The following is a 50,045-nucleotide window of genomic DNA, read 5'->3' as shown; positions in this document are numbered from 1 at the left end:
GTGCGGGCGCCCCGCGCCCCGCGCGCTGCGCCCGCACCGCGCTGCGCCCGCACCGCGCCGCGCCCCGGGGCCGCATCCCATGATCGTGCTCGAACAAGGAAGTAGTGGTGTCGCCGCCACGGCGATGCCACTACTTCCTGGATGCAGCACGATCATGGCGAATTGACTGTGGTTCGGAGTGCTCCTGACGGGTATGCCGCACCGCGCGGTGCGGCAAGGGACCCCCGCGCGCCGATGACGGAGTGCCAAGGAGCGGAGCGTCCCATGGCTCAGCGGAACAGCTCAGGTCGCGGCGCGACTGCGACCAGGACGAAGCGACAGGCCGGCAACCAGACGCCGGGTACGCCCGGTGTCTCCGAGTCGGAGATTTCCCGGATGCGGGTGGACGACATCCGCGGGCAGTTGCGTAAACGCGGGGTCTCCGGGATCTCCGCATTGCGCAAGCCCGACCTGGTGAAACAGTTGGTGCGCTCGATGCGGGCCGGCGCGGGTCGGAGCAGCACCGGCCCGTCGGGCCGGGCCGCCGGCACCAGGGCGTCGGCGGGTCGTGCCGCCGCCACCAAGAAGTCGGCAGCCAGGCCGGCGTCGAGCCGCGCGAAGGCCGCGCCGGCGAACAAGAGCGCGCCCGCGAAGCGGGCCGCCGCAACGAAGGCGACCGCCGGGCGGAAGTCGACGGTGGCGGCGAAGAGGGCGCCGGCGAAGAAGGCGACCGCCGCGAAGAAGACCACTGCGGCGACGTCGACGGCCGCCCGCAAGAGCACGGCCGCGAGCAGGACCACCGCCGCCCGGAAGTCCGCCGCAGCGCGGAAGACCACGGCGGCCCGTAAGACAGCGACGGCGCGTACGGCGCCCGCGCGAAAGGCGCCGGCGAAGAAGGCATCGGCGCGACCGGCGGCGAAGCGCGCGACGCCAGCCAAGAGCGCGGCGGCCAAGCGCACGACGGCGAAGCGCACGACGGCGAAGCGCACGACGGCGGAGCGCACGGCACCGGCCAAGAGCGCGGCGGCCAAGCGCACGACGGCGAAGCGCACGACGGCGAAGCGCACGGCACCGGCCAAGAGCGCGGCGGCCAAGCGCACGACGGCGAAGCGCACGTTGACGCGGTCGACCGGTGGCGGGACGTCGGCCGGCGGGATCCGGACCGGACGGGGTACGGGGCGGTCGGTCCGCAGTTCGCAGGTGATCTCGTCGATCATGGACCGGCCGGAGCGGCCGGGACGGAGTTTGATCACGGCGAACCACGAGGTGATCCAGCGGTGGGCCCGGGAACGCGGGGCCAAGCCGGCGACCATCGCTGGCACCGAGCGGGATGGCCGGGCGGGTGTGTTGACCTTCAACATTCCCGGATACCGGGAAAGCAGCCGGATTCGGGAGATCACCTGGGATGACTGGTTCTACACGTTTGACCTGCGGCGGCTGAACCTGATTTATCAGGAACAGTTGCGGGACGGCCGGCAGAGCAACTTCTTCCGGACCGAGTCACCCGATCGGGAAGACGGTTGAGGTGTTTGCGGGAATGGCCGACGGGTACCCGGCTGTTGCCAACGGACGAGGCCGGAGCAGCGGATACTCGCCAGTTGTGACCGGCGAGACAGCCGTTCTGGGTTGAATCCAGAATCCGGGCGAACTAGCTTTATTGCACCGCGCCACGTTTGGAAACGTTCGGGGGAGCGGCGGATCGATCAGATCCGCGCACCAGACGAGGCGCGAGGGGACGGGTGGAATAACCGTTGGGGGACGGTTCCCACCTGTTTGGACCGGCGGCGTGAGCGGGCGATGCTTACGGGGGTGAGTGTTGCCCGCCGCCGCCGGCCCCACCGGCGGGCGCCCACCACGACCTCAGGGACGTGGTGGGCGCTTTGCGTCGGTTATCCGGTCGGTACACGGTCTGCGGTGGTTGCCGGCTCCGGGTCGACAACCCGGCGCAGCGCGGCGACGTGCCGCTCCCGGGGTGGTCCGGCGAGCAGGTGCCCGAGCGCGGCCAGCAGACCCAGCCCGCCCACGATCAGCCAGTGCCGGTCGCCGAGGTGCTGGAGGCTCACCCCGCCGAGGGTGGGCGCGACGAACGCCGCGGCTGGGAACGTCAGGTAGAAGACCGACTGGTAGCGCGCTCGTAGCTGCGGTGGCGCCAGGTCCGCGTTGATCTGCGCGTTGGGCGGGGCGGCGAGCATCGAGCCGACCGTCCAGACCACTGCGGCACCCAGGTAGATGGCCAGTTCGTCGGCGATGGCGAGCGCCCCGAAACCGAGCGCGAGCAGCGCCGTGGAGGCGGCCAGCACGACGTCCTTGCGGTGCCGGTCGATCAGCCGGGGCACGAACAACTGCCCGACCACGATCAGCGCGCCGCCGAGCGCCACCACCAGCCCGTACGCCGATGGGCCCAGGCCGTCCGCGCGCATGGCCAGCGGCATGATGGTCGACGTCTGCATGGTGAGTACGGCCAGCACGAAGGTGAGCCCGACGAACACCAGGAAGGTGCGGTCGGTAAGCGCGGTGTGCAGGCCCGGCCGGCGGGTCCGGATGGATTTCGGTGCCGTGCCTGTGGCGGGCGGTGGGCCGGCCGCTGGCCGGGTCAGCCGCAGAGTTTCGGGCACCTTCCAGGCGATCACGGCTGCGGCGGTCAGGGTGGCGCCCGCGTCGACCAGGAACAGCGCGGTGAAGCTCGCCTCGGCCAGGACCCCGGCGAGTAGCGAGGCGACCGCCATGCCCAGGTTGAACGCCCAGAACTGAAGGTTGAACGCTCGCGAGCGGCGCTCGGCGGGCACCACGTCGACGATCGCCGCCACGAACGCCGGGCTGGGCATCGAGTGGACCACGCCGATCAGCGCGGAGAGCACCGCGATCAGCAGCAGGGGTCGGGTGAAGGCGAGCGCCACCATCAGGCCGACGGTGGCCAGGTGCGCGGCGAGCAGGGTCGCCCGGCGTCCCCACCGGTCGGCGAGCACCCCGCCGAGCAGTACGCCGGCCGCTCCGCCGGCCCCGTACGCGCCGACCACGGTGCCGGCCAGCCCTTCGCTCGCGCCGCGTACGTCGGTGAGGTAGAGCGAGAGGAACAGCATGGCGAACGCGCCGGCCCGGTTGATCAGCAGGCCGGCCCAGAGGTACCAGAAGGTGGCGGGTAGTCCGCCTGCGGTGTCGTGCCACCAGCGCCGCAGGGCGTGCACCCGACCTCCCGACAGTTCAGATTGTTAACTGTTTCCACTGCACAGTAGGAAACTCCGGGACCGCCGCGCCACTCATTACGCCTCGGCGGGCTGTGGCGCGCGTGACGTGGTGGCCGGTGCCAGTGCCTCACCGGAGCGGCGCAGCGCGGCCGCACGCCGTTCCCGGGCCGGCCCCGACACCAGGTGGGCCACCGCGGTCAGGAGGCCGAGCGCGGCGCAGCCGTACCAGAGGGTGTCGTTGCCGGCGTGCTCGCGCACCAGGCCACCGAGGATCGGCGCGCTGGCCCCGGCGATCTGCCAAGAGAGGGAGAACACGCCCTGGTAGCGACCGCGCAGCTCGGCCGGGGAGAGTTCGGCGATCAGAGTGGAGTTGGAGGGCGAGTTCAGCATCTCGCCGACCGTCCAGATCAGCACGGTCAGCCCGTAGAACCAGGGGGTGCCGGCGAACGCGGTCAGTCCGAACCCCACGCCCATCACCACGGACGCCAGCGCGAGCACGTGCGAGCGGCTCCGACCCCGGATCAGCCGGGGCACGAAGAGCTGGCCGACCACGATGAGGATGCCGTTGAGTGCGATCACCGAGCCGTAGGTGGCCGGGCTCAGACCGTCGTCGCCCATGGCGATCGGCAGCATCGAGATGTGCTGGAGGAACACCAGCGCGGCGAACAGGTTGAGTGCCACGAAGCCGAGGTAGACCCGGTCGCTGAGGATCGTGCGCAGCGCGCCGCGCGGAGCCGCTGCTGCCGTGACGGCGGTGGCGGGGCCGGCCTGTCGGGTCTCCGGCACCTTGCTGAAGATGATCAGTGCGGTGATCAGCATGGTGGCCGCGTCGACCACGAACAGCAGCAGGTAGTCGGCCTGTGCGGCGAGGCCGGCGAGGACGGCCGCGCAGGCGAAGCCCAGGTTGATCGCCCAGTAGTTGAGTGAGAAGGCGCGCAGCCGGTCCTTCGCCGGCACCACGTCGATCATCATCGCCCCGAACGCGGGCCGGGCCGCCTCGGCGAACATGCCGAGCAGCAGTGCGCCCAGCGCAACCGCCCAGAGATCCCGGGCAAGCCCGAGCCCGAGCATCATGGCCGCCGCGCCCACGTGGGCGGTGAGCAGTGTCGGCCGGCGGCCCCACCGGTCGGCCAGAGTGCCGCCGGCGGTCGTGCCGAACGCCCCGCCGACACCCCAGAGGCCGATCACCAGGCCGGCCTGCGAGGCCGAGAAGCCACGTTCCTGAGTCAGGTAGATGGCGAGGAAGACGAGGACGAACGAGCCGAGCCGGTTGATCAGGGTGCCGGACCACAGGTACCAGAAGGTGGTCGGTAGGCCGCCGGTGGTGTCCCGGAACCAGCTCCGCATCGTCCGCACGTGGTTCCCCCGCTTGCAAGTAATGACCGATGTGACTGTTGTGCCTTACAACCCTAGTGGCGGGCGGATCCGCTGGTCATCCGCTTTTTCACGTGGTGGTCGTCACGACGGCTGCCCGCGTGTCCCCTCCGCGGTTGAGGCAGGATGATCGGCATGACTGCGAGCGAAGGGCCCACCGTCGGGACGCTGGTCCTGCTGCGACACGGTGAGAGCGACTGGAATGCCAAGAACCTCTTCACCGGCTGGGTGGACGTCGACCTGACCGAGAAGGGCGAGGGCGAGGCGAGGCGCGGTGGCGAGTTGATGCGCGAGCACAGCCTGCTGCCGGACGTCGTGCACACCAGCCTGATGCGCCGGGCGATCCGCACCGCCGAACTGGCGCTCAACGCCGCCGACCGGCACTGGATCGCCGTGCGCCGGTCGTGGCGGCTCAACGAGCGCCACTACGGCGCCCTGCAGGGCAAGGACAAGAAGCAGACCCTCGACGAGTACGGCGAGGAGCAGTTCATGCTCTGGCGCCGGTCGTACGACACGCCCCCGCCGCCCATCGACGACAACGACGAGTGGTCGCAGGTGGGTGACCCGCGCTACGCGCTGCTGCCGACCGAGCTGATGCCGCGCACCGAGTGCCTCAAGGACGTCGTCGACCGGATGCTGCCCTACTGGTACGACTCGATCGTGCCGGACATCCTGGCCGGCCGGACGGTGCTGGTGGCCGCGCACGGCAACTCGCTGCGCGCCCTCGTCAAGCACCTCGACCAGATCTCCGACGAGGCGATCGCCAAGCTCAACATCCCGACGGGCATCCCGCTGCGCTACGACCTCGACCCGCAGCTGCGCCCGCTCACTCTGGGCGGCACCTACCTCGACCCGACAGCTGCGAAGGCAGCCGCTGCGGCAGTGGCCAACCAGGGGCGCTGAGCCACCAGAGAAGGGGCCCCTCGTCATCGCGGAGAGCGATGACGAGGGGCCCCTTCCGTGCAGTCAGTTACTGCTGGGCGCGCTCTCCCCGGTGATCAGGTAGATCACGTGCTCGCCGGCGTTGACCGCGTGGTCGGCGAAGCGCTCGTAGAAGCGGCCCAGCAGGGTGGCGTCGATCGCCGTCTCCACCCCGTACGGCCAGTCGTCGCCGAGCAGTACGGCGAACAGGTTCTTGTGCAGCTCGTCCATGGCGTCGTCGTCGCGGTCCAGTTCGCCGGCGAGGTCGGCGTCGGGCTTCGCCAGCACCGAACCGATCTTCACAGCCATCCGGTCGGCGATCTCGGACATCTCGGTGAAGACCGTCCGCAGCTCTGCCGGGACGGCGGGGGAGGGGTGCCGGCGCAGCGCGGTCTTCGCCACGTGCTCGGCGAGGTCGCCCATCCGTTCCAGATCAGCGGCCACGTGCAGCGCGGTGATCATCGCCCGGAGGTCGGAGGCGACCGGCGCCTGTCGGGCGAGCAGGTCACAGACCCGCTCCTCGACGTGCCGGTAGAGGTCGTCGATCTCGGCGTCCCGCTCGATGACCGTCTCGGCGGCCTGCCGGTCGGCGGTGAGCAGGGCCCGGGTGGCCTGGCGCATGGCGGCGCGGACGCCCTCCGCCATGTCCACCAGCAGTTGGCTGACGATCTGGAGGTCGGCCCGGAACTCGTCGCGCATCATCACGTCCTGTGGTCGGTCGCCGCCGACGGGTGCCGGCGCAGGGGGGTTGAGCAGGTGCGACGCCAACGGTAGGGCGCGTGGACGGATCCCGGATGAACCACGGTGAACGACGCCAGACGTGCGGGTGAACACTTCCGTAAGTGAGGGTAGTTCGTCCCGTTCTGTGTGGTAGCCAGGTTAACAATGACCCTACGATCGCCGGGTGGAGTGGGCGGTGGCGGTCGTGGTGGCCCTGGCGTTGGTGGCCGGGATGGCCGCCGGTCTTCTGCTGCCCCGGTTCCTGCCGAAGCGGGACGGTCACTCCACGTCGACGGGGAGCGTCCGCTTCCGCTGGAGCAGGGGGAGGCCCGCGATAGCCGACGAGCAGCAGGCCGGGCTCGGCCGCCGGACGATCGACTCACTCCGGGCCGGTGTCGTGGTTCTGGACAACGACGACGTCCCCGTGCTGATCAACCCGGCCGCCCGCGCGATGGGGCTGCTGCGTACCGGCAGCACCCCCGGCTCAATCGCCGCGCACCCGCTGATCCGTACCCTCGCCGGCCAGGTGCGACGCACCGGCGTGCGACGCGAGATCGAGCTGGACCTGCCCCGGGGTCGCGACAGCGCGGGGGAGAACCCGCTCGGCGTGCACCTGCGGGCGATGGGTCTCGGCAACGGCTTCGTCGCGGTCGAGGCGGTCGACGTGACCGAGTCGCACCGGCTGACCCGGGTACGACGCGACTTCGTGGCCAACGTGAGCCACGAGCTGAAGACCCCGATCGGGGCCCTGCAACTGCTCGCCGAGGCGTTGCTGGACGCGACCGAGCCGGCCGACGCCGCGGTACCCGACCTCTCCGAGGACCTGGTGGCCGCCCGCCGGTTCGCCGAACGGATCCAGCACGAGTCGACCCGGCTGGGTCGACTGGTGCAGGAGTTGCTGGAGCTGACCCGGTTGCAGGGGGCTGAGCCGCAGCCGCCACCGGAGCCGGTCGCGCTGGACTGGGTGATCGCCGAGGTGGTCGACCGGACCCGCACCACGGCCTCCGCCCGGGGTGTCGCGGTGACCGTGGACGGGGCGCGTGGTCTCACCGCGTACGGCAGCGACTCTCAACTCGCCACGGCGGTGGCGAACCTGGTGGAGAACGCCATCAACTACTCGGGGGAGGACACCACGGTGCGGGTGACCCTCCGCGGCGACGACGAGCACGTCGAGATCGCCGTCGCCGACCAGGGCATCGGTATCGCCCCCACCGACGTCGATCGGGTCTTCGAGCGGTTCTACCGGGCCGACCAGGCCCGCTCGCGTGCCACCGGCGGCACCGGGCTCGGTCTGGCGATCGTGAAACACATTGCGAGCAACCATGGCGGACGGGTCGAGGTGTCGAGCACTCTTGGTGGTGGATCGACGTTCACCCTCCGGCTGCCCGCCAGTCCACCGGATGACCTCCTGGCGACACTGCCGCCGGTTGGGATCGAGTCCGGTCCGACTGGGCTACGGCAGGTCTGACAGCAGATGGAAAGGAAATCCCCGTTGAGCCGCGTTCTCGTGGTCGAGGACGAGGAGTCGTTCTCCGACGCCTTGTCGTACATGCTCCGTAAGGAGGGCTTTGAGGTTTCGGTCGCCGCGACCGGCACCGACGCCCTCACCGAGTTCGACCGGACCGGCGCCGACATCGTGCTGCTCGACCTGATGTTGCCCGAGATGTCGGGGACCGAGGTCTGCCGGCAGTTGCGGCAGCGTTCCGCCGTGCCGATCATCATGGTCACCGCCCGGGACAGCGAGATCGACAAGGTGGTCGGGCTGGAGATCGGCGCCGACGACTACGTCACGAAGCCGTACTCGCCGCGGGAACTGGTCGCCCGGATCCGGGCGGTGCTGCGCCGGCAGAGCCCGGAGGTGGCCGAGGCGGGCGCGCCGACGCTGGCCGCCGGGCCGGTGCGGATGGACATCGAGCGGCACGTGGTGACCGTCGACGGCGGAGCCGTACAGCTGCCGCTGAAGGAATTCGAACTGCTGGAGCTGCTCCTGCGCAACGCGGGCCGGGTGCTCACCCGCGGTCAACTCATCGACCGGGTCTGGGGCGCCGACTACGTCGGTGACACCAAGACGCTGGACGTGCACGTCAAGCGGCTGCGCTCCAAGATCGAGCCGGAGCCGTCCGCGCCGCGCTTCATCGTGACCGTGCGGGGTCTGGGCTACAAGTTCGAGCCGTGATCGGCGTACCCGAAGGGGGTTTGCGCTCGGCGCAGGCCCCCTTCGGGCTGTTCCCGCTCGGTCAGCGGACGACCTTGATATTGAAGTTGGCGGTGTCGAGTCGACCGTAGAGCCGCAACCAGAGCGGCAGCAGCATCTCGGTGCCCCGCGCGGTGGAAAGGTCGCCGAGGTCGATCACGTCGGTGTGGCCGAAGCTGACGAGCAGCCCGCTGACGATCCGCTTGGCCTCCGCGTCGTCGCCGGAGACGAAGACACTGTGCGCACCTTCGGCGAGCTGATGTGGGCGCACCATCAGCTCGGCGCCGCTTGCGGCTTCGGCGAGGGTCGCCAGGCCGACCTCGGGGTGCTGCGCCGCCCAGTGGGCGTGGTCGCCGGCCCGGATGGCGCGACATCGCGGGTGCCGATGGTCACCTGATGACCCAACTCCGCCGTGCGGGCGGCGATGGCTCGACCGACCGAGCCGGTGCCGAGAACTGCGATACGCATGTCGATCGATCCTCCGTCGGGACATCGAGTCGGCTCGTGCCGATCGCAAGCAGGCTAACAGACAGGTCTGTCTACCACTGCCCCTTGTCGAGTCCCGGAGGTTTCGGCGTGCAGCCCGCTCTGGACGCCCGGAGGGGCGGCAGTGCGGTTGGCAGTCCTTTGGAGCTGATGTCACAAACGAGTCATCCGCCGTCACCGACCGGTGTCTTCCGCTGATGTCACAAGCGATTCAGCTCCAAAGCGCCCCGGACCCATGTCCCGCCCCTCGTCCGCGAGGCCGTCGCGAGGCCGTCGCAAGGTCGTCGTGCCACAGTCGCGCGGCCCTCGCGGGTGTCGCCGAAGCCGAGGGCGATGCCTCCGTAGACGAAGCCGTCTATAGGATCAGGGCTGTCATCAGCAGAACGAGGGAGCACCGATGCCCGCGCCCCGCACTCCGGCCGGCTCGGCCAGGGACCGGATCCTGGACACCGCGTTCCGGCTCTTCTACGCGCACGGGCCGCGCGGCGTGGGGGTGGACACGGTGATCGCCGAGTCGGGCGTGGCCAAGGCGACGCTCTACAAGCACTTCCCGCGCAAGGACGACCTCGTGCTGGCGTACCTCGATCGGGTCGACCAGGCGTGGTTCGGCGCGTTGCGGTCCGCGGCCCGGGATGCCGGCGACGAGCCACGCGACCAACTGGTTGGGATGTTCGACGCGCTGACCGGCGCCTGTCGCCGGGAGGGCTACCACGGCTGCGCGTTCATCAACACCGCAGCCGAGTCGTCCGCCGCCGGGCCGGTGCACGCCCGGACGGTCGAGCACAAGACCGTGGTCCGCGCCTGGGTGACCGAGCTGGCCCGCCAGGCCGGCGCGGCCGACCCGGAACTGCTCGCCCGGCAGCTCACCCTGCTGCTGGACGGCGGGCTCGCCGCCGGTGTGCTGGACGGCGACCCCCTGATCGCCGACGCGGCCCAGCGCAGCGCTCGCACGCTTGTCGACGAGGCCCTGCGATGAGCGACGGCCGCTGGAGTGCTACCAAGATCCGCTAGAGTTGGTCGGCGGGGTGCGGGGCGATCATGCCCTGCTTCGTCCGGGCCGCGCACAGCTCGGCCAGCCGCTCGTACGCGGCAGCACCGATCAGGGCGGTCAGCTCCGGGGAGTACGACAGGTACATCGGCTCGGCGCCGACATGCGCGTCCGTCGACGAGGTGCACCACCAGTCCAGGTCGTGCCCGCCGGCTCCCCAGCCCCGCCGGTCGAACTCGGACAGGGTGGAGACCAGCACCTTGGAGTTGTCCGGTCGCTTGACCCAGTCCTGATCGCGGCGGATCGGCAACTGCCAACAGACGTCCGGCTTGTATTCCAACGGGTGCACCCCGTCGCGCAGCGCCTGGGCGTGCAGGGCGCAGCCACCCCCACCGACGAAGTCGGCGTCGTTGAGGAACACGCACGGGCCCTCGGCGCCCTGAGTGGCGGTGCGGCGGGCCGGGTTCTTGCCGTCGATGGTGTCCTCGTCGGTCCAGTTCTTGAACCCGCGCCGGAAGTGCTGCCAGGTCTCCGGGGTGAGCCGCTTGACGGCGTTGCGGACCCGCTTCTCGTCGTCCGAGTCGGTGAAGAACGCCCCGTGCGAGCAGCAACCGTCGGAGGCCCGGCCAGCGATGATGCCGTGGCAGCCCTTGCCGAAGATGCAGGTCCAGCGGGAGAGCAGCCAGGTCAGGTCGGCCCGGATCAGGTGCGTCTCGTCGGCCGGGTCGGCGAACTCGATCCACTCCCGAGGGAAGTCCAGGGGCACCTCGCGACTGCGCGGGTCACCCGGGTCGTCCACCAGCACACGGAGCTCCATTGTCACTCGGCCCAGCGTACGCGCGGTCACGTCCGCAGGCCGGTGAGCCGCGCAAACGTGTTGCGCCTAGGGTCTTCACCATGCGACTGGGTGTCCTCGACGTCGGATCCAACACGGTGCACCTCCTCGTGGTGGACGCGCACCACGGCGCGCACCCGTGGCCGGCGCACTCCGAGAAGGTGGTGCTCCGGCTGGCCGAGCAGATCGGCCCCGACGGCGCGCTGACCGAGGCGGGCGCGGATGGCCTGGTCAAGGCGGTCGGCATGGCCAAGGCGGCGGCCACCGGGTTGGCGGCCGACGACCTGATCGCTTTCGCCACGTCCGCGGTGCGCGACGCCACCAACGCGGCCGAGGTGCTGGCCCGGGTCCGGGACGAGACCGGCGTACGCCTGGCGGTGCTGTCCGGGGCGGACGAGGCGCGGATGACGTTCCTGGCCGTACGGCGGTGGTTCGGCTGGTCGGCGGGCCGGCTGCTGGTGCTCGACATCGGTGGCGGCTCGTTGGAGATCGCCGCCGGCATCGACGAGGACCCGGACGTCGCGGTCTCCCTGCCACTCGGGGCCGGTCGACTGACCCGCGAGCGGCTGCGGGTCGATCCGGCCAGTGCGGCCCCGCCGTCGGCGGAGACGGTCGACAAGCTCCGGGAGTACGTGGACGGCCGGCTGGACAAGGTCGTCGACCAGATGACGGAGGTGGGCTGGGGGCGGGCGGTGGCCACCTCGAAGACGTTCCGCACCCTGGCCCGACTGGCCGGGGCGGCCCCGTCCGGTTCCGGGCTGTGGGTGCGACGCAGCCTGACCCGGGCCGGCCTGCGGCAGGTCATCGGCTTCATCCGACACATCCCACCGGCGCAGTTGATGGAGCTGGAGGGGGTCAGCGCGGGCCGGGCCCACCAGTTGCTGGCCGGTGCCGTGGTCGCCGAGGCGGTGATGCGCCGCCTGGATCTGGACTCGCTGGACATCTGCCCGTGGGCGCTGCGGGAGGGTGTCATCCTCCGCCGACTGGATCAACTGGAGCCGATCTGATCCGGCGGCCGTTTTCGGTCGGTTTGCCGGCGCTCGTCACGATGCCCCCGGCGCTGCCGGGCTACGCTGGCTGATGTGACTTCCCGCGTTCCCGTGCTCCTGTCCAGCTCGTCGGTCTTTCCCGAGCCGACCGCGGCGGCGTTCCAACTGGCCGCGGCGCTCGGCTACGACGGCGTCGAGGTGATGGTCTGGACCGACGTGGTCAGCCAGGACACGGGCGCGCTGCGCGGCCTCTCCACGCACTACGACGTGCCGGTGCTCTCGGTGCACGCGCCCTGCCTGCTGGTCACCCAGCGGGTGTGGAGCCCGGACCCGTGGGAGCGCCTGCGCAAGGCCGCCGAGCTGGCCGAGACGCTGGGCGCGCCGACCGTCGTGGTGCACCCACCGTTCACCTGGCAGCGCGACTACGCGCGCAACTTCGCCGAGGGTCTGGCCACCGTCGCGGACCGGTTCCCCGGGCTGCGTTTCGCGGTGGAGAACATGTACCCGGTGCGGATGGCGGGCCGGCAGTTCGTCCCGTACGTGCCCGGGTGGGATCCGACCGACGCCGGCTACGCGTCGTACACCCTGGATCTGTCGCACTGCGCGGCCTCGCACAGCGACCCGCTGGAGATGGCCGACCGGATGGGCGCCGGGCTGGCGCACGTGCACCTCGGTGACGGCACCGGTGAGGGCCGCGACGAGCACCTGGTGCCCGGGCGGGGCACCCAGCCCTGCGGGGAGCTGCTCTCCTCGCTGGCCGGCCGGGGTTTCACCGGGTCGGTGGCGGTGGAGGTCGCCACCCGGGGCGCGAAGAGCCGCGCGGTGCGCGAAGCGGACCTGCGCGCCGCGCTGGAGTTCGCCCGCCAGCACCTGACCGCGCCGTCACCGGTCGACGCCTGAGCCGTCCGCCCAGGACGGGCGGTGGCGGTTCAGCTGACCGCTGAGAGGGAATCGGCGGCGGAGGTCGGCTGCTGGGCGACCGTCACCTGCTCGCCGACCGCCGCCCGCTTGCGCGCGCGGTGCGCGGCGACGTGCGAGCGGGTGGCGCAGCGCTCCGAGCAGAACCGCCGGCAGCAGTTGGACGACGTGTCCAGGTAGACGTTGCCGCACCGCTCGTCGGCGCAGACCCCGAACCGGGCGCTGCCGTACTCGCACAGCCAGACCGACAGCCCCCAGGCCGCGCCGGCCAGATATTCGGCACTGACCGAGGCACCCCGACTGGTCACGTGCATGTGCCAGTCGCTGGAGTCGTGCCCGGAGATGCGCGGCTGCACCGGGAACGCCTCGAGCAGCGCGTTCAGCTCGGTGACCGCCTGGGCGTCCCGCCCCGAGGTGCCGTACTCGAAGACGTCGCGCAACCGTTTCTGCGCCCGGCGGAAAATCGCCACGTCCCGGTCCGCGACCTCGTCGCGCATCCAGGCGTTCTCGTCGGGGAAGAGGGCCCGCAGGTCGTCGAGGTCGTCCAGGCGGGCGTTGACCAGGTCAACGCCGGTCCGGGCGTACGCGTCGAAGTTCACGCCCCCAACGGTAGACGACTCAGCGGGTGCGCGGCGCGTCGATGTAGTGCGGCAGGAACCGCGCGTAGCCGTCGGTGATCAGACTCGCGCTCTCCCGCACACCCACGCCGGCCGACTCGCCGTCGACGATCCAGCTGCCCAGCACCATCCGGTTGCCGGCGAACTGCGGCAATGCCCGGAACTCCTGGTAGCACCAGCCCTCGTCGCCGTAGATCCCCGGGTTGGTGATCTCCTCATCGGCGGTGACGATGCGTACCGATCCGCCCTCGCGGCCGAGCAGTGGCTTGGCGACGTACTCCGGCATGCCGCGCGGCGAGTCGAGGTACGCCGGGAGCAGGTATTCGTGGCCGGGGTACAGCTCCCAGAGGACCGCGAGCAGCGCCTTGTTGGAGAGCAGCAGCTTCCAGGCCGGCTCGATCCAGGTGGTCGGGGTGCCCGGGGCCAGGGCCGCCGGCCCGTACGGCTCGGCCAGCATCCACTCCCACGGGTAGAGCTTGAAGCAGGTGGTCACCGGGTTGTCGTCGGCGTCGACGAAGCGTCGGCCGTCCCAGCCGATCTCCTGGATGGGTTGAAGTTCGACGCTCAGGCCGGCCTGCCGGGCGGTCTCGGCGAGGTAGCCGGCGGTCATGTGGTCCTCGCCGGACTCCTCCTCGTTCGACCAGAGCACGTGCACCCGGGGGTCGTGCAGCCCCGCCCCGATCTTGGCCCAGGCGCCGACCAGCCGCTCGTGCAGGCTGTTCCACTGGTCCAGCTCCGGCCGGGTCTGCTCCAGCCAGTACCACTGGATGATGCTCGCCTCGACCAACGCGGTGGGGGTGTCCGCGTTGTACTCCAACATCTTCGGAGGCCAGGTGCCGTCGTACGCGAGGTCGAAGCGCCCGTACAGGGTCGGTGGCGCCTCCCGCAGCGACCGGGCCACCGCCTCGGCCGCCCATTCCGGGATGCCGAACTCGGCGTACCGGCGCTGCGCCACCACGTGCTCGGCGGCGGCCACCGACATCCGGTGCAGTTCCTCGGTGGCCTCCTCCAGCCGCAGCACCTCGTCCAGGTCGAAGGCGTACGCGGCGGTCTCGTCCCAGTACGACATGATCCCGCCGTCGGGCAGCTCGGTGTCGACGTAGACCAGCCCTTGCGACCGGATGGTGGCGTCCCAGTCGGTGCGCGGCGTGACCGTCTCGCGGCGCACGTCAGCCGCCGCAGGCGGCGAGGTGGGTGCCGAATCCACCGCGTTCGGGCAGGGCGGCGGTGGTGGGCTCCGGGGCGGTGCGACCGGCGGCCGGGTCGGTGACCCGCATCGCCAGCGCGACGGTGTCGCCGCCGCCGACCGGCCCGAGGGCGCAGTCGTCGTCATCGTCGTCGTCCGAGGTCATGTTGCAGCCGGAGAGGGCGAGCGCGAGAGCGGTGAGCGCGCCGAGCTGCACGGAGGCCGAGCGGAGTCGGCGGCGGGGGCGTTGGTCCACGGCATCGTTGTAGCCGATCGACGCCACCGCCGCCGCCCCGCCCCCGGGCCGAGGTGGCCCGGCCGCCCCTCGGCGGGGTCCCTGGCAGGGGCGTTACGCTCGGCTCATGCTCCGTTCCGTCATCCTCGCCGCCTCCCGGTCATCCCAGGTCGAGCGGCTCGTCGCGACTGCCCCGTACACCCGGGACGTCGTCCGCCGGTTCGTCGCCGGCGCCGCCACAGACGACGCGTTGCGCGCGACCCGCGGGCTCGTCGACGACGGCCTCGCGGTCACCCTCGACCACCTCGGTGAGGACACTGTCCGCCCCGAGCAGGCCACCGCCACCCGGGACGAGTACCTCAAACTGCTGAAGATGCTCGGCGTCGCTGGGCTCACCCCGGCCGCCGAGGTGAGCGTGAAGCTCTCCGCCCTCGGCCAGATGTTCGACGAGCAGTTGGCGTACGACAACGCGCGGGCGATCTGCGCGGCGGCCGACGCGGCGGGCACCACTGTCACCCTGGACATGGAGGACCACACCACCACCGACTCGACGTTGGAGGTGCTGAGCCGGCTGCGCAAGGACTTCCCGTCGACCGGCGCGGTGCTCCAGGCGTACCTGCGGCGGACCGAGTCGGACTGCCGGGAGCTCTCCTCGGCCGGGTCGCGGGTGCGGCTGTGCAAGGGTGCCTACAAGGAGCCGGAGTCGGTGGCGTACCAGTCGGCCCGCGAGGTGGACAAGTCGTACGTGCGCTGCATGAACATCCTGATGTCCGGCGACGGTTACCCGATGCTGGCCACCCACGACCCGCGGATGATCGCCATCGGTGAGGACCGGGCCCGGTGGTTCGACCGGGGGCCGGAGCGCTTCGAGTTCCAGATGCTCTACGGCATCCGCCCGGAGGAGCAGGCCCGGTTGGCCGGCGAGGGCTACACCGTGCGCACCTACGTCCCGTACGGCGACGAGTGGTACGGCTACCTGATGCGCCGGCTCGCCGAGCGCCCCGCCAACCTGGTCTTCTTCGGCCGTGCCCTGATCTCCAAGAAGTAGTTCCTCCGGTTCGGCGAAACGGGCCGGCGGCGACCCCTCGGGTTGCTGCCGGCCCGTTTCCGGTATCCGGCTTGCCAACGTTGGCTAAGTAGCTTAGCTTTAAAGCTATGACAGCTAGCCAGGTGCGGCGGGACGGCGGACACATCGCGTACGAGGTGCAGGGCGAAGGGCCGTTGGTCGTCCTCGCGCACGGCATGGGTGAGAACAGGGCGAGCTTCCGGCACCTCGTGCCGCTACTGGTGGCCGCCGGTCACCGGGTCGCCTCGGTCGACGTCCGGGGGCACGGCGAGTCCAGCGCCGGCTGGCCCACGTACGCCCCAGCGGAGGTCGGCGCGGACCTGCTGGCCGTGGTCCGCGACCTCGACGCCGGTCCGGCCGTGCTGGTCGGCAGCTCGTCCGCCGCTGCGGCGGTGGTCTTCGCCGCCACCGACGCACCCGAGCTGGTCACCGGCATCGTGCAGATCGGCGCGTTCGTCGGTCAGCCGAAGCTCAACCCGCTGCTGCGGATGGCGATGTGGTCCGTGCTGCACAGCCCTCGACTGTTCGGGATGTTCCACAACACCCTGTTCCCGGTGCACCGACCCGCCGACGACGCCGCGTACCGCCGCTCGATGGTGGCCAACCTGCGCGAGCCCGGTCGGATGGCCGCGACGCGCGGTGTGATCGCACCGGCCGAGCCGCACTGGACCGCCCGCGCGCCGCAGGTGCGGCAACCGGTCCTGGTGCTGATGGGGTCCAAGGACCCGGACTTCCCCGACCCGGGAGCCGAGGCGCGGGCCGCCCGGCGGCTCTTCGGCACCGCCGAGGCCCGGATGATCGAGGAGTCCGGCCACTACCCGCACGCCGACCGGCCGCAACGCACCGCCGAGGAGCTGCTCGGCTTCCTGGCGGTGTGCGCCGGTGCCTAGGGTCGGCCTCAACCAGCAGACCGTCGTACGGGAGGCGGCCCGGCTGGCCGACGAGGTCGGCTTCCAGCAGCTCACCCTCGCCGCGCTCGCCAGCCGGCTCGGGGTGGCGCTGCCCAGCCTCTACAAGCACGTGCGGGGGGCGGACGCGTTGGCCCAGAAACTGGCCGCTCTGGCCACCGCCGAGCTGGCCACCGAGATGACCACCGCCGCCGTCGGCCGCTCCGGTGGCGACGCGCTCCGGGCCATGGCGGACGCCTACCGTGACTATGCCCTCCGACACCCCGGCCGTTACCCGGCCACGCAGCGGGTGCCAGACCCGGCCGACCCGGAACACGTCGAGGCGGGCGAACGCGCCGTCGGTGCCATCTTCGCGGTGCTGCGCGGGTACGGGCTCACCGGTGACGACGCCGTGGACGCGACCCGCGCGCTGCGCAGCGCCCTGCACGGCTTCGTGACCCTGGAGGCCGCGGGCGGCTTCGGTCTGCCCCGTGACGTCGATCGCTCGTACCACCAGTTGGTCGCGAGCATGGACATCTCGTTCCGCTCCTGGCCGCGCACCGGCGGGTGAGGGATCGGCCCGGGGCGGCCTCGCCGCATCCAGGTAGTGGTCGTACCCTTCGGCGGGTGATTGACGAGGTGCAGCAGCCAGCACCACGGCGGCTCTGGCCGCTGTGGACGGTGCTCGTGGTGGTCCTCCTGCTGCTGGGCTGCGGCCTGCCGGCGGCGCTCGTCGTCGGAGTGATCCGGGAGACAGGTTCACGCCCCACTGTCAGCCGGGTCGGCTCCTCGGCGGCCGACGACCCGGCCACCGCCGTGGCCCGCGCGCTGTCCGACCGGATCACCGCCCAGCTCCACCGGCAGTCCGCGGCACTCCTCGGCGGCGACCGCGCCGGGTTCCTCGCCGTCGCCGACCCCGCCGCCCACAACGACCTGCGCCGACGCTTCGCCGCGCTACGCGAGCTCAAGGTGACCGGCTGGCGGGCCGAGCCGAGTGGCCTGCCCGTGCCGATCATCGGCAAGCCCGGCGAGTGGCGGCTGCTGGTGCGCTTCCAGTACTGCTTCGTCACGCCGAACTGCCGACCCAGCCCGGTGCTGATCGGCACCCGGTGGCGGGAGAACGGCGACCAGCCCCGGATGGTCGCCATGGAGGAATCCAAGTCGGTGGAGACCGGCACCCGACCGTGGGAGATCAGCGACCTGGCGGTCGCCGTCGGCGCGCGGACCATCGTCGCCACCACCCCGGCCCTGCGCGGCAAGCTGCCCGGCCTGCTCGCACAGGCCGAGTCGGCGGCGAAGGTCGCCGACGGGTACGCGGTGACCGGCTCACCGCCGGACCGATACCGGATCTTCTACGCCGGGCGCACCGAGTGGCAGCGTTGGTACGGCGGGGAGCGCCCGGAATGGACCGGCGGTTACGCGGTCACCGTGGGCGGCGGTCACCACGAGGTGGTGCTCAACGCCGAAGGGCTCTCCAACAGCGGCACCGACGACCTGCTCCGGCACGAGCTGACCCACGCGGCGTCGTTGCCGGAGCGCGGCTACCCGGGCAAGCTCACCTGGTGGTTGGTCGAGGGCCTGGCCGAGTTCGCCGGTGCCGGCGGCCAGGCGGTCGACCGGTACGAGGGGATCGCCGACGTGCGCAAGATGGTCCGCGGCGGCTGGGACGGCAAGTTGGAGGGCGTCAACCCCGCCGACGATGCCTCCGCCGAACGGGTCGCCGGCAGCTACGGCATCGGCTACCTGGCCGTCCGGCACCTCGTCGACCGGTACGGACCGCTGCGGCTGCTCACCTTCTTCAAGACCGTGGTGCACGACGGCAGGACCATCGAAGCGGCCTCCGAGAAGGCGTTCGGTGAGCAGTGGTCGACGCTGCACGACGAGTGCGTGGCGTACGTCCGCGCCACCGCCGGCTGACGCAGCTCGCAGGCGGTGCGGCGGTGCGCCGTACCATCGATGGGTGCGCCGTCCCCAGTCGTCACGGCCCGCCAGCACCATGCGGCCCCGCCTGCTCATCGCCCTGACCGCCGTCGTCGTCCTCACCGCCACCACCGCCGCCTCCTGCGGCGACGAAGGCCCCGATCTCGCGCTGGCGTCGGCCGCCCGTAACCCGGTCACCGAGGTGATCGACGCACCCGCCACGGTGACCGCCCGCGCCGCCGCCACCCTCACCGCTCCCGCCGACGGCACCCTGGCCAGCTTGCGCGTCCAATCTGGACAGCGGGTCAAGCGCGGTCAGGTGCTGGCGGTGGTCGACTCGCCGAGCGCGCAACAGCGTCTCCGTCAGGCCAAGGAGGCGCTGGCCGCCGCGAAGCGCGCCGGCCGGGGTGTCGGAGCGGGCAGCCTGACCAGCAGCCGGCGCGGCACCGACAAGGCCGCCGACGAGGCGTTCGACGCGGCCCGGAAGGCCGCCGAGAAGATCGCCGACCCGCAACTGCGCGACGCGCTGCTCACCCAGGTGACGTCCGCGCAACGCCAGTACGCGGCCGCCGCGCGCAGCGCCGACCAGGCGGTCCGCGCGGTGCAGCGGGGGATCAACGGGTTGAGTTCCGCCGTCGGCGCGCTCTCCGCGGCGCAGCGGCTCCAGGCCCAGCAGGCGTACGACCTGGCGAAGGCGACAGTCGACGCGCTGACCCTGCGTGCTCCGATCGCGGGGGTGGTGCAGCCGGGCGGTACCCGGGCCGGCGGTGGCGCGAACGCTGGTCTGGCCGGGCTGTTGGAGCAGGCCGGTGGCGCTGGCCTCGACCCGTCCGTGCTGGCCCCCAGCCAGGGTGGGCCGCCGGCCGGCGTGGACGACGCCGTCGCGGTCGGTGGTCAGGTCACCGCCGGCACCCCGGTCCTGACCGTTGTGGACACCGGGCAGTTGGGTCTGCTCGCCGAGGTGGACGAGACCGACGTGCTGCTGGTCAAGGCCGGCGTGCCGGCCACCGTCGAGTTGGACGCCGTCACCGGCGCCAGCTACGACGCCACCGTCCGCTCGGTCGACGTGCTGCCCACCAACTCCGCGCAGGGCGGGGTCACCTACCGGGTCCGCCTGGCGTTGGGCGCCGGAAAGCTGGCCGAGGACGAGCCGGCCCCGACGCCCCGCCCCGGCATGAACGCGATCGTGCACCTGCGGGTACGTGAGGCCGTCGACGCGGTGACCGTCCCCGCGTCGGCGGTGTTCTCCGCCGACGGCCGGGACGCGGTCTGGGTGGTCCGGGACGGCAAGGCGGGCCGGGCGCCGGTGACCGTGGGCGTCCAGGGGTCCGACCTCGTGCAGATCCTCAACGGCGTGCAGCCCGGCGACCGGATCGTGGTGCGCGGCGCCGACCAGGTCCGCGACGGCCAGGAAGTCCGGTGACCGAGCCCGCCGTCGCAGATCGGCCGGCAGGGGAGCGGGTTCCGGCCATCGAGGCGGTGGACGTGTCCCGGACGTACCAGCTCGACGGGGTGTCGGTGGAGGCGCTGCGCGGGGTGTCGCTCACCGTGCAGCCGGGGGACTACGTGGCCCTGGTCGGCCCGTCCGGCTCGGGCAAGTCCACCCTCATGCACCTCCTCGGCGGGCTGGACCGCCCCACCGGTGGTCGCTTGGTGATCGGCGGGCGGGACGTCAACGCCCTCGCTCCACCGGAGATGGCGACCCTGCGCAACGAGACGATCGGCTTCGTCTTCCAGGCGTTCCACCTGTTGCCGCGTACCTCGGCGGTGGAGAACGTGGCGTTGCCCCTGGTCTACCGGGGGGTGTCGGCCCGCCAGCGGCGGGAGCGGGCGGCGGCGATGCTGGGCCGGGTCGGCCTCGGGCACCGGCTGGATCACCGGCCCAACCAGATGTCCGGCGGTGAGCAGCAGCGGGTGGCGATCGCCCGCGCGCTGGTCACCGAGCCGACGGTGCTGCTGGCCGACGAACCCACCGGCAACCTGGACAGCGTCACCGGCGCCGCTGTGCTGGAGCTGTTGGAACAACTGAACGCGGAGTCGGGGGTGGCGCTGGTGATGGTCACCCACGACCAGGAGGTGGCTGCCCGCGCCCACCGCCGGATCACCATGCGCGACGGGGTGGTCGTGGCGGACAGCGCCCACCCGCGCTCCGCTCATGATCGACCGCCGTCCGTTGATCACGGTCGACCTGCGACACTGGTCCCCGCTCCCAGCGCGGAGCCCCGGTCCGCGTCCGGAAGCGGTCCGGGGCACCCGTCCGGTGGCTCCGGTGGCGCCGCCGGAGCCACCGGGCGCCTTCCGCGCGAGGTTGAGCGGCCCGAGGCCCTCCCCCGCGACGCCGTCCCGGGCGATGCCGTTGCGCGCGAGGGCGGCGCGGGCGCGCGCGAGGTCGAGCGGCCCGGAGGTGCGGCGTGAGAGTCGCCGAGGCGTGGCGGGTGGCGCTGGACGCACTGCGGGCGAACCGGCTGCGTAGCGCGCTGACCATGCTCGGCGTGATCATCGGGGTGGCCTCGGTGGTGCTGCTGGTGGCCATCGGCACCGGCACCAAGCAGAAGGTCGAGCAACAGGTCGAGGGCCTCGGCTCCAACCTGCTGCTGGTCGTCCCCGGCCGGATCGAGGTGGGCAACGCGCCGGTCGTCTCGCCGCTGACCCTCAAGGACGTGGACGCCGTCACCCGGGTGGTCGGCGACCCGGATCGGGTGGCGGTCACCGTCGCCTCCGGGGCGACCGCGCGGGCCGGCGCCCGGTCCGACTTCACCACGGTGCAGGGCGTCCTGGAGACGACCCCGGCGGTGTTCACCCGCTCGCTGGCGCGGGGACGCTACCTCACCGGCACCGACGTGGACACCAGCCGCCGGGTGGCGGTGCTCGGTGACTCGGTCGCGCATGCGCTCTTCCCCGACCGGGACCCGCTCGGCCAGCAGGTGGCGCTGGCCGGGGTGCGGTTCCGGGTGATCGGAGTCTTCGCGCCCCTCGGGCAGAGCCTCGGCGTCGACCGGGACGACGAGGTGCACGTGCCGGTGACCGCCGCGCAACGACTCTGGGGCACCCAGCGGGTCGACGGTATCGCGGTGAAGGCACCGGACCGGGAGCGGATCGACGAGCTGGGCGAACGGATCGTCGCCGAGCTGAACCGCCGCCACCCGGACACCGAGTTCAGCGCCGTAACCCAGCAGCAGATCCTCGGCGTGCTCGGCGACATCCTCGGTGTCCTCACCGGCGTGCTGGCGGCCATCGCCGGCATCTCGCTGCTCGTCGGCGGTGTCGGCGTCTCCAACATCATGCTGGTCAGCGTCCGGGAGCGGACCCGGGAGATCGGGCTGCGCAAGGCCGTCGGCGCACGTCCCCGCGACATCGGCGTGCAGTTTTTGCTGGAGGCGGTGCTGCTCACCACGATCGGCGGGCTCACCGGGATGGCGCTGGGCGTGGGAACCGCCCTGCTGGTCGACGCGCTGTCGCCGATTCCGGCCGCGATCACCTGGTGGTCGTTGGCGCTCGCCTTCGGCGTGTCGGCGGTGGTGGGCATCGTCTTCGGGGTGGTTCCCGCGCAGCGCGCCGGCCGGCTCGACCCGGTGGTCGCGCTGCGCACCGAATGAGCAGCGCCGGAACAACCGGACGGCCGACGCGCACGGGCGGATACCGGGAGCACGGATCGGGTGAACCGGCCACCGAAGCATGATCAGTTGCAGGAAGGGATCGCGCCGGTCACAACCGTCCCGCTACCGTACTGGTAACACGCGCGTCGTCGGCCCGGCCCGGAGCATCCGTCGGGTTGGCACGCGCCGGGCATGGGATGGGTCGGTGAGCCATGGCCGGGTCACAGTCCGACGGACGGCTGTCGGAGGTCAAGTTCCTGACCGTTGCGGAGGTGGCGACGGTCATGCGGGTGTCAAAGATGACTGTCTATCGCCTGGTGCACAGCGGTGAGCTCACCGCCGTCCGGGTCGGCCGGTCGTTCCGGGTGCCCGAGCATGCGGTGCACGAATATCTCCGGGGCGCCTTTCAGGAGACCGCCTGAGCCACCGCCTCACCCTCCGATCGTCGGCTGACCGGCATCGGTGGGCGTGAGGAGTGAGCTCGCGCGCCCCGCGGTCGTGCGCCAGAGGCGGCCGCGACGGGGGCGCGTTGGTCCGGCTGACGCCCTGCGGCTACCCTGGAACCCGATCGAGACCCCACCGGTGCGCCCCGCCGCCGAGACTGGTCCGGTCCGTTGTCCGCAAGCGGTCGCCGTCGCCACCTGCGTGGTGTCATCCGGTCCGCCCCGCACGTTGTATCGAAAGGCTGTCGTATGGGCTCGGTGGTCAAGAAGCGCCGTAAGCGCATGGCTAAGAAGAAGCACCGCAAGCTGCTGCGCAAGACCCGCGTCCAGCGTCGCCGTCTCGGCAAGTGATCGCCGCCGGGCTCACCGGACAGGCCGGCGGCGCATGCTGCGCCGGAGCACTTCCGGCCCGTCCGAGCGCCCGGCGTTCGGCGTCACTTGCCAAACTGTCGACCTCCGGAGGCTCAGGTGATCAGGCCGTGGTCGTCCCGGCTCGGTCCATCCTGCCGGCATAGGTGCGTCAGATGACCCCCGGTGGCACCTCAGGTGCTCCGGGGGTCGTCGTCGTCACCGGAGTGGGCCGTTACCTGGGAGCCCACGTGGCGGCCCGACTGGCCGCCGACCCGCGCATCGAACGGGTCATCGGGGTCGACGCACCGGACTCCGGCATCGAGTTCACCGACCTGCTGGACCGGGTCGAACGGATCCGCGTCGACAACGGTTCCCTGGGTGGCCTCCTCGCCGACCTGGACGTCGACGCGGTGGTGCACCTCGCGCTTGTCACCTCACCCGACCCGCAGCACGGTGGCCGGTCCGGGATGAAGGACCAGAACGTCATCGGCAGCATGCAGATGCTCGCCGCCTGCCAGCGGGCACCCCGACTGCGCAAGCTCGTGGTCCGCTCGTCGACCGCCGCCTACGGGGTCTCGTTCCGGGATCCGGCGGTCTTCACCGAGGAGACCGAACCCCGCGAGGTGCCGCGTGGCGGTTTCGGCCGCGACATCCTCGACCTAGAGGGGTACGTGCGCGGCTTCCGCCGCCGTCGGTCCGACGTCACCGCCACGGTGTTGCGCTTCGCCCCGTTCATCGGCTCGACCGCAGACACCACGCTGACCCGCTACTTCTCGCAGCCGTTCGTGCCGACCGTCTTCGGCCGTGACCCCCGCCTGCAGTTCCTGCACTTCGACGACGCGTTGGAGGTGCTGCACCGGTCGATCGTGGAGGACCATCCCGGCACGTACAACGTCGCCGGCCCCGGGGTGCTGTCGCTGTCCCAGGCGATCCGACGCGCCGGACGGGTGGCCGTCCCGGTGCTGGAGCCGGGTTTGTCCGGGGCTGCCGCACTGGCCCGCACCATGGGCTTCGGCAGCTACGGCCTGGACCAGGTCGACCTCTTCGTGCACGGCCGGGTGGTCGACACCAGCCGGCTCGAGCAGGAGTACGGCTTCACGCCCCGGTCGACGGCCGAGGCGTTCGAGGACTTCATCCGGGCCCATCACGGTGGGGTGGTGGTCACCCGGGGTCAGTTGGCCGCCGCCGAGCAACTCGTCCTGGACGGCATCCGGCAGGTCCGCTCAGCGATCCGGGAGCGGTCATCGTGAGCGCGAGGAGTGAGCCGGTCTTGCGAGCCCCGCAGTCGCGAACCGAGGCGGCATCATGAGTGGGCCGGAGGAGGGGCGCGACCCGCAGTCGGTCGGGCGTTTCGACGTACCGCAGCAGGTGCCCGCGCCGGACGCGGAGCCGGCGCGGCGCAATGGACATCGACCGGCCGCGCAGGCCGCGCCGACCCCGACGGAACCGCCGGCCTCGATCACACCGCCGGCCTCAACTCCGACCCCGACCGCACCGCGCGCCTCAAGCGCATCGCCGACCGCGAAACCTGCCGACGAGGTCGACGCCGGGTTGACCGGCGGCACCGAGCCGGCGGTGTCGGACCGGCCCGGGGACCACTGGGACCGCAAGGTCGCGAACGGGTTGGCGTTCCTGCGCCGGCGGCTCTCCGGTGACTACGAGGTCGACGAGTTCGGTTTCGACTCGGAGTTGACCGACGCGGTCTTCCACCCGCTGCTGCGGCTGCTCTACCGGGACTGGTTCCGCACCGAGGTCAGTGGGGTGGAGCACGTCCCCGTGGACGGGCCCGCCCTGGTGGTCGGCAACCACTCCGGGACGGTGGCACTGGACGCCCTGATCCTCTCGGCGGCGCTGCACGACAAGCATCCCGCCCACCGCTACCTGCGGCTGCTCGGCGCCGACCTGGTCTTCCGGATGCCGGTGGTCTCCGAGTTGGCCCGCAAGACCGGCGGCACGGTGGCCTGCAACCCGGACGCCGAGCGGCTGCTCGGCGGCGGCGATCTGGTCGGTGTGTTCCCCGAGGGCTTCAAGGGCATCGGCAAGCTCTACGCCGACCGTTACAAGCTGCAACGCTTCGGGCGGGGCGGGTTCGTCTCGGCGGCGCTGCGCACCGGCACCCCGATCGTGCCCGTCGCCATCGTCGGCGGCGAGGAGATCTACCCGATGCTCGCCGACATCAAGCCCCTGGCGCGGCTGCTGAAGCTGCCCTACTTCCCGGTCACGCCGACGTTCCCGCTGCTCGGCCCGTTGGGCATGGTGCCGCTGCCCAGCAAGTGGCTGATCGAGTTCTGCCCGCCGATCCCCACCGCCCACCTGACCGACTCGGCGGACGATCCGCTGGTGGTCTTCAACCTCGCCGACCAGGTGCGGGAGACCATCCAACAGACCCTGCACACGCTGCTGGAACGACGGCCCGACCCGTTCGGCCCCTGAACCAGGCCGGCGCGACGCGTCGCGTGAAGTCAGCCGGCGCGACGGCGGCGCTGTAGGGCCAGGCCGGCGGTGACCGCGCCCGCGACCAGCCCGGCGGCCGCGGTCGACGGTACGGCGATCTTGGCCGCTCGACGGCCGGTGCGGAAGTCCCGCACCTCCCAGCCGTGCTGGCGGGCCTGTCGCAGCAGGGCGCCGTCCGGGTTGACGGCCACCGCCCGGCCCACCGCGTAGAGCAGCGGCAGGTCGTTCGCCGAATCGCTGTAGGCCGCGCAGCGGACCAGGTCGAGCCCCTCCACGGCGGCGAGCTGGGTGACCGCCTCAGCCTTGGCCGGCCCGTGCATCAGGTCACCCACCAACCGCCCGGTGTACGCCCCGTCCAGCACCTCGGCCACCGTGCCGATGGCACCGGTCAGGCCGAGCCGGGCGGCGATCACCCGGCCGATCTCGACGGGGGCGGCGCTGACCAGCCAGACCCGCTGACCGGCATCCAGGTGACGCTGAGCGAGCTGGTGGGTGCCGGCCCAGATCCGGGGGGCCATCATCTCGTCGAAGATCTCCTCGGCGAGGTGTTCGACCTCGGTGACCCGCCAGCCCTGGACGAAGGCCAGCGCCGCCTCCTTGGCCAGCGACATGTCACCGGCGTGCTCCCGGGCCAGCACCCGGAAGCGGAGCTGCTGCCAGGCGAATCGGGCCAGGTCGGCGGTTGTCACGTAGTTCCGGGAGGCGAGACCACGGGCGAACCAGTAGATCGACGCGCCCTGCATCATCGTGTTGTCCACGTCGAAGAACGCCGCGGCGGTCGGGTCGGGTGCGCTGACCGGGGCCAGGTCGGTCTCCGCCCAGGCCGCGGTGTGCCCCTCGGCGTCGGTGCTGACCGTCACCTTACGGCTACGCGCCACGCGAATCCCTTCCTCACCGGTACGACGGATGCTCCCCAGCGAGGGTATCCGCCGTAGACGGGCGACCGGCCGGGCACACAGCGAACTGTGGCGCGGTCGGTCGGACGTGCGGTATGGGGACGCGGGTCAGCGGGCCCCGGGGCAGGTGCTCGGGTTCGGCCCGAGGGCGTCGCTCGCGGTCGGTGCCGGCAGGCCGCAGGCGATCGCCGCACGCAGGTCGTCCGAGCGTTCCCGGATGCTGTCCAGCAACACCAGCGACCGCTGGGTCCGTTCCCGATCGACCCGGGTGCTCCCGTCGAGCAGACCGCGTACCGCCCGGCGCTGGCTCGACACGAAGGTGTTGAGAGTGTCCAGGCTGCCCGGCTCGGCCCGCTGCACAGCGGCCGAGGTCAGCAGGCGAACTCCCTGCCGGCTGTCGGCGTCCATGTCGTCGAGGACGGCGCTGTAGCCGATCCGGTCACCGCGCAGCTTGGCGGCTTCGCCGACTCTGGTCCGGGCGAAGTCCAGGAAGAGCTGGCCCCTGCTGATGTCGGAGCTGGCCAGAGCGAGCTGTGCCCGTTCGGTGGAGCGCTTCATGCCGTACAGCGCGTCACCGGGCACCGCGTTCTCGCTGGCGGCGGAGATCCCGGAGACGGCGATGGCCCCGGCGGCGATGCCGACCAGGATCGCGCCCCGGGCTCGGGCCCGCCGTGCGGTGACCGCCGGCAGCAGCCGCCCGCGGGTGGTCGTGGCGGCCGGTTCGCTGACCGCCGCTGGTGTGCTGCCCAGCCCTTCCCGCTCGGCGGTTGCGAGCAGCATCGCCCGCAGGCCGGTACGGAAGTCCTGGTCCACCTCGACAGCCGGGGGGTCGACGCTGAGCCGCTGACCCACTGCGACGAGCGGTGCCAGTTGGCCGTCCACCCGGGATCGCACGTGGTGTCGTCGAGCGCCGTTGGCCTCGTCGAGAAGCTGCGCGAAGCGCTCCGCGCGCCGGCGGGAGAAGAGGGTGTTGTCCACCGCAGGCACCTCCTCTCGCTGGTCACGGCCGGTCGGCCGCCGTCGTTGCCAGCGACCGGGCGGCAGTGTGACACCACGGAGGTGAGGTGCCGCCGGCATGCCGGTCGGACCTCGGTGACCCGGGCCTGCCGGGACATCCACCGGTCGCACCCGGAGAAACGCGGCGGACCGGGCACGGGTTACGGGCCTGACGGAGCGGAAATTACAGAAAGTGATGGTCATCACCGGGCGGGACCGACTTTGAGCTGCGCGGACGCTGATCGACGCCCGTCGGTCCCGCCGTAACAAACTACGGCTGGAAGCCGTCGGGCAGCAGCCGGGCCAGGGCGCGGACGGCGCGGTACTGGAGGGCCTTGATCGCTCCCTCGTTCTTGCCCATCGCGCGGGCCGTCTCGGCGACCGAGAAGCCCTGGAGGAAGCGGAGCACGATGCACTCCTGCTGCTCTGGGTTGAGCTGCTTCACCGCGGTGAGGAGCGCGACGTTGGTGATGTGCTCCACCACCGCCGCCTCCGGGCTGCCCTCCGGGCCGCGGTCCTCCCGGTCGGCGTCGAGCACGTCGCCGGTGGTGACCTCCAGCCGGTACCGGCCCGACTTGAAGTGGTCCGCGACGAGGTTGCGGGCGATCGTCACCAGCCAGGCGCCGAGGTCGCGGCCCTGCCAGGTGAAGCTGCCGATCCGCTTGAGCGCGCGCAGGAAGGTGTCCGAGGTGAGATCCTCGGCGAGTTGCCGGTTGCCGACCCGGAAGTAGACGAACCGGAAGACGGTGTCCACGTAACGGTCGTAGATCAGACCGAACGCCTCGGACTCGCCGGCCTGGGCCCGCTCGATCAGCGTCCAGACCTCGGTTGCCGGGTCGGACGGGTCCGGGCGGCTCGGGAAACCGGTCGGGGTGGTCGCGGTGGTGGCCGGCACCGCCGGGATCACCGCTGTCTCACCCGCCGCCGGGTCGGTGGTGACCGCCGGTGTGTCGCTTACCCGACGACCCTGCACAGGCATGGTGGGTCGGGACGGTACGGCGACCCGGCCGCCGGCCGGCTTCGCGTTTCCGCCGGGCACCGCGGGTCGCGGGGGCGGCTCGTTGTGGTGAGGCCGGCTGCGGATCCGCTGCGCCGCGCCGTCACCCCGCACGACGCCGCCGTGCTGTTCGTCCGATGGAGCACGGGCCGCCGGCCGCTCGTTGACGTGGGAGCGGGCGGGTTGACCGGTCAGGCCGACCGGGCGTTCCGCGTAACCGAAGGTGGTCACCGCGTTGCCCCCGTCCCGTCGGTCGCCGGGCGGGCCGGTCTGGGTCTCGTCGGGGCGGACCGACCGGGTGACCGGTCGGGCAGGACGGTCACGGGAGTTGCCGACGGGCGGCAAATCCCCTGGAGGTGCTGGTCCAATGCGCTCACAGGCACGGGGGCCTCCTCGGGCTGAGGGGTGTCGACTCACGGCAAATGGGGTGAGCCGACCCGAGTGATGATAGGGCCAACGTCACCCGCGCGTGGCAAGTCCGTTACACAAGGCGGAAGTATTTCCCGCTCCGCCGCACCGATGGCGGACCGGTTGTCCGTCGTGTGCGATTGACTTTCCGTCGGCCTGGTGTTCCAAGATGGATCCCCAGGTCGGAGGCGCGCCGCCCGTTCGGTTGACCCGCCGTGCCGGGCGGCCGGACGGGGGCCGCCGAACTGCCCATGGTCAGCGTCGCACGTCCCATCGACAGGACCTGATCGGATCGCCGGTGGCACACCGGACAGTCCTGTGAACGGGACTTTCGCGGTGTCGTCCTCCGGGCGTGCCCCAGTCATCGGGCGTGGCCCGTCGCCGTCCGCTGTGCCAGACTCGATCACCGTGCAGGACGCCTCGGAAAGCCCCGCGCCGAACCTCGCCGACCGCGTCCGCCGCGCGGCTCTCGACCGCGCCGGCCGACCCGCGCTGCACTGGCGTGAGCACACAGTGAGCTGGTCCGAACTGGACGCCGCGGTGGACGCCGCCGCCCGCGGCCTGTCCGCCGCCGCGCCACCCACCGACCCCGGCGGTACGCCGCCACGCGTCGCCATCGCGCTGCCCAACACACCGGACTTCGTGATCGCCTGGCTCGGCGCCCTCCGCGCCGGGCTGGTCACCGTGCCGGTCAACCCCGACCTCACCGCTCCGGAGCTACGGCACGTGCTGGCCGACTCCGGCGCGTCGGTGCTCATCGCCACCGACCACGTTCGAGGCCTGGTCGCCGACGTGGCCGCCGAGCTGCCCGCGCTCGCCTCGGTGCACGGCACGCCACCGACCGCCGAGGCGCCCGGAGCGGCACCCCGCCCTCGACGCGGCGGCGCCGACCTGGCTGTACTGCTCTACACCTCCGGCACCGAGGGGCGACCCAAGGGGGCGATGCTCTCGCACCAGGCGCTGCTCGCCAACCACGAACAGGTCGCGGAGATCGAACCGCCGGTGGTCGGGCCGACCGACACTGTTCTCCTGGCGTTGCCGCTGTTCCACGCGTACGGGCTCAACTCGGGGCTCGGCGCGGTCGTGCACCACGGCGCGACAGGTGTGCTGCTCGACGAGCCGGGCCCGACGGCGGGGCTGGACGAGATCGCGCGGCACCGGGTCAGCGTGCTGGTCGGCGTACCGTCGATGTTCCTGACCTGGGCCGGCGCGGCCACGGCCCGCGCGGCGACCGCGTCGGTGCGGGTGGCGGTCTGCGGCGCGGCACCGCTCGAACCCGCGGTCGCGGCGCGCTTCACGGAGGTCACCGGGCATCAGGTGCACATCGGGTACGGCCTCACCGAGACCGCGCCGGTGCTCACCTCCACCCTCGTCGGCGGCGTGGCCAAGCCGGGTTCGATCGGCCGGCCGCTGCCCGGGGTGCGGTTACGCCTGGTCGGCGCCGACGGGACGGACCTGTGGCGCGACGGGCTGGCCGTCCCCGCCGACGACGACCCGGACGAGCTGGACATCTCCGACGTGGCGCCAGGCACCGACCCGGGGCAGATCGTGGTGTCCGGCCCGAACCTCTTCACCGGCTACTGGCCTGACGGTCGGGGCGGCCCGGACACCGAGGGTTGGTGGGGCACCGGTGACATCGCGTACGCCGACGAGGACGGCGACCTCTTCCTGGTCGACCGGCTCGGCGAGTTGATCCTGGTCAACGGTTTCAACGTCTATCCGCACGAGGTCGAGCTGGTGCTCGCCGGGCACCCCGGGGTGATCGAGTCGGCGGTACTGGGTGTGCCGCACCCGCGGACCGGCGAGACTGTGCGGGCGTACGTGGTGCCGGTGCAGGGCCGACCGGTGACCAGCGAGGAGTTGCTCGCCCACTGCGCACGGAACCTGGCCCGGTTCAAGTGCCCGACCGCTGTCGAGTTCGTCGACGCCCTGCCGCACTCGGCGATCGGCAAGGTACGCAAGACCCAACTCCGGTCGGCGACGCCGACCGACCGCACGGAGGTAACCGATGGCCAGTGACGCCCGACTCGCCCTGATCACCCGACCCGGCTGCCACCTGTGCGACGACGCCAAGGCGGCGCTCGACCGGGTGGTCGCGGTCACCGGTGACAAGTGGGTCGAGTGGGACGTCACCGGCGACGAGGGGCTGGAGCGGGAGTACGGGGACCGGCTGCCGGTGGTGATGCTCGACGGCAAGGAGCACGGCTACTGGCGGGTCGAGGAGGACCGGCTGCTGCGGGACCTGACCACGCCGCAGCTCTGACGGGTGCCTATGGTGCTCTGATGACCTCTGCGCCCCCGCACCTCGTCTGGGACTGGAACGGCACCCTGCTCAACGACCTCAGCCTGGTGGTGTCCGCCACCAATGTCGTGTTCGCGAGCCTGGGCGGGCCGACGGTCACCCTGGACGAGCACCGGGTGCGGTTCCGCAGGCCGATCGCCGAGTACTACGCCGAGGTGCTGGGGCAGGCCGTGGACGACGACGAGTTCGGCCGACTGGACAAGATCTTCCACGACGCGTACCGCACCGGGCTGACCACCTGTGAGCTGGCCGCCGACGCGCGCGCCGCGATGGCGGCCTGGCCGGGCAGCCAGAGCCTGCTCTCCATGTGGTTCCACGAGGAGCTGGTCCCGACCGTGCACACGCACGGGTTGACCGGCCACTTCACCCGCGTCGACGGGCTGCGGGCCACTGTCGGCGGCGGCCAGAAGGCCGAGTCGCTCCAGCAGCACCTGGCCGAACTGGGCATGGACGGCGCCTCGGTGGTGCTGATCGGCGACTCCATCGACGACGCGGACGCGGCGCTCGCGGTGGGTGGCCGTGCCGTGCTCTACACCGGCGGGTTCACCGACCCGGCCCGGCTGCGCGCCTCCGGTCACCCGGTGGCGGACACCCTCACCGACGCGGTGGCCCTGGCCCGGGAGGTCAGTTCCGCAGATAGGTGAGGACGGCCAGCACCCGCCGGTGCTGTTCGGTGTCCGGCGGCAGGGTGAGCTTGGTGAAGATGTTGCGTACGTGCTTCTCCACCGCGCCGTCGCTGACCACCAGGGCGCGCGCGATGGCGGTGTTCGAGCGCCCCTCGGCCATCAGGGCGAGCACCTCGCGCTCGCGGGGGGTCAGCTCGCGCAGCGGGTCGTCCCGGCGACGCCGGGCGAAGAGCTGACCGACCACCTCCGGGTCGAGCACCGTGCCGCCGCCCGCCACCCGCCGCAGCGCGTCCAGGAACTCGTCGATCGCGGCCACCCGGTCCTTGAGCAGGTAACCGATCCCGCCGCCGGCGCCGCCGGTGGTGGCGAGCAGATCATCGGCGTACGACACCTCGACGTACTGGGAGAGCACCAGGATCGGGGTGCGCGGCACCAGCCGGCGGGCCTCCACCGCGGCCCGCAACCCCTCGTCGGTGTGCGACGGCGGCATCCGGACGTCGACGATCGACACGTCGGGCCGGTGCTCGACCACCGCCTCGACCAGGGCGTCACCGTCCCCGACGGCGGCCACCACCTGGTGCCCGCTCTCGGTCAGCAGCCGGACCAGCCCTTCCCGGAGCAGGACGGCGTCGTCGGCGATCACGATGCGCATGGCTGTGTTGTCTACCACGTCCGGCCCGTCGTACGGGCTCGGTGCGGTGCCGAACCGCTCACAGCGGCAGCTCGGCGCGGATCTCGGTGGGGCCGCCGGTCGGGCTGACCACCACCAGTTCGCCACCGGCGGCCCGGACCCGGTCGGCGATGCCGGCGAGCCCGTGCCCCTTCGCCAGGTGCGCGCCGCCCTGCCCGTCGTCGCCCACCCGCACCTGCAGGTGGGTGCCCTTCCGGGCCACGGCCACGGTGGCCTCGGTGGCCCGGCTGTGCTTGGCGACGTTGGTCAGCGCCTCGGACACCACGAAGTACGCGGTGTTCTCCACCGCCGGGTCGAGCCGTCCGGCCGGGGTGCCGAGCTGGGGGTCCACCTGGAGCTCGATCGGGATCAGCCCGCGGCCGGCGATCGCGGCCAGAGCGCTGGGCAGACCCCGGTCGACCAGGATCGGCGGCGCGATGCCCCGGGACAGCGCCCGCAGTTCGGCCAGCGTGTCCCGGGTCTGGGCGACGGCCTCGTCGATGGTGTGGCCGGCCGCCTCCGGGTCCGAGGCGAGCTGCATCCGGGCCCGGCTGAGGTCCATCGCCAGCCGGACCAGGCGCTGCTGGGGGCCGTCGTGGATGTCACGTTCCAACCGGCGCAGCGCGGAGGCCTCGGCGGACACGGCGGCCCGCTTCTGCTCCTCCAGCACGGTGATCCGGTCGCGCATCTCGGCCACCCCGGTCAGCATCGCCTTGGCGAAGCTGGCCTGGAGCAGTGCGCAGCCCCGCACCACGATCGGCAGGGTGATCAGGAAGAACACCCCGAGCGCGGTGTACAGGCCGATCCGGGCGGTGGTCGAGTCGCCCAGGCCGAGCAACTGCGCCAGGTCCTGGTCTCCCTCGCCCTCGGCCCGGGGCAGGGCCCAGTCGTACGCCCAGTAGAGCGAGCCGGCGATCGCCGCCGCCCACCAGGCCAGCGTCACCACGAAGGTGCCCACCGCCGCGATCAGCCGCAGGATGCCGTGTGCCAGGTCGAGCCAGGACTGGGCGTCCCGCATCGGCACGAAGATCCGCCGCCAGGCGTTCGCGCCCACCTCGGGCAGCCGGTAGTGCGGCCGGATCCGGGGTTGGTGGAGCACCGCGGGCAGCCGCAGCCGCTCGACGTCGGCCAGCCCTCGGGCGGCGTAGAGAGTGCCGCTGAGGATCGGCAGGCCGATCACCGTGACCACCAGGCCGATGCCGACCGCGAGGCCGACGATGAGGACGACGAAGCTGGCCACCGCCAGGGGCAGGCCGAGCAGCACGTACCCGGAGTCGACGAAGAGCTGGCGGGGGATGCTCGGTGCCAACGTCGGTCGGTCGCTGGTGGCGGCAACGGCGGTCATGCTCAAAGGCTAGGCATCTGGGCTCGGTGTCCCCATCCCGAAACCCCGCCTCTCCTCCGTAGTGCTGCCCCTACCCCGCCCTGTGCCGCGCTCGCCCGGCCCCGCCGATCTTGCACTTACGGTTGTGTATTTGTCCCACTATGAGCGGAAGGCGGAGACAGGAACTGCAAGATCGCGGGGGATGGGCGGTGGCCCGGCGCGGGATTGGTCAGAGAAGTCGGGATTGAGCAATAATCGCCCGGGACCGGGGTGGACCTGGGCGTTTAATCGATCTTGTGGAATGGAGGTGCTGGTGGGGTCGCGCCACGCAGCGACAAGATCGCGATTTGTGCACGTCTTCACAAGCGCCTACGCTGTGACTCCGACGCGCCCTGCTAGCACAGCCGGCAACCTCGGTCGCCAGCGGGAGTCCACAAACGGCCGACCAGCGGAGTTGGCCGAGGATCGCACCGCACGGAGTCTCATGAGTCAGCACCGTCACCCAGGCGCGCCCGGCCGCGCCGGTGCCGTACCGGCGCTCCCGGATCTGCCCGAGGCGACCGTCGCTCGGCTTCCGGAGTACCTGCGCGCGCTGCACAACCTCGCCGACGCCGGGCACGAGACGGTCTCCAGCGAGGGTCTCTCCGCCGCCGCCGGGGTCAACTCCGCCAAGCTCCGCAAGGACCTCTCCCACCTCGGCTCGTACGGCACCCGGGGCGTCGGCTACGACGTCGCGCTGCTGATCGAGCAGATCGAGTATGTGCTCGGGCTCACTCAACGCCGGGCGGTCGCCCTGGTCGGCGTGGGTAATCTCGGTCACGCTCTGGCCGGCTACGACGGCTTCGCCAGCCGCGGCTTCCGGATCGCCGCACTGCTCGACGCCGATCCCTCCCGGGTCGGTGAGGAGATCAACGGCCTGGTGGTTCGGCATGTTGACGACCTGCCGACGGTCGCCGCGGAGGAATCCCTCGCGATCGGCGTGATCGCCACCCCGGCCGCCGCCGCCCAGCAGGTCGCCGACCAACTGGTCGCCGTGGGCGTGACGAGCATCCTCAACTTCGCGCCGTGCGTACTCTCGGTTCCGGAGGGGGTCGACGTGCGCAAGGTCGACCTCGCCATCGAGCTGCAGATTCTGTCCTTCCACGAGCACCGCAAGGCGTCGCTGACCGCGCTGCCCGCCACCGGCGGCACCGCTCTCACCGCCCTGCCGGGCGGGTTCGCGGCCACCGACACCCAGGAGGCGATAGGCACGTGAAACTGCTCGTCGTCGGCGCGTCCTACCGGACCGCCCCGGTCGCCACGCTGGAGCAGCTGGCCGTGCCCCCCGCCGACCTGACCCGAACACTGGACCGCCTGGTCGCCCAGCCGTACGTTTCCGAGGCGGTGATCGTCTCCACCTGCAACCGGGTGGAGGTGTACGCCGCCGTGTCCGGTTTCCACGGTGGGCTCGGCGACGTCTGCGCCGTGCTGGCCGAGCAGGCCGGCAGCTCGCCGACCGCGCTCGCCAGCCACCTGTACGTGCACTACGACACCGCGGCTGTGGATCACGTCTTCAGGGTCGCCACCGGTCTGGACTCGATGGTGGTGGGCGAGGCGCAGATCCTCGGCCAGTTGCGTGACGCGTACCACTGGGCCACCGGCGCCGACTCGGCCGGCCGGCTGCTGCACGAGCTGATGCAGCAGGCGCTGCGGGTCGGCAAGCGCGCCCACGCCGAGACCGGCATCGACCGGGCCGGCCAGAGCGTCGTCACCGCCGCCCTGGAGCTGGCCGCCGGGCACCTCGACGGCGACCTCGTCGGCCACCCGGCCCTGGTGGTCGGCGCCGGTGCGATGGGTTCGCTCGGGGTGGCCACGCTGTCCCGGCTGGGCGCCGGGCCGCTCACCGTCAGCAACCGGGGCGCCGACCGGGCCGTCCGGCTCGCCGAGTCGTACGGGGCGACTGCCGCGCCGATGACCGAGCTGGCCGACACCCTCTCCACAGTGGACATCGTAGTGGCCGCCACCGCGTCCACCGAACCGGTCCTCACCCGGTCGGTGGTCACCGCGGCGCTGGCCGACCGCGACTCGTCCCGGGGCCCGCTGGTCCTGCTCGACCTGGCCGTTCCGCGCGACGTCGAGGAGGGCGTCGCCGAGCTGCCCGGCGTCGAGGTGATCGACATCGACCGGATGGCGGCGCTGCTCGCCGACGGTCCGGCGGCTGCCGACGCCGCAGCTGTCGAACGCATCGTCCTCGGCGAGGTGGAGGGCTTTCTCACCTGGCTGCGGGGCGCCGACGTGGCACCCACCGTGGCCGCGCTGCGCGGCCGGGCCGACGACGTGGTCACCGCGGAGCTGCGCCGACTGGCCCAGCGTCGCCCGGACCTCGGCGACGACCTGCGGGCCGAGGTGGCCCGCACTGTGCACCGGGTCGTGCAGCGGCTGCTGCACCAGCCCACCGTCAAGGTCCGTCAGTTGGCCGCGGAGCCCGGCGGCGACCAGTACGCGGCACTGCTGCGCGAGCTGTTCGACCTCGAGGTGCCGCAGACCTCGCCGGTGGACACCGTCCCGGACGTGCTGACCCCCGACCTCGGCATGGCGCTCCCCGGCACCGACCCGGTGTCCGGAGCCGACGCCGCCGAGCCCACCCCACCCACCGGAGGTGCGCGATGACCGCCCCCCTGCGCCTCGGCACCCGGGGCAGCGCCCTGGCGATGGCCCAGTCCGGCCAGGTCGCCGAGGCGGTGACCGCTGCCACCGGCCGCCGCGTCGAGCTGGTCGAGGTGGTCACCGCGGGCGACCGCTCCAACGCGCCGGTGCACCGGCTGGGCGTCGGGGTGTTCGTCTCCGCCCTGCGTGACGCGCTGACCGCCGGGACGATCGACTTCGCGGTGCACTCGTACAAGGATCTGCCCACGGCCGCCGCCGGTGGGCTGCACATCGCGGCGGTACCGGCCCGGCAGGACCCGCGCGACGCGTTGGTGGCCCGCGACGGCCGGACGCTCGCCGAGCTGCCGCCCGGGGCCACGGTGGGCACCGGAGCGCTGCGTCGGATCGCCCAGTTGCACGCCCTCGGCCTGCAACTGGAGGTCACCCCGATCCGCGGCAACGTCGACACCCGCCTGGGGCGGGTGCTCGGCCCCGAGGCCGACCTGGACGCCGTCGTCCTGGCCCGGGCCGGTCTGGCCCGACTCGGCCGGCTCGACGTGATCACCGAGTCGCTGGACCCGATGCTCATGCTGCCCGCTCCCGCTCAGGGTGCGTTGGCAGTGGAGTGCCGGGTCGACGACCAGGACCTGGTCGAGCTGCTCGCCGTGCTCGACCACGCACCGTCGCGTGCCGCGGTCACCGCGGAACGTGCGTTTCTGGCAACCCTGGAGGCCGGGTGCAGCGCACCCGTCGCCGCCTATGCCGAACTCGCCGAAGGCGAGACCGGCGATGAGATCTACCTGCGCGGGGCGGTGATCAGCCCGGACGGCACTCGTGACCTCCGGCTGTCCCGCACCGGAACGCCCGCCGACGCGGCGGAGATCGGTAAGGCACTCGCCGCCGAACTCCTCGACCTCGGCGCCGACTCGATCCTCGGCCACGAAGGACACACCGGCCCGGGGACCCAGCAATTTGGGAGCACAGAATGACCCGCACCCGTAAGCCCGTCGGCCGTATCGCGTTCGTCGGGGCTGGCCCCGGTGACCCGGGCCTGCTGACCCGTCGGGCCCACGACGCCCTGGTCGACGCCGACCAGGTGATCTACGACCGGGGAGTCCCGGAGTCGTTGCTCACCGTCGTTCGCGCCGAGGCCAGGGAAGATGCCGAGTTCACCCCGGCCGAGGGCGCGCCGGGGGACGTGGCGAAGGTGCTGATCTCCGCGGCCCGCTCCGGGCTCAACGCGGTGCACCTGGTCGCCGGCGACCCGTTCGGGCACGACTCGGTGGTCAAGGAGGTGCAGGCGGTGGCCCGCACCGCCGCCCACTTCGAGGTGGTGCCCGGCGTCGGCCAGGCCGAGGGTGTGGCCACCTACGCCGGGGTCCCGCTGCCGGGTGTGCGTACGGCCGCCGACGTCGAGGACGTCAGCGCGCTGGACTTCGAGGCGTTGGCCACGGCCGTCGGCCGGGGTTCGCTCGCGCTCGCCGTGGACGCCGGTGACCTCGCCGCCGTCCGCGACGGGCTGCTCGCCGCCGGGGTCGACGGCACCACCGGCGTCGGGGTGACCGGCGACGGCACCGGCGAGACCCAGTACACGACCACGTCGACCGTTGACAGCTTCGTGGCCGCCGCGCTCGGTTTCACCGGCCGGGTGGTGCTCACCGTCGGTGTCGGCGTGGGGCAGCGCGACAAGCTGAGCTGGTGGGAGAACCGCCCGCTGTACGGCTGGAAGGTGCTCGTACCCCGGACCAAGGAGCAGGCCGGCGCGATGAGCGCGCGGCTGCGCGCGTACGGGGCGATCCCGTGCGAGGTGCCGACCATCGCGGTCGAGCCGCCGCGCACCCCGGCGCAGATGGAGCGGGCGGTCAAGGGCCTGGTCGACGGCCGGTACGCCTGGGTCATCTTCACGTCGGTGAACGCGGTCCGCGCGGTCTGGGAGAAGTTCGCCGAGCACGGCCTCGACGCCCGGCACTTCGGTGGCGTCAAGATCGCCTGCATCGGTGAGGCCACCGCGGACGCGGTCCGCGCGTTCGGCATCCAGCCGGAGCTGATCCCCGCCGGGGAGCAGTCCTCGGACGGTCTGCTGGCCGAGTTCTCGCCGCACGACGAGATCCTCGACCCGGTGGGCCGGGTGCTGCTGCCGCGCGCCGACATCGCCACCGAGACGCTCGCCGCCGGGCTCACCGAGCGTGGCTGGGAGGTCGACGACGTGACCGCGTACCGGACGGTGCGGGCCGCTCCGCCGCCCGCCGAGATCCGCGACGCGATCAAGTCGGGCGGGTTCGACGCGGTGCTCTTCACCTCGTCCTCCACCGTGCGCAACCTGGTCGGCATCGCCGGGAAGCCGCACGCCCGGACCGTTGTTGCCGTCATTGGGCCCAAGACGGCGGAGACCGCGACGGAGTTCGGCCTGCGCGTCGACGTCCAGCCGCCGCACGCCTCGGTGCCCGACCTTGTGGAGGCGCTCGCCGCCTACGCCGTCGAGCTGCGGGAGAAGCTGGCGGCCATGCCGGCCAAGCAGCGCCGTGGCTCGAAGGTGCAGGGCCCGACCGCTCTGCGCTTCCGGTAGTCGTTCGAGGAGGGCCTGCCATGTCGTACCCCGAGATCCGGCCCCGCCGGCTGCGCCGCAACCCGGCGGTCCGCCGGCTGGTGTCCGAGACCCGGGTCGACCCGGCCGAGCTGGTCGTGCCGATGTTCGTCAAGGAGGGGCTCACCGAGCCCCGCGCCATCGGGTCGCTCCCGGGGGTGCTCCAGCACTCCCGGGACTCGCTGCGCAAGGCGGCGGTCGAGGCGGTCCAGGCCGGTGTCGGCGGGATCATGCTCTTCGGCGTGCCGGAGCAGCGGGACCCGACCGGCTCCGGCGGCATCGACCCGAACGGCATCCTCAACGTCGCCATCCGTGACGTGGTGGCCGAGGTGGGCGACGCCACGGTGGTGATGAGCGACCTGTGCCTCGACGAGTTCACCTCGCACGGGCACTGTGGGCTGCTCACCCCCGACGGTGAGGTCGACAACGACTCCACCCTGGCCGCGTACGCCGAGATGGCGGTGGCCCAGGCCGCCGCCGGGGTCGGCATGGTCGGGCCGTCCGGGATGATGGACGGCCAGGTCGGCGTGGTACGCCGGGCCCTCGACGACGCCGGTTACCAGGACGTCTCCGTGCTGGCGTACGCGGTGAAGTACGCGTCTGCCTTCTACGGCCCGTTCCGGGAGGCGGTGGAGTCGGCGCTGGAGGGCGACCGACGCACCTACCAGCAGGACCCGGCCAATCTGCGGGAGTCACTGCGCGAGGTCGCGCTCGACGTCGCCGAGGGCGCCGACCTGGTGATGGTCAAGCCGGCACTGCCCTACCTCGACGTGGTGTCGGCGGTGCGGGCCGCGGTGGACGTCCCGGTCGCCGCCTACCAGGTCTCCGGGGAGTACGCGATGGTCGAGGCGGCCGCTGCGAACGGCTGGATCGACCGCGAGCGGGTAATGCTGGAGACGCTCACCTCGATCAAGCGGGCTGGTGCGCAGGTCATCCTCACCTACTGGGCCGTCGAGGCCGCCGGCCTGCTCCGCCAGCGCTACTGACGATCGCTGCCCGGCGGCCATCGGTTCCCTGGGCCCGACGCCGCCTTGCGTGGCGGTTCCGTGGGCCCCACGCCGCCTCGCGTGGCGGTTTCCTGGGTCCCACGCCGCCTCGCGTGGCGGACGCTGGGCCCGACGCCTCCATGCTTGCCTTTGCTCTGCACCCGCGGATGCGACGGCTACGGACCGCGACCGGTGCTTATCGGGGTGCAGAGCAAAGGGGAAGGGTCAGGGGTTGGCCCCCTGCTCCTCCACGGTGAGGACGTGCTGCTCAATGCCCACGATTTCGGCGACCGTGCGAGAGCCACGTTTCCCGCGGTGACGGACGCCCGGTTGTCCACAGGTCCTTCCGTTGTCCACAGGCCTGCCAAACGGGACTGCGAGGAACGGGGCGAGCCGGGACGGTGGCGGTATGGCCGACTCACCGACACCCCTGGGCGCAGAAGCAACCAGCGCCGGAAGCTGGATCCCCGACGGTTCGAGCCCCAGCATCGCGCAGCGCGAAGTCATACTCAGCGAGCCCTCCGACACCCCATGGCCGGTCGTTGGCATCGTCCGGGCGGTCCGTCGTCACGCCGACCTGAGTCAACGTGAGCTGGCCCGGTGGGCGGGGGTGCACCACGCGACCATCGGCCGCATCGAGGCCGGTCGGACTGTTCCGAGCATTGAGCTGCTCCGCCGGATAGTCGGGGTCGTCGGATGTCGGCTGGCCGTCGCCGACGAGTTCGGCCGGGTGCTCAGGCCGATGCGGGACTGGGAAGACACGCGCGACGGTGCGGGGCGCCGCTACCCATCGCATCTGGACACCATCCTCGACCCCGAGCCGGGGGAGTGGTGGGCGGACATCTACGGGCTGGCCCGCCCGCCCGAGACGTTCTACCGCAATCGGGAGGTCCGGGACGCGATGCGTCGGCGCAGCCAATGGGAGGTGCGGGTAGCCAGGCACCGCGGCGATCCACCGCCGCCACAGCTCTGGCGGTACCGCTGAGGAGGAGAGACGAGGGCCCGCCGTCCCGAGCGGGTCCGGCGGGCCATCGTCGACCACGTTCCGTGATCAGTCGTCGTTGGTGATCGTTCCGGTCGCGAGTGGATCAGCCAGCCGCAGGCCGGGCACGCCGGCCACCAGCAGCGTCAACTTCTCGTCCGCCTCCCGCTTGCGGTCACCGCGTACCGACACCGGGAACGCCACCGACGTCTGCCCGGCGGGCAACACCTTGCAGCCGGCGTACGGTTCGAAGTCCGAGCCTGCCTGCGCCGTGAGGCCGACGGTGGCGGCGCAGAGCAGCACCGACTGGGACAGCGGCCGAGACACGGTGGCGGTGAAGGTGAGCTGCCGGGTGCCCTGGTTGCCCTCGGCCACCGCCGTGTCGGCCACGGTCAACGACGCTCGGGATCGGAACCTGGCCACCTGCGGGTCGTGGTCACTGGAACCGCGTGACCCGTCACCGGCGAACTCTGCCGGCCAGTCGGCGTTGATGTGCGCCGCCCGCACCTGCACCAGGTCGCCGTAGAACGCGTCGTTGACGAACAGGTGGTCGAGTGTCTGCGCCTGCCCCTCGAAGCTGTACGAGTAGGCCGAGGCCGACACGTCCGCCACGAGGTTGTCCCACAGGTTGTGCAGGCCCGCCTCGTAGAGCGGGGCGAGCTGGTCCGACGGCGTGGGCTGGTCACCCGTCGCAATGGGGTCGTCCGGGCGGGGGAACACGTTCAGGTCCCCGCCGTAGACCACCCGGGCGGTCTGGTCGGCCGCCTCGATCGCGGTGACGATCGCCGCGCCGTAACGCGCCTGCTCCCGCCGCTGCCCAACCCGGCTGTCCGGGCCGGAGGAGTAGTGGTTGCTGAGGGCGTACAGGGCGAACCGCTCGGTCGCGCCGGGCGCCGCGGCCACGCTGAACTTGCCCAACTGCGGAGCACGGGTGAAGACGTTGCTCCCGTCCCGGCCGGTCGAGGTGTCCACATCCGCCGGCAACACCGCGTTGAGGGCCTTCGGGTTCTGCACGTCGGCGTTGGACGGCAGCCCCGCAGCCCGGTACTGAACGGTCGGTGCCGACCCCAGCAGGGGGTCCGCCGCCGTCGCGGCCGCCAGCGACACCCGGTCCGTGCGGTACAGGAAGGCTGCGGTGATACCGCGGGCGTCCGCGCCGGTCCGGTCATAGGCGGCGGCGTACGCGGGCCCACCGGCCGCCGCGACCGTCAGCGCCAACTCCTGGATGCTGTCCGGAGCGCCATCGGCGTTGTTGGTGTCGCCGCAGCTCAGCGCCGCCCCGGAGATCGTGCAGATGTCCTGGTCCTCGGCCTCCTGCACCAGGATCACGTCCGGTGCGTGCAGGTCCTTGACGATCTGGTCGGCGAGCGCGGCCAGTTGCTCGCGGTACTCCGCCTCGCTGCCCGGGACGTAGTCGAACGGCGGGGAGACGCCCACGCAGCCGTCGTTACCGGCGAAGTCGCAGCCGTCGAACGGGTCGTCGCGGTAGTCGTACAGGTTCTCCACGTTGTAGGTGGCCACGGCCACCTCCTGCGACCGGTCGGCCGGCTTGGGCGGGTTGTTCTTCGACGGGTCGGCCCCGGCGGCGAACTCGGCCCGCTCGACCTGGACGCCGTACTTCTCGAACGAGTAGTAGACCCCGCCCACCGCGTCCGCCCGCAGCGTGTCGAAGGTGTGCGCCGGCGAGAGCAGCGCGGCGCTGTCCCCGGCGGTGGCCTTCACGCCCATGCTGCCGAGGAGCGTCCGCTGACCGTTGCCGTCGTCGAAGCGGCGGGTCGGGTCGTTGTCCAGTGGGTGCGAATCACGGAAGACCCGCCGGGAGTACGGGTCGGCGCGGTCCAGCAGCGGGTCGTCGCGGTCGACCACCCACAGCTCCGCGTCGGCCGTGGAGGAGAAGACGTCCCGGCCGCTCACCGCGCCGCTGCCAGCGCGTACCCGCATCCGGGAACCCTCGTGCCGCTCCCAGAAGCGCTGCGCGTCGGTCAGCACGGCCGGCGGCACCGCGTCGGTCACCGCAACCGCGGTGTCCACGACCAGCCCACCACCGATCCGGCGGACCAGCGACGCGCCGGAGAGCTGGGTGAAGTTGTAGTACTCCGACACCCGGGCCCGCAGCACGACCTCGTCGCCGACCGTCGGCACGTAACCGCCGATCAGCGAGGTGAACGTGCCCATGAACACGAAGATGCCGTCGGAGCTGGTCGGGTCGTCGTCGGTGTCACCAAGGCGGCTCTGCAGGAAGAAGCCGTGCTGCTCCGCCCCGGCCGAGGTGCGGGCCAGGGTCAACTGGGTGATCACGCCGCGTACGTCGTACAGCGTGCTGCTCGTGCCGTTGCCGCTCGCCGGTGCGAGCGGTGACCGGTCGCTCGGACCGGACTCGGTGTCGGTGGTCGGACCCTGCACCTCGCCGACGGTCAGCTCCCGGGTCACCTGCACGGCCAGCGCGCAGCTCGCGGTGCCACCGCCCGCGTCGGTCGCGGTGAGGGTGACGGTGTACGCCCCGGCGGCGAGGTCGGCGCTCACGCCGACCGTGGCGCGGGCGGTGCCGCCCACCCCGTCGGCGGGGGTGAACGCGGTACGGGTGATCGAGCCGGAGGTCGGGCTCGGGCTGATCGCGGTCACCGCCAGGTCGACGATCGTGTCGTCGGGGTCGGCGGCGCTCACCTCGCGGCTCGCGGCCGTGCCGGCGGCGGTGACCAGCGGCCCGCCACAGGTCAGCGTGGCCGGCACGTCGACCGGGCCACCGCCGTCCACGGTGTGCGCGCCCAGCCCGTCGAACGTGTCGACGGGGAACCCGGCCCACTGCGTGGCGGGGTCGAACGCGTCCGAAGGGTCGGTGTCACCGGCGGCCACGTTCGGCAGTCGGCGCAGGGTGTTGTCCGCGGTGCTGGTGACGCCGGCGCCCCACTCGGTGCCCGGGTCGACGCCCACCTGGCCGATCGAGTCGAGCACTGTGGTGCCCCGGCGCAGCACGATCGCGTCGTCACCGTTGAAGAGGCTCGCCCCGCTGGTCTGGTCGGCCTGGGCGAGGATGGCGGCCCCGGCGGAGGCGCTGGCGAACACGAACGCGTCGCCGGCCGCCACGCTGCCGGTCAGGGCGATCGTGGTGGCCGTGGTGGAGCCGTTGAAGTAGAGCTGCAACTGGTAGCCACCGGCCGTCAGGTCGACGGCGGCGCCCGTGCCGTTGAACAGCTCGATCGCCTTGTTGTTCGACGAACCCTCGACGTACTCCGAGATGAACAGGTCGGTGGGTGCGGCGCTGGCCGCGGTGGGTGCGACGCCGAGCGCCGTGACGGTCACGGCGGCGGTGGCGGTCGCGAGCGCGGCGATAGAGCGGCGCGGGCGCATAGGGCCTCCACGATGGGTGGATGGGGGTCAACGCACGTTAAGGTGCGCGACTGTCCACCGTCCATCCCCTAATGGACACTTTCGTGAATTTCTCAGCGCGGCGGATCGAGGCGGTGCACCAGCTCAGCGACGTCGACGCTGTATTCGCACCAGTCCCGGTCGGGGCGGTAGCCCAGCTCCGCGTTGACCTTCAACATCGCCTCGTTGGCCTGCGCGTTCCAGGTCTGCACCTCGATCAGCTCCGGTTCGGCGGAGCGCAGCTCCAGCAGCATCCGGGCCTTGATCGCCCGATCGATGCCGTAGCCCCGGTGATCCTGCGCAACGATCGTGTCGTACTGGTCGGCGCGGGTCGGGTGCTGCGCCGGCACCACCACCTCGGTCAGACCGGCCACCTCGCCGCTCTGCTCGTGCCGGGCGAGAACGATGTACGGCTTCATGCCCCGCCGGTGCAGCGTGTCGAGGCTGTCCCGCAGCCGCTCCGGGTCGTAGGAGCTGGGGCGCAGCTCACCGTCGTCGACGTCGCGCACCTCGGCCTTGGCCCGCGCGTACGCATCGATCAGGTCGTCCGGCGGCCCGCCCGGGAAGAACTCCAGCTGGTAGCCCGCGCTGATGCCGGTGGCCATCTCGGCCAGCTCGGCCCAGTCCACCGCGGTCAGGTCGAGCACGCTGCGCGTCTCCACGTACTCCCGGGTGAAGCCGAGCGACTCGTAGAACCCGACCGCCGGCGTGTCGCCGACAACCTCGACCCCGATCGACCGGAAGCCCTCCTGATAGACCCGGCGCGCGGCGCGCAGCACCAGGTCACGGCCGAGGCCGGTGCGCCGGGCGGACGGGTGCACCAGCACCTCGAGCACGCCGATGTCACCCAGAAGGAGTACGTGCACCTGGCCGATCACCGCGCCCGCGTCGCCCGGGTCGGTCGGCTCGGCCTGGGCGATCCAGGAGATCCGCCGCTCGCCGGGCATCACCTCGGCGAGGTACTCCCGCAGCGAAGCCTCCCGCCAGGGCGGATCCTGCGGCAGATCGGCCGCCAGGACCGCGTTCAGCGTGGCCAACAGCGACGCGATCTCGGCGGACGACGCGGTCCTGGGGTCCCACTCGCGCACCATCACCCGTCTAGCTTGCCGCTAACAGAGGCCCGGGGGAAGTGTCCAGTTCTCCAACGTATCGAGACGATCACTTCATGGCCGACTGGCCCGTCCGTACCGGTTCGCGGTGTCGTAGACGTCCTGGGCGTACCGCCGTACGTCGTTGTAGGAGAGGATCGCGTTCCACCAGTCGCCCGCAATGCTCAGGTTCCGGCCGCCCTTGCAGAGGTAGTTTCCCGCTGCCAGGGCGGCGTCGTCCAGGTCGTGCGGGTCCTTGCGGCCGTCGTTGTCCGCGTCCGCGCCGATTTCCTGCCAGGTGGTCGGGATGAACTGCATCGGCCCGATGGCGCGGTCGAGGGTTGCGTCCCCGTCGAGCGCCCCACGGTCGGTGTCGATGATCCGCATCCGACCGTCCTTGCCGTCCAGCGGCTGGCCGAAGATGTTGGGTACCGCCTTGCCGTCCTGCCCCAACCGCGCCCCGTTGGTCGAGCCGTGATCCGATTCGACCTTTCCGATCGCGGCCAGCGTGGTCCAGCTCAGCGCACAGCTGCGGTTGGTCTGGGCGAGCACCAGCTCGGCGTAGCCGTACGCCTGCATGGCGACCGCCGGGACGCCGACCTTGGCGCCGACCTGCTGCGCCCAGCCGGCCAGGGCGTCCGACGGTCGGCCACCGATCACCGACCCGGTCGGCAGCCCGTTGCCGGGCAACCCGCCGGTGGGCAGCGGGAGGGTCGGCAGCGGCCCGGTGGGCAGCGGGCTGGTCGGCAGGCCGGATGGCACCCCCGGCGGTGCGACCCCGGTCGGCGAGGCCGAGGCGTCGACCGCGACCGGGCGCGGTGAGCGGATCGCGGCCGGTACGAGCAGCGCTCCCGCCGCGGCGGTCGCGGCCACCAGCGCCAGCAGGAAGACGCCGGGCAGGGTCAGCCGACCGCTGGGTCGGCGCGCCCAGGCGCGGGTCGCCTGGGCCGCGGCGGCCGCTGCCCGGCGCGGTGGCAGACGTACCGCGTGCGCGAACTGCACCCGCCGCCGGCGGCGGACCGGGTCGGACGCCGGCACGGCCGGGATCTCATCCACAGTGGTCTTCGCCGGACCTGCGGCATCGGTCTTCGCGTCGTCGGCTGGCGTGTCGGCGCTCGACGCGCCGGCTGACTTCGGCGCGCCCGGGTCACTGGCGCTGCCATCCGCCTTCGGGTCCTCGGCTTTCGTGGCGTCGGCTTTCGCGGCGTCGGCCTTGACGGTGTCGGTCTTCTGATCCTCGGGTTTCGCAGCGTCGGCCTTCGCGTCCTCGGCTTTACCAGTCGCGGCCTCGGCCTTGGGTGCCTCGGTCTGGGGGGCGGTCGCTGGGCCAGCGGTTGGGACGGGTTCGGCTGGGATTTTCGTGCCGGTGGCGCTCGCGTCCGGTTCGGACCCGGCGGAGTCGGCCGCGGTGGGCTTGGCCGCCGGCGGAGCTGGCGTGGTGGCCGGTGGCGTGGTGGCCGGTGGCGTGGTGGCCGGTGGCGTGGTCGGCGCACCCGCGGAACGCCCGCTCAGCCAGGGGCGGCGGGGGCGGGGCAGCTTGCGCACCGGGTCGGGCGCGGCCCCTGAGCCTTCGAGCGGCCCGTCCAGCGGCGCGGCCGGTCGTAAAGGTTGCACACGCGTGTCGTCCTCGCCGTCCACCACCTGTCGAGTATCACCCATGCTTCGCGAACCGCCAGATCCACGTACCCTGGGTGCCATGCCCCGGTACGAGTTCCGCTGCCGCGCCTGCGGCGACACCTTCGAGGTCAACCGTTCGATGGCGGCGGCAGGTGAGCCGGCCAGCTGCCCTCAGGGACACGCCGACACGGTCAAGCTTCTTTCCGCGGTCGCGGTCACCGGCCGCAGTGGTGGTGCCCCGGCACCCGCCGCTGGTGGTGGTGGCTGCTGCGGCGGCGCCTGCGGCTGCTGATCGGGCCGATTCGCCGCCGCATGGTGGGCCAGCCTTGCCGGGAGCGGGTCCGAGTGGCACGTTGAGGCGGCACTTGCCCAGCCGTTCTCACGATGTGTGATCGCTCGGACTCAGGCAGCATGAACCCGACGTCACGGGCGGAGGTTCCTCGCATGTCGCCACGGATCCAGCTCCCGAGCGGTTGGGTGACCTTCGTATTCACCGATATCGAGGGCTCGACCCGGCTGGCTCAGCTGCTCGGCCCGGACTACCGCCCGGTGCTCGCTGAGCATCGACGGCTGCTGCGCTGCACGCTGGCCAGCACGGGTGGCGCGGAGCTGCTGACCGAGGGCGACTCGTTCTTCCTGGCCTTCGAGGAAGCGACCGCGGCGATGACCGCGTGCCTGACCGCCCAGCGAGCACTGTCCAGCCACGACTGGCCCACCTCCGAGGCCGCGCCCCGGGTTCGGATGGGCCTGCACACCGGCTATGCCGAGCCACGCGACGGCGAGTACGCCAGCCCCGAGGTGCACCGGGCTGCCCGGGTGGCGGCCGCCGCGCACGGCGGGCAGGTGCTCTGCACAGCGTCCACCGCACGTCGTGCCGAGCCGATGCCGCCGGGTGCGACCCTGCTCGACCTGGGCCTGCACCGACTGCGCGGCTTCGATGACCGGGAACGACTGTTCCAACTGGTCGCCCCGGGTCTGGAGCGGCAGTTCCCCCGGCCCCGCACCGCTGACGCGGTGGCGCACAACCTGCCCACCCAGGTGACCTCGTTCGTCGGCCGGCAGGCCGAGCGCATCGAGTTGGGCCTGCTGGTGCGTCAGCACCGCCTGGTCACCGTGCTGGGCGCCGGCGGCGCGGGCAAGACCCGGCTCGCGGTGGAGTTGGCCAGCGGAGTTGTCGAGGCGTACCCGGACGGGGTCTGGTTCGTCGACATCGCTTCGGTGACCGACCCGGGGCTGGTGGCGTTCGCCATCGCCGCCGTGCTCGGCCTGCGTCCCGAGCCCGGTCGACCGATGCTGGACACCCTCGTCGAGTACGCGGCCGGCCGCCGGATGTTGGTCGTACTGGACACCTGCGACACCCAACCGGCTGCCTGCGCGGAGGTGATCGCGCGGCTGTTGTCCGGCGGGGGTGGCGTACGGGTGCTGGCCACCAGCCGTGAGTCGTTCAGCCTGCCCGGCGAGGTGGTGTGGCGGATTCCGCCGCTCTCGGTGGACCCGCGCGCGGACGGTGCGGAGAGCGACGCGGTGGCGCTGCTGCTGGACCGTACGGCGGCGGCGCGCGGTGGTCGGCAGCCCGACCCGGCCGAGTCCGCCGACCTGCGTCGGGTCGTGCAGCGGTTGGACGGTCTGCCGCTCGCCATCGAGTTGGCCGCCGCCCGGCTGCGGGTGCTCTCCGTCGGCCAGCTCGCCGAGCGGCTGGACGATGTCCTCGGCACCCTGGACGCTGGCCGGGAGGACCCGGATCCGCCGCCGGTGGAGCGGGGCTGGTCCGGCAACCAGCAGGACACCGTGGACCTGGTGGCCGCGGCGGCCGGGGCGTCACCGCCCACGCCGGCGAGCCGAGCGGTGCAGCGCTCGGCCACCGAACGGCATCTGACCATGCAGGCCACCGTCACCTGGTCCTACCGGACGCTGGGGCCCCGGGCCGCCCGCCTGCTGCGGTGGCTGGCGGTCTTCGCCGGCCCGGTGGATCTGGCGACTGTGGAGTGGCTGCTGGGTGACGATCCGCTGGACCCGCTCTCGGTCCTGGTGGACAAGTCGATGGTGTTGGCCGAGCCGCGTGCCTCCGGCAGCACCTACCGGATGCTCGACCCCATCCGGGCGTACGCGGCGCGGCGGTTGGCCGAGGCTGGCGAGGAGCAGGCCGCTCGGGACCGGCACGTGGCCTGGTCGGCGCACGCGTTGGACCGGGCCCACCTGGGCCAGGACGGCCGGCCGGTGACGCTGTCGTTGTATGCCCTCGATCCACTGGCCGGGGAGCTGCGCGCCGCGCTGCGGTGGTGCGCCACCGGAGGCAGCGCCCGAGCCGGTCTCGGTCTGGCGGGTGGGCTGGACCAGTGGTGGCTGGAGCGGGGCCTGGCCCGCGAGGGGCGGCTGTGGCTGTTCCGGCTGTACGGACGGATCGCCGAGACGGGGGAGCGGATCCCGGAGGCGGAGATGGCGGCGGCGTACCACATGCATTCGCTGCATGCCAGCGCCGACGGCGAGTTCGCCGAGGAGCTGCGCTACTCCCAGCGGGCGGAGGCGGCGGCGCGGCAGGCCGGCGACGCCGGGTTGTTGGCCCGGGTGCTCGCCGGCAGGGCCGCGCCGCTCGTGGACATGGGGCAGTTCGTCGAGGCCGAGCGGGTGTGCCGGGAGGTCATCGACTGGGCGCACGGGCAGGACGTGGTCGGCGAGGCGCTGTTCGCGGTGTTCAGCCTGGCCGAGCTGCTCTGGCGGCGGGGCGCCCTGGAGGAGGCGGCGGAACTGCTGGGCGCGGTCCGTCCGGTGGAGGCAGCCCGTCCCGTGGAGCGGGGTCGGCGTTCGGTGGACATGCTGCTCGGCATGGTCGCGCTGGCCCGGGGCGACGTGATCGCCGCACACGAGCATCTGCTGGTGGCGCTGCGCTCCCGGATGGGCCACGGCTACCACGGGCGGGCGTGCGACACCTTGAACGCGGTCGCGGTGCGCTGCGCGATCGGCGGGGAGCGGTTGACCGCCGCCCGCCTGTTCGGGGCAGCGCAGGCCACCCGGGCGAGCATGCGTGCCACGCCTGGCATCTTCGGCGGTTACTGGGCCGAGCAGCAGGGGGAGTTGCGCGCGGTGCTGGGCGACGCGGCCTTCGACGACGCGTACGGCGAGGGTGCGGAGCTGGGGCTGGACGAGGCTGCGGCGCTGGCACTCGACGTGGAACACCCGGACCTGGCGGCGGATTCGACCCGCTTCAGCAACGGCCTGTCCCAACCGACCCCCCGC

47 protein-coding genes are annotated in these 50,045 nt (G+C 72.2%); 29 read left to right on the top strand and 18 right to left on the bottom strand.

What is annotated here, in order from left to right; all coding sequences use genetic code 11:
- Positions 1-269: 269 nt before the first annotated feature.
- The gene (locus DLJ58_RS35270; RefSeq protein ID WP_482805376.1) at positions 270-728 is read right to left on the bottom strand and encodes a hypothetical protein; all 459 of its coding nucleotides are present in this window, start codon (positions 726-728) and stop codon (positions 270-272) included.
- Here DLJ58_RS35270 and DLJ58_RS35265 point away from each other — a divergent pair.
- The gene (locus DLJ58_RS35265) at positions 676-1,503 is read left to right on the top strand and encodes a hypothetical protein (protein WP_482805375.1); all 828 of its coding nucleotides are present in this window, start codon (positions 676-678) and stop codon (positions 1,501-1,503) included. The two genes, DLJ58_RS35270 and DLJ58_RS35265, sit on opposite strands and share 53 nt — an antisense overlap.
- Positions 1,504-1,868: 365 nt before the next feature.
- Here the strand turns inward: DLJ58_RS35265 and DLJ58_RS02685 are convergent, their stop codons facing one another.
- Both DLJ58_RS02685 and DLJ58_RS02680 read right to left on the bottom strand, forming a co-directional pair.
- Positions 1,869-3,164, bottom strand: a complete 1,296-nt coding sequence (locus DLJ58_RS02685; protein ID WP_124853685.1) for an MFS transporter — start codon at positions 3,162-3,164, stop codon at positions 1,869-1,871.
- A gap of 75 nt (positions 3,165-3,239) precedes the next feature.
- Positions 3,240-4,520 carry an MDR family MFS transporter gene (locus tag DLJ58_RS02680; protein WP_124853684.1) on the bottom strand — a complete coding sequence of 427 codons (1,281 nt, stop codon included), beginning with the start codon at positions 4,518-4,520 and terminating at the stop codon, positions 3,240-3,242.
- 153 nt (positions 4,521-4,673) lie between these two features.
- On the opposite strand from DLJ58_RS02680, the gene DLJ58_RS02675 reads away from it, so the two are divergent.
- Positions 4,674-5,441: a phosphoglyceromutase gene (locus DLJ58_RS02675; RefSeq protein WP_124853683.1), complete on the top strand. Its 768-nt coding sequence runs from the start codon at positions 4,674-4,676 to the stop codon at positions 5,439-5,441.
- Between the two features lie 63 nt (positions 5,442-5,504).
- Here DLJ58_RS02675 and phoU read toward each other — a convergent pair whose 3' ends face one another.
- Positions 5,505-6,158: a phosphate signaling complex protein PhoU gene (gene phoU, locus DLJ58_RS02670; RefSeq protein ID WP_091403559.1), complete on the bottom strand. Its 654-nt coding sequence runs from the start codon at positions 6,156-6,158 to the stop codon at positions 5,505-5,507.
- A gap of 205 nt (positions 6,159-6,363) precedes the next feature.
- Here phoU and DLJ58_RS02665 point away from each other — a divergent pair, with 205 nt between their 5' ends.
- Positions 6,364-7,647 (top strand): sensor histidine kinase, encoded by a 1,284-nt coding sequence (locus DLJ58_RS02665; RefSeq protein WP_124853682.1) that lies wholly within the window; start codon positions 6,364-6,366, stop codon positions 7,645-7,647.
- Between the two features lie 24 nt (positions 7,648-7,671).
- Positions 7,672-8,355: a response regulator transcription factor gene (locus DLJ58_RS02660; protein ID WP_030329696.1), complete on the top strand. Its 684-nt coding sequence runs from the start codon at positions 7,672-7,674 to the stop codon at positions 8,353-8,355.
- Positions 8,356-8,416: 61 nt separating this feature from the next.
- Here the strand turns inward: DLJ58_RS02660 and DLJ58_RS34390 are convergent, their stop codons facing one another.
- Positions 8,417-8,647: an NAD(P)-binding domain-containing protein gene (locus tag DLJ58_RS34390; protein ID WP_244218750.1), complete on the bottom strand. Its 231-nt coding sequence runs from the start codon at positions 8,645-8,647 to the stop codon at positions 8,417-8,419.
- The gene (locus DLJ58_RS34385; protein ID WP_244218749.1) at positions 8,647-8,841 is read right to left on the bottom strand and encodes an NAD(P)-binding domain-containing protein; all 195 of its coding nucleotides are present in this window, start codon (positions 8,839-8,841) and stop codon (positions 8,647-8,649) included. Before DLJ58_RS34385 ends, DLJ58_RS34390 begins: the two co-directional genes overlap by 1 nt.
- A gap of 415 nt (positions 8,842-9,256) precedes the next feature.
- Between DLJ58_RS34385 and DLJ58_RS02650 the strand changes: the two genes are divergently transcribed.
- On the top strand, positions 9,257-9,835 hold the full coding sequence (locus DLJ58_RS02650) for a TetR/AcrR family transcriptional regulator (RefSeq protein WP_124853681.1): 579 nt from the start codon (positions 9,257-9,259) through the stop codon (positions 9,833-9,835).
- Between the two features lie 31 nt (positions 9,836-9,866).
- Here DLJ58_RS02650 and DLJ58_RS02645 read toward each other — a convergent pair whose 3' ends face one another.
- Positions 9,867-10,664, bottom strand: a complete 798-nt coding sequence (locus DLJ58_RS02645) for a DUF3109 family protein (protein WP_124853689.1) — start codon at positions 10,662-10,664, stop codon at positions 9,867-9,869.
- An 80-nt stretch (positions 10,665-10,744) separates the two neighbouring features.
- Here DLJ58_RS02645 and DLJ58_RS02640 point away from each other — a divergent pair, with 80 nt between their 5' ends.
- Both DLJ58_RS02640 and DLJ58_RS02635 read left to right on the top strand, forming a co-directional pair.
- A complete protein-coding gene (locus DLJ58_RS02640) occupies positions 10,745-11,689 on the top strand; it encodes a Ppx/GppA phosphatase family protein (RefSeq protein WP_124853680.1) in 945 nt (314 codons plus the stop codon).
- 75 nt (positions 11,690-11,764) lie between these two features.
- Positions 11,765-12,571, top strand: a complete 807-nt coding sequence (locus tag DLJ58_RS02635) for a sugar phosphate isomerase/epimerase family protein (RefSeq protein ID WP_124853679.1) — start codon at positions 11,765-11,767, stop codon at positions 12,569-12,571.
- Positions 12,572-12,600: 29 nt separating this feature from the next.
- On the opposite strand, the gene DLJ58_RS02630 is transcribed toward DLJ58_RS02635, so the two are convergent.
- From DLJ58_RS02630 to DLJ58_RS02620, 3 genes are read right to left on the bottom strand one after another with little or no spacing between them, the layout of a single operon-like run.
- A complete protein-coding gene (locus DLJ58_RS02630; protein WP_124853678.1) occupies positions 12,601-13,188 on the bottom strand; it encodes a CGNR zinc finger domain-containing protein in 588 nt (195 codons plus the stop codon).
- Positions 13,189-13,207: 19 nt separating this feature from the next.
- Entirely contained in the window at positions 13,208-14,374 is a 1,167-nt protein-coding gene (locus tag DLJ58_RS02625) for a glutathionylspermidine synthase family protein (RefSeq protein ID WP_124853677.1), read from the bottom strand.
- 1 nt (position 14,375) lies between these two features.
- Positions 14,376-14,648 (bottom strand): hypothetical protein, encoded by a 273-nt coding sequence (locus DLJ58_RS02620; protein WP_225855034.1) that lies wholly within the window; start codon positions 14,646-14,648, stop codon positions 14,376-14,378.
- Between the two features lie 106 nt (positions 14,649-14,754).
- On the opposite strand from DLJ58_RS02620, the gene DLJ58_RS02615 reads away from it, so the two are divergent.
- The 11 genes from DLJ58_RS02615 to DLJ58_RS02565 all read left to right on the top strand — a co-directional run bounded on the left by DLJ58_RS02615 (position 14,755) and on the right by DLJ58_RS02565 (position 25,323).
- Entirely contained in the window at positions 14,755-15,675 is a 921-nt protein-coding gene (locus DLJ58_RS02615; RefSeq protein ID WP_124853676.1) for a proline dehydrogenase family protein, read from the top strand.
- A 107-nt stretch (positions 15,676-15,782) separates the two neighbouring features.
- Positions 15,783-16,583, top strand: coding sequence for an alpha/beta fold hydrolase (locus DLJ58_RS02610; RefSeq protein WP_124853675.1), 801 nt, complete (start codon positions 15,783-15,785; stop codon positions 16,581-16,583).
- Positions 16,576-17,151: a TetR/AcrR family transcriptional regulator gene (locus DLJ58_RS02605; protein WP_124853674.1), complete on the top strand. Its 576-nt coding sequence runs from the start codon at positions 16,576-16,578 to the stop codon at positions 17,149-17,151. The genes DLJ58_RS02610 and DLJ58_RS02605 overlap by 8 nt, the downstream gene beginning before the upstream one ends.
- Before the next feature lie 56 nt (positions 17,152-17,207).
- Complete coding sequence (locus tag DLJ58_RS02600; protein ID WP_124853673.1) at positions 17,208-18,497, top strand: hypothetical protein; 1,290 nt, start codon at positions 17,208-17,210, stop codon at positions 18,495-18,497.
- A 79-nt stretch (positions 18,498-18,576) separates the two neighbouring features.
- On the top strand, positions 18,577-19,923 hold the full coding sequence (locus tag DLJ58_RS02595) for an efflux RND transporter periplasmic adaptor subunit (RefSeq protein WP_124853688.1): 1,347 nt from the start codon (positions 18,577-18,579) through the stop codon (positions 19,921-19,923).
- Positions 19,920-20,915 (top strand): ABC transporter ATP-binding protein, encoded by a 996-nt coding sequence (locus DLJ58_RS02590; RefSeq protein WP_425271289.1) that lies wholly within the window; start codon positions 19,920-19,922, stop codon positions 20,913-20,915. The genes DLJ58_RS02595 and DLJ58_RS02590 overlap by 4 nt, the downstream gene beginning before the upstream one ends.
- On the top strand, positions 20,912-22,096 hold the full coding sequence (locus DLJ58_RS02585) for an ABC transporter permease (RefSeq protein ID WP_124853672.1): 1,185 nt from the start codon (positions 20,912-20,914) through the stop codon (positions 22,094-22,096). The genes DLJ58_RS02590 and DLJ58_RS02585 overlap by 4 nt, the downstream gene beginning before the upstream one ends.
- A gap of 212 nt (positions 22,097-22,308) precedes the next feature.
- Positions 22,309-22,518: a helix-turn-helix domain-containing protein gene (locus DLJ58_RS02580; protein ID WP_007465625.1), complete on the top strand. Its 210-nt coding sequence runs from the start codon at positions 22,309-22,311 to the stop codon at positions 22,516-22,518.
- Between the two features lie 270 nt (positions 22,519-22,788).
- Positions 22,789-22,890: a 30S ribosomal protein bS22 gene (locus DLJ58_RS02575; RefSeq protein ID WP_007465623.1), complete on the top strand. Its 102-nt coding sequence runs from the start codon at positions 22,789-22,791 to the stop codon at positions 22,888-22,890.
- 173 nt (positions 22,891-23,063) lie between these two features.
- The gene (locus DLJ58_RS02570; protein ID WP_124853671.1) at positions 23,064-24,140 is read left to right on the top strand and encodes an NAD-dependent epimerase/dehydratase family protein; all 1,077 of its coding nucleotides are present in this window, start codon (positions 23,064-23,066) and stop codon (positions 24,138-24,140) included.
- A 301-nt stretch (positions 24,141-24,441) separates the two neighbouring features.
- Complete coding sequence (locus DLJ58_RS02565; protein WP_112584240.1) at positions 24,442-25,323, top strand: lysophospholipid acyltransferase family protein; 882 nt, start codon at positions 24,442-24,444, stop codon at positions 25,321-25,323.
- Positions 25,324-25,352: 29 nt separating this feature from the next.
- Here the strand turns inward: DLJ58_RS02565 and DLJ58_RS02560 are convergent, their stop codons facing one another.
- The 3 genes from DLJ58_RS02560 to DLJ58_RS02550 form a co-directional block, all read right to left on the bottom strand.
- Positions 25,353-26,222, bottom strand: coding sequence for an HAD family hydrolase (locus tag DLJ58_RS02560; protein WP_124853670.1), 870 nt, complete (start codon positions 26,220-26,222; stop codon positions 25,353-25,355).
- A 126-nt stretch (positions 26,223-26,348) separates the two neighbouring features.
- Positions 26,349-27,218, bottom strand: coding sequence for a DUF5667 domain-containing protein (locus DLJ58_RS02555; protein ID WP_091402724.1), 870 nt, complete (start codon positions 27,216-27,218; stop codon positions 26,349-26,351).
- Positions 27,219-27,507: 289 nt separating this feature from the next.
- Complete coding sequence (locus tag DLJ58_RS02550) at positions 27,508-28,464, bottom strand: ECF subfamily RNA polymerase sigma factor, BldN family (RefSeq protein WP_091403551.1); 957 nt, start codon at positions 28,462-28,464, stop codon at positions 27,508-27,510.
- A gap of 585 nt (positions 28,465-29,049) precedes the next feature.
- Between DLJ58_RS02550 and DLJ58_RS02545 the strand changes: the two genes are divergently transcribed.
- From DLJ58_RS02545 to DLJ58_RS02535, 3 genes are read left to right on the top strand one after another with little or no spacing between them, the layout of a single operon-like run.
- Positions 29,050-30,660 carry an AMP-binding protein gene (locus DLJ58_RS02545; RefSeq protein WP_208740810.1) on the top strand — a complete coding sequence of 537 codons (1,611 nt, stop codon included), beginning with the start codon at positions 29,050-29,052 and terminating at the stop codon, positions 30,658-30,660.
- Positions 30,650-30,904, top strand: a complete 255-nt coding sequence (locus DLJ58_RS02540) for a glutaredoxin family protein (RefSeq protein WP_030490173.1) — start codon at positions 30,650-30,652, stop codon at positions 30,902-30,904. The genes DLJ58_RS02545 and DLJ58_RS02540 overlap by 11 nt, the downstream gene beginning before the upstream one ends.
- Positions 30,905-30,924: 20 nt before the next feature.
- Complete coding sequence (locus DLJ58_RS02535; RefSeq protein WP_124853669.1) at positions 30,925-31,587, top strand: HAD family hydrolase; 663 nt, start codon at positions 30,925-30,927, stop codon at positions 31,585-31,587.
- On the opposite strand, the gene DLJ58_RS02530 is transcribed toward DLJ58_RS02535, so the two are convergent.
- Positions 31,568-32,221 carry a response regulator transcription factor gene (locus DLJ58_RS02530; RefSeq protein WP_030329744.1) on the bottom strand — a complete coding sequence of 218 codons (654 nt, stop codon included), beginning with the start codon at positions 32,219-32,221 and terminating at the stop codon, positions 31,568-31,570. The two genes, DLJ58_RS02535 and DLJ58_RS02530, sit on opposite strands and share 20 nt — an antisense overlap.
- A 58-nt stretch (positions 32,222-32,279) precedes the next feature.
- Entirely contained in the window at positions 32,280-33,584 is a 1,305-nt protein-coding gene (locus DLJ58_RS02525; RefSeq protein WP_124853668.1) for a sensor histidine kinase, read from the bottom strand.
- 463 nt (positions 33,585-34,047) lie between these two features.
- On the opposite strand from DLJ58_RS02525, the gene DLJ58_RS02520 reads away from it, so the two are divergent.
- The 6 genes from DLJ58_RS02520 (at position 34,048) to DLJ58_RS02495 (ending at position 40,743) form a co-directional block, all read left to right on the top strand.
- A complete protein-coding gene (locus DLJ58_RS02520) occupies positions 34,048-34,818 on the top strand; it encodes a redox-sensing transcriptional repressor Rex (RefSeq protein WP_091402715.1) in 771 nt (256 codons plus the stop codon).
- Positions 34,815-36,212: a glutamyl-tRNA reductase gene (locus DLJ58_RS02515; RefSeq protein WP_124853667.1), complete on the top strand. Its 1,398-nt coding sequence runs from the start codon at positions 34,815-34,817 to the stop codon at positions 36,210-36,212. The genes DLJ58_RS02520 and DLJ58_RS02515 overlap by 4 nt, the downstream gene beginning before the upstream one ends.
- A complete protein-coding gene (gene hemC, locus DLJ58_RS02510; RefSeq protein ID WP_124853666.1) occupies positions 36,209-37,177 on the top strand; it encodes a hydroxymethylbilane synthase in 969 nt (322 codons plus the stop codon). Before DLJ58_RS02515 ends, hemC begins: the two co-directional genes overlap by 4 nt.
- The gene (locus DLJ58_RS02505; RefSeq protein WP_124853665.1) at positions 37,174-38,754 is read left to right on the top strand and encodes a bifunctional uroporphyrinogen-III C-methyltransferase/uroporphyrinogen-III synthase; all 1,581 of its coding nucleotides are present in this window, start codon (positions 37,174-37,176) and stop codon (positions 38,752-38,754) included. Before hemC ends, DLJ58_RS02505 begins: the two co-directional genes overlap by 4 nt.
- A gap of 20 nt (positions 38,755-38,774) precedes the next feature.
- Positions 38,775-39,758 (top strand): porphobilinogen synthase, encoded by a 984-nt coding sequence (hemB, locus tag DLJ58_RS02500; RefSeq protein WP_124853664.1) that lies wholly within the window; start codon positions 38,775-38,777, stop codon positions 39,756-39,758.
- A 409-nt stretch (positions 39,759-40,167) separates the two neighbouring features.
- A complete protein-coding gene (locus tag DLJ58_RS02495) occupies positions 40,168-40,743 on the top strand; it encodes a helix-turn-helix transcriptional regulator (protein ID WP_124853663.1) in 576 nt (191 codons plus the stop codon).
- A 66-nt stretch (positions 40,744-40,809) separates the two neighbouring features.
- On the opposite strand, the gene DLJ58_RS02490 is transcribed toward DLJ58_RS02495, so the two are convergent.
- From DLJ58_RS02490 to DLJ58_RS02480, 3 genes are all read right to left on the bottom strand, one after another.
- Positions 40,810-44,088 (bottom strand): lamin tail domain-containing protein, encoded by a 3,279-nt coding sequence (locus DLJ58_RS02490; protein ID WP_124853662.1) that lies wholly within the window; start codon positions 44,086-44,088, stop codon positions 40,810-40,812.
- A 92-nt stretch (positions 44,089-44,180) separates the two neighbouring features.
- A complete protein-coding gene (locus DLJ58_RS02485; protein ID WP_124853686.1) occupies positions 44,181-45,197 on the bottom strand; it encodes a GNAT family N-acetyltransferase in 1,017 nt (338 codons plus the stop codon).
- 72 nt (positions 45,198-45,269) lie between these two features.
- Positions 45,270-46,853, bottom strand: a complete 1,584-nt coding sequence (locus DLJ58_RS02480) for a lytic transglycosylase domain-containing protein (RefSeq protein WP_208740808.1) — start codon at positions 46,851-46,853, stop codon at positions 45,270-45,272.
- 37 nt (positions 46,854-46,890) lie between these two features.
- Here DLJ58_RS02480 and DLJ58_RS02475 point away from each other — a divergent pair, with 37 nt between their 5' ends.
- A complete protein-coding gene (locus DLJ58_RS02475; protein WP_112674337.1) occupies positions 46,891-47,103 on the top strand; it encodes an FmdB family zinc ribbon protein in 213 nt (70 codons plus the stop codon).
- 152 nt (positions 47,104-47,255) lie between these two features.
- On the top strand, positions 47,256-50,045 hold a 2,790-nt coding region (locus tag DLJ58_RS34380; protein WP_124853661.1), incomplete at its 3' end, for an ATP-binding protein.

Source organism: Micromonospora arida, assembly GCF_003857035.1.
In the GTDB taxonomy this organism is placed as follows: domain Bacteria; phylum Actinomycetota; class Actinomycetes; order Mycobacteriales; family Micromonosporaceae; genus Micromonospora; species Micromonospora arida.
This window is presented reverse-complemented; position numbering and strand designations above follow the sequence as displayed.

Excerpts from the sequence above, each read along its gene's own strand:
- DLJ58_RS02615 (WP_124853676.1), top strand. The coding sequence starts at position 14,755 with ATGCTCCGTTCCGTCATCCTCGCCGCCTCCCGGTCATCCCAGGTCGAG.
- DLJ58_RS02540 (WP_030490173.1), top strand. The coding sequence starts at position 30,650 with ATGGCCAGTGACGCCCGACTCGCCCTGATCACCCGACCCGGCTGCCAC.
- DLJ58_RS02610 (WP_124853675.1), top strand. The coding sequence starts at position 15,783 with ATGACAGCTAGCCAGGTGCGGCGGGACGGCGGACACATCGCGTACGAG.
- DLJ58_RS02530 (WP_030329744.1), bottom strand. The coding sequence starts at position 32,221 with ATGCGCATCGTGATCGCCGACGACGCCGTCCTGCTCCGGGAAGGGCTG.
- hemB (WP_124853664.1), top strand. The coding sequence starts at position 38,775 with ATGTCGTACCCCGAGATCCGGCCCCGCCGGCTGCGCCGCAACCCGGCG.
- phoU (WP_091403559.1), bottom strand. The coding sequence starts at position 6,158 with ATGCGCGACGAGTTCCGGGCCGACCTCCAGATCGTCAGCCAACTGCTG.
- DLJ58_RS02505 (WP_124853665.1), top strand. The coding sequence starts at position 37,174 with ATGACCCGCACCCGTAAGCCCGTCGGCCGTATCGCGTTCGTCGGGGCT.
- DLJ58_RS02525 (WP_124853668.1), bottom strand. The coding sequence starts at position 33,584 with ATGACCGCCGTTGCCGCCACCAGCGACCGACCGACGTTGGCACCGAGC.
- hemC (WP_124853666.1), top strand. The coding sequence starts at position 36,209 with ATGACCGCCCCCCTGCGCCTCGGCACCCGGGGCAGCGCCCTGGCGATG.
- DLJ58_RS02570 (WP_124853671.1), top strand. The coding sequence starts at position 23,064 with ATGACCCCCGGTGGCACCTCAGGTGCTCCGGGGGTCGTCGTCGTCACC.
- DLJ58_RS02535 (WP_124853669.1), top strand. The coding sequence starts at position 30,925 with ATGACCTCTGCGCCCCCGCACCTCGTCTGGGACTGGAACGGCACCCTG.
- DLJ58_RS34385 (WP_244218749.1), bottom strand. The coding sequence starts at position 8,841 with ATGCGTATCGCAGTTCTCGGCACCGGCTCGGTCGGTCGAGCCATCGCC.
- DLJ58_RS02575 (WP_007465623.1), top strand. The coding sequence starts at position 22,789 with ATGGGCTCGGTGGTCAAGAAGCGCCGTAAGCGCATGGCTAAGAAGAAG.
- DLJ58_RS02520 (WP_091402715.1), top strand. The coding sequence starts at position 34,048 with ATGAGTCAGCACCGTCACCCAGGCGCGCCCGGCCGCGCCGGTGCCGTA.
- DLJ58_RS34390 (WP_244218750.1), bottom strand. The coding sequence starts at position 8,647 with ATGGTGCGCCCACATCAGCTCGCCGAAGGTGCGCACAGTGTCTTCGTC.
- DLJ58_RS02485 (WP_124853686.1), bottom strand. The coding sequence starts at position 45,197 with ATGGTGCGCGAGTGGGACCCCAGGACCGCGTCGTCCGCCGAGATCGCG.
- DLJ58_RS02495 (WP_124853663.1), top strand. The coding sequence starts at position 40,168 with ATGGCCGACTCACCGACACCCCTGGGCGCAGAAGCAACCAGCGCCGGA.
- DLJ58_RS02650 (WP_124853681.1), top strand. The coding sequence starts at position 9,257 with ATGCCCGCGCCCCGCACTCCGGCCGGCTCGGCCAGGGACCGGATCCTG.
- DLJ58_RS02640 (WP_124853680.1), top strand. The coding sequence starts at position 10,745 with ATGCGACTGGGTGTCCTCGACGTCGGATCCAACACGGTGCACCTCCTC.
- DLJ58_RS02595 (WP_124853688.1), top strand. The coding sequence starts at position 18,577 with ATGCGGCCCCGCCTGCTCATCGCCCTGACCGCCGTCGTCGTCCTCACC.
- DLJ58_RS02675 (WP_124853683.1), top strand. The coding sequence starts at position 4,674 with ATGACTGCGAGCGAAGGGCCCACCGTCGGGACGCTGGTCCTGCTGCGA.
- DLJ58_RS02475 (WP_112674337.1), top strand. The coding sequence starts at position 46,891 with ATGCCCCGGTACGAGTTCCGCTGCCGCGCCTGCGGCGACACCTTCGAG.
- DLJ58_RS02580 (WP_007465625.1), top strand. The coding sequence starts at position 22,309 with ATGGCCGGGTCACAGTCCGACGGACGGCTGTCGGAGGTCAAGTTCCTG.
- DLJ58_RS02490 (WP_124853662.1), bottom strand. The coding sequence starts at position 44,088 with ATGCGCCCGCGCCGCTCTATCGCCGCGCTCGCGACCGCCACCGCCGCC.
- DLJ58_RS02480 (WP_208740808.1), bottom strand. The coding sequence starts at position 46,853 with ATGGGTGATACTCGACAGGTGGTGGACGGCGAGGACGACACGCGTGTG.
- DLJ58_RS02645 (WP_124853689.1), bottom strand. The coding sequence starts at position 10,664 with ATGGAGCTCCGTGTGCTGGTGGACGACCCGGGTGACCCGCGCAGTCGC.